Here is a 57,671-nt window from a genome sequence, read left to right on the forward strand (position 1 = left end):
CCACCCTCGAGGCGAGTTCCGCACAAGTGAGCGGCCGTAGGCCAGATAGATAAATAGGCCGCGCAGCGGCCTTCCGCACCGAACGCGGAGGACCTGTCTGAGCAGCGAGGGTGGGCGCCAAGGTCTCCCCGCGAAACGCCCAAGTGTACAAAGCGACGGCGCAGCCGAGCCCGCGAGGCCGAAGGCGAGCCATGCGCGCGATGCGAACGAAAGCCCGGCATGCCCAGCACCCGCCCCCGGTAGTCCGCGAAGAACCAAAAAAAAGCCGGCGATACGCCAGCTCTTTTTTTCATTCGCTCGGAAAATCAGCGATTGACCCAATGACACTGGCGAGCGTTGTGATAGTGACCGTGGTGGTCGGACACGCGCGCGTTATGGCAGACCTGGTGACGATGGTGAACCGGATGGTGCGGCGGGTGGTGATCGTCGGCGTTGGCGGCCAGCGGCGCCATGAATGCGGCGCCGACCACCAGAAGTGCGAGAACTCGCGAGCGGCGGTGCGTGCTGCTTCCGGCTGTGTTGATCATGGCTGGTCTCCTCTGTGGGGACACCAACGTCGCCGTTCCGGGCGGGTGAGTCAATACTTGCGGAAAACGCGCCACGCCGGCGTTCAGAAAGGTCGCCGAAAGGCGAAGGGACGCAAGTTCTTGCGCCCTCCGAGCACGCTCCTTCGTGGATCGTTCGCGAGCACCCTTCGCCGATGAATCGGCTCATTTGCAGGAGCACCTTCGTCACACGGGCCGTGGTGGATTACAGGCGTCCGTCGACGCTGTCCTGGGGGAGCACGGACTTTACGTCGTAGACGACCGCGCCGCGCTTGCCGAATCCACGGATCGTTTCCGGCCCGAAAGCGCGGAAGGCATCGTGCGCGACGGCGACGATCACTGCGTCGTAGACACCGTCCTCGATCGCTTCGATCGTGCGTACACCGTATTCGCGGACGCACTCCTCGTTGTCCACCCAGGGGTCGTAGACGTCCACGTGCGCCATCGACTGTTTCAGGTCGCGCACGATATCGATCACGCGCGTGTTGCGCAGGTCGGGACAGTTTTCCTTGAAGGCGAAACCGAGCACCAGCACACGCGCATCGACGATATGCAGGCGACGCTCGCTCATCAGGCGGATCACGCGATCGGCCACGTAAGTGCCCATGCGGCTGTTGATACGGCGTGCGGCAAGGATCAGCTCCGGGTGGTAACCGGTCACTTCCGCCTTGTGCGTGAGGTAGTACGGATCGACACCGATGCAATGGCCGCCCACGAGCCCCGGCCGGAACGGCAGGAAGTTCCACTTCGTCCCGGCCGCCTCGAGCACTTCGCCGGTATCGATGCCCAACCGGTTGAAGATCAGGGCAAGTTCGTTGACCAGGGCGATATTGACGTCGCGCTGCACGTTCTCGATGACCTTGGCCGACTCGGCAATGCGGATCGACGAGGTCTTGTGCGTGCCCGCGCGGATGATCGTGCGATACAGCGCGTCCACACGCTCGGCCGCCTCGGGGGTGGACCCCGAGGTGAGCTTGCGGATGTCGACGACGCGACGGGCGTGGTCGCCCGGGTTGATGCGTTCGGGACTGTAGCCACAATGGAAATCCACATTGAAGACCAGGCCCGAGCCGGCTTCCAGGATCGGCACGCAGATCTCTTCGGTGGTCCCGGGGTAGACCGTGGACTCGAAGATCACCAGGTCGCCATGGCGAATGACGCCGCCGAGCATGCGGCAGGCCTTCTCCAGCGGCTCCAGATCCGGCCGCTGGGCCTCGTCGATCGGCGTGGGCACGGTGACGATATACACGTTGCGATCGGCCAGGTCGGCGATGTCGCCGCTGTAACGCAGGCCGGCGGCAGCGGAGAGCGCCTCGGCGGTGACTTCCATCGTGTGGTCGCGGCCCGAACGAAGCTGCTCGAGCCGGGCCGGGTCGATATCGAAACCCAGCGTATCGAAGTGCCGGCCGAACTCGACGGCGAGGGGCAATCCGACGTAACCGAGACCGATGATGCCGATCCGTGGATCAGGAGTAAGAGCCATGGGGCGCCCGGGCGTCCAAAAGAAGCGAAGCGTACACGCCGGAGCGGCGGCTTAGTACCACCACCCCGGCAGACGGTCTCAGGGGCGGACCGCGGTGACCTCGATCTCGACCAGGAAATTGGGGCTCGCCAGCCCTGCCACCTGCATCGCCGAGCGCGACGGCAGGTTCGGCTGGGCCGGGGTGCCGAAGAACTGCGTGTAGCCCGCCATGAAACCGGCGAAGTCCATCTTGCCACCCTTCGCCGGATCGCCGACCAGGAACACCTGCATCTTGACCACATCGCCCAGCGACAGCCCCATGCCCTTGAGCTGCTTGTCGATCGAGGTCAGCACGCCGATCGTCTGGGTGCGGGTGTCGCCATAGGCGGCCGGGGTGTCCTTCGGCGCGGCGGTGTCCGCGACCGGGGGGACGGCGCCGCTGAGGAAGACCAGGGTCTTGCCCGCGGGCACTTCCACCGCGGCCGAGATCGGGAACGTGCTGTTCGGAATCTTGTGGCGGACGACGTCGGCGGCGGACCCGGGCATGGCGGCGATGAGCAGCAAGGGAGCGAAGATCAATCTCTTCAACATGTCACATGCCCTCCTCGGGCGGCTTGGCAGGATGGAACGACGTGACGTCTTCCGGCTTCAGGGTGTCGGTGTAGGCATTGCCGAAGTGCGTACGGACGTAGTTCACGACATCGGCGATCTGCGCATCGGACAAGCCGCTGCCGAACGACGGCATCGCGCCGCGTCCGTTGACGACCATCACGACGGGATAAGTCGCGGCGGCGAGCTTGGGGTTGTTCGCCAGCGCCGGGTAATGGCCGGCACCGACCGCGCCCTTGCCGTCGGACATGTGGCAGCCCTGGCAGATGTGGGTGAATATCTGCTCGCCCGTGGCGTGCGGAATATCCTTCTCGGCGATGAAGGCGGCATCGTTGCTTTGCGCATGCGCGGCTCCGAAAGCGAGCAAGGCGAGAGTCGGCAGGATGGGCTTCATGAGCGACCTCCCGCGACCGCGCGCGCATGCAGGGCATCGATCGCCGACAACGAAGACAGGATCGCCCCCTCCTGCCAGGCCGGCAGGTACGACGCGTGCTCACCGGCGAGCACGATGCGCCCATCCATCGAGCAGATATCCGCGTAGTGCTTGGCGCGGCTCGCATCGTTCCAGCCGCCGAAGCAACCGAGGGTGAAGGGCGAACGATGCCATGCCACGGCCATGCCGTTCTCGAACGACCTGGTGTATTGCGGGTGGATCGTCGCGCCCTGCGCGACGGCCTCGCGCACGCGCTCGGCCGGCGTGAGCGCCGTGAACTCGAAGGCCTCGGTCGAGAACGTGTAGGAGCCGAGCAGGACGCCCTTCTTCGTACCGAATCCATGGCTCGGGTACGAGATCATGCCGATTGGCAAGGCGGTGCTGGTGATGCCTCCGTAGATGGCCTCGTCTTCCTCCCAGAAGCGGCGATCGAACTGCAGGCCGATCTTCGAAGAGGCCCAGTACGGCACCGCCGAGATCGCCGCGGCCTTGGCTGCCGAGACCTGGATGGGAATCTGACTGAGGATGGACAACGGGATCGTACACACGCACCAGTCCGCCTTTGCCTGCCGGGGCTGTCCGGCGGATCGGGCGTCTTCATACGTCACGGTGACGCCGTGCTCGTCCTGGGCGATCGCCGTGACCTTCGCGTCGTAGGTCACGACGTGGCCGATGCGCTCGACAAACGCCTTCGAAATGGCGTCCATGCCGCCAACCGGCTGCATGAGCGTGGTCTGGTATTCCTGCTGTTCGTTGGTCCCCAACCCCGCCCAGAGCCGTGCCTGGAGCACCTCGGCCAAGGCGTTCGGTTTCGAGAATACCGGCTTGCCGTCGGCGCCGCCGCCCGCGTGCTTCGCAAAGCCGCGTCGCTCGCTGCTTGCACGGCCCTCCACGTAGCGGAAGTCCTTGTCGAGGCCGCCGATCTCGCGCAGGGCCTCGAGCAGGATCTCGCGATCTTCCTTGCTCACCATATCGTCGAGTCGACCCTTGCCGCTCGCCTTCGCGAGCAACTCGGTCACGCCGCCGTTGAGGTCGGCCTGCACTTCACGCAACCGCTGCGGCTTGCCGCCATAAGCGTCGGGGCTATGCAGGTACGCGTTGTGATTGACCTGCACGAAGGGCTCGAGCGGAATGCCGAACTGCCGGCAGTAATCGAGCACGCCATGATGATGGTAAGGAATGCGCCAGGGGCCAGGATTGAAATACAGGCCCTTGTCGAACGCGCAGACCTGCTTGTGTCCGCCAAGCTCGGTGTATTCGTCGCCGCCGCGCAGTGTCCAGTTACGACCGCCGGCACGCGCGTTGTACTCGAGCACCTGGACCTTGTAGCCCGCTTTGCCCAACTCATACGCGGCGACCAGTCCAGCCAGCCCCGCACCGAGGATCAGCACGGTTCCCCTGCCTGTTCCCTGCAGACCCGACGCCCGCCGATACGGCGATTCGGCGGCGAAGCCAAGGTTGTTCATCGCCTGATACATCAGCGCGCCGCCCCCAGCGACGCCGATCATCCGCAGCAGATCGCGACGCGTCATGGACGCGGACTTACAGTCGTCTTCCATCCACCCTTCCCCGATTACGGCCCCGTCGACTCAAGATAACCACACGTCGCACTGCACAACAACTGCCATCGTCATGCACCAAACGAGTGCTATGACAGGCCCGCGCAAACACTCTAAGCTGCTCGGCAGCACTGTTCTCCCGAGCCCCCTATGAACGTCACCCAAGACCGTTCCGCCGCCCGCCTCGCCTGGGCACGTCACGCCACGGGCCAACCCCGACTCACACTGGAAAGCGCATCGGCCGACGCGAGCTTCCGCAGCTACTGGCGCGGTTATGTCGACGGTCAACCCGTCATCGTGATGGACTCGCCGCCGGACAAGGAAGACCCCGCGCCCTGGGTGGCCATCGGCAAGCGCCTGGCGGACGCCGGCCTGCATGTGCCGACCGTCATGGTCGCCGACCTCGCGCAAGGCTTCCTCCTGATCGAAGACCTCGGCACGCGAACCTACCTGCCGGAGCTCGACGACACCACGGTCGATGCCCTGTACGGCGATGCCCTCGATGCCCTGCTCCGCATGCAGATGCATGTCGGCACGGAAGGCCTTCCCGCCTTCGATCACGCATGGCAGACCATGGAAATGGAAATCATGCCGGCATGGCTGCTGGAACGGCATCTTGGCGTCACGCTCGAATGCGGCGAATGGGACGTCGTCGAAAATGCATTCACCGCCATCATGCACACCATCGCCGAGCAGCCGCGCGCATTCATGCACCGCGATTTCCACAGCCGCAACCTGCTGGTGACCGCCGAACGCTCCCCGGGGGTGATCGACTTCCAGGGCGCGATGTCCGGGCCGATCACTTACGACCTCGCTTCGCTGCTTCGCGATGCCTATATCGTCTGGGACAACGAACGGGTGGAAGGCTGGGTCGAAGCGTATCGGCTTCGTCTGCTCGACGCCCGGCTATTGGAGGAGAAGATCGACACCGACCGCTTCCGTCGCTGGTTCGATCTCACCGGCCTGCAGCGCCATATCAAGATCCTGGGACTGTTCTGCCGTCTCTGCTATCGCGACGGCAAGCCGGCTTACCTCGACGACCTGCCCCGCGTGTTGCGCTACGTGCTCGACACCGCGCGCCGGCATGCCGATGTCGCGCCCCTGGCCGACCTGATCGAAGCGAAGATCGGCCAGCGTGACATCCGTATCCCGGTGACGGCATGAGGCACGCACTGATCCTCGCCGCTGGCCTGGGCGAGCGCATGCGCCCGCTCACCACGTACACCCCGAAGCCCCTGCTCGACGTGCACGGTAAACCGCTGATCGTCCATCACATCGAAAAACTCGTCGCCGCCGACGTGCGCTACATCGTCATCAACACCTCGCATCTCGCCGGACAGTTTCCCGAGACGCTGGGAGACGGTTCGCGCTGGGGCGTGCGCATCCGCTATTCGTACGAGGGGCCGACTCCACTGGAAACCGGTGGCGGCATGCACAAGGCCCTGCCCCTGCTCGGCCCCGAGCCGTTCATCGTGGTCAGTGCGGATATCTGGAGCGACATCGACTATGCCGCCCTGCCACGCGAACCGGAGGGCGTCGCCCACCTGGTGATGGTCGACAATCCCGACTTCCACCCGCAGGGTGATTTCGCGCTATGGAATGGACGGCTATACGAGGGAGACGGGCCGGCGGGCGCACAGCGCCTGACGTTCGGCAACGTTGGCGTTTACCGGCGCGAGATCGTCGAGGACGAGATCGCGGGGCGCTTCAAGCTGCTGCCGATGTACCGGCGCGCCATGGCGGCAGGCCGGCTCTCCGGTGAGAAATACGACGGTTTCTGGCGCAACGTCGGGACACCAGCGCAGCTCGACGAACTGCGCGAAACCCTGGATTCCCGACGTGCGTGATCAGGTCGTACTTACTGGATCGTTTCGGTGCTCAGTGCACGCAGGCGCTCATGACCCATCGCGAACGCTTCGTTGAAGGCACTGGTGATGTCGTCGAAATCGTTGGTGCCGGTGTTGGTTTCGATCTCTTCGCCGACGTGGTCCAGGATCCGGTAACTCGACCGATAAACCTGCCCACCGCCGTCGTCGTGATACTTCACCGCCTTGGCCACCACTCTGAACTTACTGTGATTTTCCATTGCGCTTTTCCTTCCCCTGTACCCCGATACTGACCGGGGAAGGTGGCGGTTGCAAGTGACCCGGATTTCCGGATGAAGTAGCTGGCGCGACGCGCCAGATGGCGTTGCCGACATCGTCCGCGACCAGCAAGGCGCCTCGTCCGTCGATGGCCACGCCAACCGGTCGTCCATAGGCTTCGCCGGTGGCGCCGAGGAACCCGCCGAGAACATCCTCCGGCATGCCGGATGGACGTCCATTCGCGAAGGGAACGAACACCACCTTGTACCCACTGAACGGACGACGATTCCACGAACCGTGCTGCCCGACGAACGCGCCATTGGCGTAGCGATCCGGCAACAGGCCACCGCCCGCATAGAAGGCGAGACCCAGCGACGCGGTGTGGGCACCGAGCGCATAGTCCGGAACGATCGCCTTGGCGACCATGTCCGGCCGCGACGGAACCACCCGCGCGTCGACATGCGTGCCATACCAGCTATAGGGCCAGCCGTAGAACCCGCCCTCCTTCACGGCGGTCATGCCATCGGGCACCAGGTCGCTACCCAGCTCATCGCGCTCGTTCACGGCCACCCACAGCGCGTGGCTTTGCGGCTGCCAACCCATTCCACCTCACGCCGGATGCGGCACGTGAAGACCTCGCGCGATCAGCCGCCCGGCGCGCCCTGCACGGCCACCGGCGTGGCGTTGCCGACCGCCGCCGGCGCGTCGGGAACGCCACCGTTCACATGCTCGGCTTCGGCCGAATGCGGCGCGCCTGGAGCCGAGATGGTCTTCTCTTCGTTCGCGACTTCCGTCGAGAGGGCGGCCCTGGCCGCTTCGTTGGTCATCACCACGATGCTGATGCGGCGATTGATCGCGGCCGACGGGTCGGCCTTGTCGAAGGGCACCGATGCGGCCAGGCCGACGACGCGCGCGACCTTGTCCGGCTGCATGCCGCCTTCAGTGAGCGTACGACGGGCCGCGTTCGCGCGGTCGGCGGAAAGTTCCCAGTTGCCATAGGCACTGTCCGCGCGGATATACGGCGCATTGTCGGTATGGCCGGAGATGCTGATCTTGTTCGGCACCTGGTTCACGAAGCCAGCCAGCTCGTGCAGGATCTGCACGGTATACGGTTTCAGCGCGCCGCTGCCGAGGTCGAACATCGGGCGGTTCTGCTTGTCGACGATCTGGATTCGCAGGCCTTCCGAGGTGATGTCGATCAGCAGCTGATCCTTGTACGGGGCCATCGCCTGGCTTTTGGCGATCGCCTCGGTCAGGTCCTTCATCAGCTGCTCGAGCCGACGCTTTTCCTTTTCCTTGGCCAGTTTGTCGATGTCCGAGGCGCTGGGCTTGGCGAACGCCTGGTTGTCGCCGGGACCCTTGGGCAGGTCCATCGCACCGCCCAGCTTGATCATGCTGGTGCTCGCACCGCCGGGCCCGATCTTGCCCGAGGGCGCCATGGTCGACTGGCCCTGGGTCATGCTGGGATTCTTGAAGTATTCGGAGATCGCCGCGCGCTGCTGCTTGGTGCCGGCACCGACCAGCCACATGACCAGGAAGAACGCCATCATCGCCGTGACGAAGTCGGCGTAAGCGACCTTCCACGCGCCACCGTGGTGGGCGTGGCCACCCCGCTTCTTCCTGCGGACGATGATGACTTGCTTCAGGTCGCTCATCGGGACTTACCGTGCGCTCTTCAGATGCGCTTCGAGGTCCTGGAAGGTCGGCCGCGACGTGGTCTGCAACGACTTACGGGCGAACTCCACCGAGACCATCGGGTTGTAGCCACGCAGGTTGGCCAGCAGGCCGACCTTCACGCACTCGAAGGCGCGGCCGTCGGTGCTCACGCGCGCTTCCATCGCCGCGGAGAGCGGGCCGATGAATCCGTACGACAGCAGGATGCCGAGGAAGGTACCCACCAGGGCGCCGGCGATGTGCTCGCCGATCACCGCGGCGTCGCCGTCGATCGACTTCATGGTGATGACGATGCCGAGCACCGCGGCGACGATACCGAAGCCCGGCAGCGCGTCGGCCATCTTCTGCACGGCCAGGGCGGGCGCCAGCGCCTGGTGATGATGCGTTTCCAGCTCGACGTCGAGCAGCTGCTCGAGCTCGTGCGGATCCATGCTGCCGCCGACGATGAGGCGCAGGCAGTCGGTGATGAAATCGATGAGGTGGTGCTCCGCGATCAGGCGCGGATAGGCCGAGAACAGGCTGCTGTTGGCCGGGTCCTCGATGTGCGACTCCATGCCGAGCTGCCCTTCCTTGCGCATCTTCGTGAAGATGTCATAGAGCAGGGACAGCAGGTCGATGTAGTCCTGCTTACGGTAGCGAGGGCCCTTGAACAGGGCGATCGCATCGCGACCCGCGCCCTTCACGATGTCGATCGAGTTGGCGCTGACGAACGCACCCACGGCGGCGCCGAAGATGATCAGCAGTTCGTACGGCTGCCACAGGGCGCCGATCGAACCGTGCGAGAGCACATAGCCACCCAGCACCGAGACCAGGACGACGATAAAACCGATGATGACCAACATGACGTACTTCCTCCCAGTCGCTTTTCTTATCGGCCGGCATGGCTAGAAATTGAGGAACTTCGTCACGTTTTCTGAACGCTTCACTCAGGCAGCTCGAGAGGTTCGGGGTAACGCGGAAACACCAGTCGGATACGCGTCCCGACCCCGGCCTCGCTTTCGATCTCGATACCGCCCCCCGCCTGGGCGACGGTGCCGTACACCTGGGCCAGGCCCAGCCCCGAACCACCCTCCTTGGTCGTGAAATACGGCTCGAACAAGCGCTGCCGCACGTCGTCGGCCATGCCTCCGCCGGTATCCGTCACGCTGACGAAAATCTGTCGCGTCGCCGCCCGTTCGCGTGTCACCTCGCCGGTGGAGGCGCCGCCCATCCGCTCGCCCACCTCGATCACCATCGAGCCCATCCCCTCCATGGCGTCACGGGCATTGAGGCAGATATTCATCAGCGCCTGCTCGAGGCCGTGGCGGTCGAGCCATACAGGCAGGGGCCCGGGCTGGCGGAAGACTTCGATGGCGATGCGGCCGCTCATGCCGTGACGGGCGAAGTCGGCAAAACCTTCCACCAGGTCGCCCAGGTCGAAAGGCTCGGGACGGGCCTGCTGGTTACGCGCAAAGGCGAGCAGCCGCCGGGTCAGCGCCGTGGCGTGACGCGCCCCCTCGACGGCATAAGTAAGCATGCGCCGATGCCGAGGCGCGAGTTCGTCCACGTCGTCCTGCAAGCCGGACAGGCTGACGATCACCGTCTGCAACATGTTGTTGAAGTCGTGGGCGATGCCGCTGACCAGCTGGCCGATCGCCTGCTGCTTCTGCGCCTGGCGCGCACTGGCTTCGGCCAGGTCGCGCGCACGGTTGGCCATGGCCAGCTGTTCGCTGACACCGGCCAGCGAACTCTCCGCCTCACGGCGGGCGCCGTGCTCGGATTCGAGACGCTCGAGCAGAGTGCCGTACTGCGTCGTGGCACTGGCGGACCGGGCGACCGACTCGTTCAACCGGTCCTGCAGGAGTTCGTTGATCGCCTCGAGTGCCGCCTGCAGGGCGACGCGTTCGGTGACATCGCGACTCATCACGATGAAGTGGTCGAGGGTGTCGTTGCAGACGACGGGCGAGACCGTCACTTCCCACCAGCGGGACGAGCCCAGCGAGGTCTGCCGCGCGCTGACGAAGTCCACGCGCTCTCCGCCCGCGGCCCGATCCAGGGCCCTGGCGACCATGTCGCGTGCCTCCACCGGCCAGAGGTCGAGCCAGCGCGTCCCCAGCAGTCGCTCGACCCCTTCGGGTGCCAACGCCGCGCAGCCGAGGCCGGCCACGAAACGGATGACTCCGTTGCGGTCCAGCTCCTTCATGCAATCGGCGGAGGCCTCGACAAACTGCCTGTATCGCCCGTCCCCATTGCTCATGGCGCGCCCGTCTTCCCCTAGCCGTGTGCCGTGATATGACGCGCCGCGGCATGCCTTCGTGTCAAGGCATATCTGTCACGTCGTCGCCACGAAGGCAGGGGGAGAGTGCCAGCCATCGCCTCCATGGAATACCCATGACCGCCACGGGACATGTACTGGTCGTGGAAGACGACCCCAATGTGCTCGACATCACCAGCTACGTGCTGGAGCTGGAAGGCTACGACGTACTCACCGCGATGAATGCCAACGAGGCCCTGACAACGCTCGCCGACCACCCCGAGGTGGAACTGATGCTCACCGACGTCAACATGCCGGGCGACATGGACGGCATCGATCTCGTCCGCGAACTGCACCGGCAGGGTAGCGCGGTGAGCTGCGTGGTCGTTTCAGGTGACGCCCTGCATGCCTCGGACAGGCTCGGCAAGATGAACACGTCGGCCGCCTTCCTGGCCAAGCCCTACGACCGTCGCAGCCTGCTGAAAGCGGTCAGCGACGCCATGGCGCACTGAGCCGGGCCCGCCGCGACGGGGCTCACCGGCGCTCGTGGTCGTCTTCGTCGTCTTCGTCGTCGTCGTCGCGGTCATGGTCCTCGACGTCCTCATCCGGCGTCTCGTCGCCGGGAAGGTCGTCGTCGAAGCCTGTCTCCCCTTCCGCGAAGATGGGTGCGCCGTCGTCTTCCACGCCGAGCACCAGCCCAAGCGCCTTCTCCGCCGCGGCCGCCGCGCTCGCCTCGTCCCGGAAGCTACGGTTGTCGTAGACCGTGAAGTAGCTGGGAAACCCCCTGCCCGCCGGATGCGACGAGAGCAACGCCTTGAATCGCGAGCCATCCTTGGTCGCGCTGCTGCGCAGGGTGAAACCGGGAAACTCGCGTTCTGCCATGGGTGGAACCTCTTCGGGGGTGGAAATTCTAGCCCAGGCGGGACCTTGCGTGCCGTACCTCGGCAAAGGTGCAAGATTCGCCCAGGTCATTCAGCTAATGGGCACTTGTTCCTCGACATTTTGTAGGGTATTTCCTACATCAAGCGGCCTCACACAGATTTCACGAATGCCGCGAAACAGGGGAAAACAGGGGCAACAGCAGCATGAACGTCATCACCGCCACGTCGCCTTCCCGGCGTCTTGCGTGGACCGTATCGGCCGTACTCGCGATCGCCGGCATCATCGGCCTTGCTCTCGCACCGAGGGTCGCCGCAGCGATCCCGAAGACAGCCATACAGATGGTCTACGCCTGGCTTTGCGCTTCACTCGTGGGCTCCGCCTACGTCGTGCTGACGCTTGCCAACGACGCCGAAGGCGCCACCGAGGACAGGGACGATTTCTGATCTCAGGGACGGGATGTGACCAAAAAAGAAGCCCGCCGGAAACGGCGGGCTTCTTTTTTGTAGGAGCCGCTTCAGCGGCGAAAGCCAGGTTGACTCGACCCCATCGCCGGCATAGCCGGCTCCCGCAACGGACTTACGGACGACGCTCCAACTCCGGGTCTTCCTTGCTACGCGGCATCAGGTCCTTTTTCGACACGCCAAGCCACAGCAGGATCGGGCTGGCGATGAAGATCGAGGACAGCGTGCCGACCAGGATGCCGATCAGCATCGTGATGGCGAAACCGTGGACCACCGGACCGCCGATGAAGAACAGCGCCGCCATGGTGATGCCGGTGAACAGCGAGGTGATGATGGTTCGCGACAGCGTGCTGTTGATCGAACGGTTCAACACCTCTTCAGGCGTGGCATTGCGGCTGGCACGGAACAGTTCGCGGACGCGGTCGAACACGACCACCTTGTCGTTGATCGAGTAACCGACCACGGCGAGGACCGAGGCGAGCACGGTCAGGTCGAAGTCGCGCTGGGTGATCGCGAAGATGCCCAGGGTAACCAGCACGTCGTGGATTTCGGTGGCCAGCGCCGCAAGGGCGAAGCGCCATTCGAAGCGGATCCACAGGTAGCCCATGATGCCGATGATGACGAAGGCCACGGCGACGACGCCGTCGCTGCGCAGCTCTTCGCCGACCTGGGGGCCGACGAAGGAGCGGCTCTTCTGGATCACGTCCGGACGGGTCACCTTGAGGGCGGCGACGACGTCACCGGCGACCTTGGCGGCGGCTTCGTCGCCGGTCAGCGAGACCGAGTTCTTGTCGTCCTTGGGCTGCATGCGGATGGTGAAGTCGCGCGTACCGCCAACGGCCTGGACCAGCGGGTTCTCGAGACCGGATTTCTCCAGCGCCGAACGGACGTCGGCCGGGTCGATCGGGGTCTGGTACTCGACCTCGACCGCCACGCCGCCGACGAAGTCCTGGCCGTAGTTGAAGCCCTTGGTGAGGATCAGGCCGATCGAGCCGATCATCAGCAGGATGCCCAGACCGATGCTGAAACGGCGCAGACCGAGGAAGTTGAAGTTCGAATTGTGATTGAAGATTTCCATGGCTTCCTCCCGTCAGACCGACAGGGTCTTGAGCTTGCGGCCGCCGTGGATCAGCGCGGTGATGGCATGAGTGACCGTCACCGACGTGAACATCGACGTGAGGATACCGATGAAGAGCGTGACACCGAAGCCCTTGATCGGGCCGGAGCCCATGGTCATCAGGCCGAGCGCGGCGAGCAGGTGGGTCACGTTGGCGTCGAGAATCGTCGCCCAGGCCTTGTCGTAGCCGGTGCGGATCGCGGCCAGCGGCGAGGAACCGTTACGCAGTTCCTCACGGATGCGTTCGCAGATCAGCACGTTCGCATCGATCGCCATGCCGAGGGTCAGCACGATACCCGCGATGCCGGGCATGGTCAGGGTCACGTGGATCATCGACATCACGGCGATGAGCAGCACCAGGTTGAAGAACAGGGCGATATCGGCGACGAGGCCGAAGAGCTTGTAGTAGATCGCCGCGGCCACCAGCACCAGGCCGAGGCCGAGCATCACCGCCTTGAAGCCCTTGTCGATGTTGTCCGCGCCGAGGCTGGGACCGATCACACTCTCACCGACGATGTCGATCGGCACGGCCAGCGAGCCGCCGCGCAGCAGCAGGGCGAGTTCGGAGGCTTCCGAATCGCTGGGCAGACCATTGGTCGAGAACTGCTTGCCGAAGGGCGAGCTGATGTTCGCGTAGTTGATCACCTCTTCGGTGGTCTTGGGCGTCTTCACTTCCTTGCCGTCGACCATCTTGGTTTCGGTGGTACGCGTGATGTAGAGCACGGCCATCGGCTTGCCGACATTGCCGTTGGTGAAGTCCTGCATCTTGCGGGCGCCGGCGCTGTTCAGCGAGACGCTGACGTTGGGCGAGCCGTTCTGCTGGTCGCGACCGGAGACCGCCGAGGTGAGCTCGTCACCGGTGGCGATGATGGTCTTGCTGAGCAGGTACGGGCGGCCATCGCGGCCGTAGTAGAGCTTGGCATCCGGCGGCACGCTGCCCGAACGGGCGGCGTCCATCGCCTGCTGCGGCGTGTAGAGACCGGCGCGATACTGCAGCGTCGCCACGGCACCGATGATCTTCTTCGCCTCGGCGGTATCCTGCACGCCGGCGAGTTCGACCACGATCTGGTTGGCGCCCTGCTGCTGGATCAGCGGCTCGGACACGCCCAGGGCGTTCACGCGCTGGCGCAGCGTGGTCAGGTTCTGCGTGATCATGCTCTGCGACAGCTCGCGCAGCTTGGCCGGCTTGATCACCGCATTGAGGATGAAGCGATTGCCCGTGGCCGCGCCGTCCGTGACCGTGAGGTCCGGATAGTCGGTGGCGATCAGGGTGGCGGCGTTCTGGCGGTCGGCATCGCTACGCAGTACCACGCTGACGCCCTGCCCGCGCGCATTGCGGTTGACGGCGTCGTACGACACCTTCTTCTCGCGGAGCAGCGCACGGATGTCGTCGGCGTAACGGGTTTCCTGCGTATCGACGACCGCGCCCTGGTCGACTTCCATGAGGAAGTGCACGCCGCCCTGCAGATCGAGGCCGAGCGGCATCGAGAAGGCGTTGATCGACTGCAGCCACGCCGGCACGGTCGAGGCCTGGTTCAGCGCCACCGTGTAGTTTTCGCCGAGGGTCGTGCGCAGGGCGTCCGAGGCCTTGGCCTGCGCGTCCGCCGTGGCGAAGCGGGCCAGCAGACGGCTCGTCTTCGCATCGACGTCGATCACCGAAGCCGGCGTCTTCGCCGTGGCGAGAATGCCCTCGACCTTGGCCTTCAAGGCCGAATCGACCGTCGCGCCACGGTTACCCGAGATCTGCACCGCCGGCTGCGGCGGGAAGACGTTCGGCAACGCGTAGACGATGCCGAGCAGCAACACGATCACGACCAGCGCGTATTTCCAGCGTGGAAAATCACTCATGCCTTGCCATTCCATGAAAAGCGGCCACAAGCGGCCGCGGCTGACGCCGTTGAGACAAAGCTCAGGACTTCTTGAGGCTGCCCTTCGGCAGGACCTGGGTGATCGAGCCCTTCTGGACCTGGACGACGGTGCCCGGGGCGATCTCCACGCGGACGAAGGACTCGCCCACGTCCTCGATGCGGCCGGCCAGACCACCGCCCATCACCACTTCGTCGCCCTTGGCGAGGGCGGCCAGCAGGTTGCGGTGCTCTTTCTGACGCTTCATCTGCGGGCGGATCATCATGAAATAGAAGATGCCGAACAGCACCGCCATCATGATCAGCGGCGAGAGGCCGAGTGCCCCACCCTGGGTGGCCCCGGCGGCGGGAGCGGTGGCCTGTGCAATGGCGGCGAAGGTCGGAAGGCTCATCGTCAATTCTCGCAAGTCATGGAACAGCCACGGAAAAGCGGCTGCTCACGTAAAAAGATCGTGGATTATGCCACGCACCCCGGTGCTTATGTACGCGCCCCGCCAAGGCGTGGGGGCGCCGTGTAGCGGCCGCAAGGCCGCCGGGTCAGCCGTCGACCCCGGCCTTGCGCCGCGCCGCATAGAAGTCGGCGACGAAATCGTCCAGGCTGCCGGCCTCGATCGCCGAGCGCAGGCCGGCCATCAGCCGCTGGTAATGGCGAAGGTTGTGCATCGTCGCCAGCTGGCTGCCGAGGATCTCGTTGCAACGGTCCAGGTGGCGCAGGTAGGCCCGACTGAACCCGTTGGCGCAGGCGTAGCAGTCGCAATCTTCCTCGATCACGCGCGTATCCATCGAAAACTTCGCGTTACGGATGCGCAACGTACCTTCGCGCGTGAACAGGAAGCCGTTACGCGCGTTACGCGTGGGCATGACGCAGTCGAACATGTCGATGCCGCGGCGCACCGCTTCGACGATGTCCTCCGGGCGTCCCACCCCCATCAGGTAGCGCGGGCGGTCCCGGGGCAGCCTGTGCAACGTGAGGTCGAGCGTATGGTTGCGCTCGGCCTCCGGCTCACCCACGGCGAGACCGCCGACGGCGTAGCCGTCGAAGCCGATCTCGACAAGGCGTTCGGCCGAGCGGTGGCGCAGGATTTCGTAGGTACTACCCTGGACGATGCCGAACAGGGCGTTGGGATTCTTCAGGTCGTCGAAGGCCCGGCGCGAGCGCTCGGCCCAGCGCAGGCTGAGTTCCATCGACTCCGAAGCGACCTTTTCGGTGGCCGGATACGGCGTGCACTCGTCGAAGATCATGGCGACATCGGAATCGAGCACCTTCTGGATCCGCATCGACTCCTCCGGTGAAAGGAACACCTTCGAGCCATCCACGGGAGAAGCGAACGTGACGCCTTCTTCGGTGATCTTGCGCTTATGTGCCAGCGAGAAAACCTGAAAACCACCCGAATCGGTGAGGATCGGCTTGTTCCAGCCGATGAACTTATGCAGGCCGCCGAATTCGCCGACGATCTCCAGGCCCGGACGCAGGAACAGGTGGAAGGTATTGCCGAGGATGATCTCCGCGCCGGTATCGAGCACGTCGCGCGGGGTCATGGCTTTCACCGAGCCATAGGTGCCGACGGGCATGAAGGCGGGGGTCTCCACCGTACCGCGGCCAAAGCGGAGACGGCCGCGCCGGGCGGCCCCGTCGGCGGCGAGGAGGTCGAAATTCAGTGAGGTCATCCACCCATTCTAACGTCCCCGCCGCGCTCGCGCCCGAGGGCGCCTACAACTAAAGGCCAGTGCCCCGACCCGATCGATCGGCCTAGGATGAGCCACGCATGGAATGCGCAAGGCCATCGCCCACCCCGGCGAGGCCATGGAAGCTCTCAAGGAGGACGACATGACCGACGACACGACGACGACCGGCACGCAGCTGGCCCGCACGCAGCCGACCGGCGCGGGTAACGCCGCGACCTACACCGGCCTTTTCGCCTGGCCCAAGACGGTGCAGCCGGGGGCCCTGAACGACAACACGAACCCCCTCGCCTACGTTCACGATCTTTTCGTGCTGGCCACGACATTGGAGGCCGGTGCCGACGCGTCCCAGGCCCATCCGCTCGACCAGCGCCGTCCGGACCTCGGCGCCATGCCGATGGACGAGCAGTCGTTGAAACAGACCTTCCCCGCGCTGCGCTTTGCGATCGACCGCCTGGAAGACACGATCCGCGAAAGCCAACCCGAGGGCGCGGAAACGCCCCTGCACGAAGCCATCGCGCAGGCGGCCTATCCGACCTCCCTGCCTTTCCACTTCGCCTGGGAGCAGGTCAAGACGGTGCTCGCGCAGCGCAAGCTCACGATCTGGGACGTCGTTCGCAAGTCCGATCCCGACTACCCGAACTTCACCTTCGGCAACGTGACCTCGACCTCGCTGCGTGCCGCGATGACGCTCAGCAACGGATTTGCGCCCGAGATGCGGGCACACCTCACGGCGGATCCATCCACCGCGAGCGACAGCTCACGGACCGTCGGCACCCTCGCCGAGCTGACCGTGGCCGACACCTTTCGGCGCCGCCTCGGGCTCAGCCGCAAGCAGCTGCGGCAGATGCTCGCGGTCTACCAGCCCGGCAAGGCCGCCGAAGGCGGGATCGTGGATCGCCAGCCGGCGGTCGTGCGCAGCGCCTATGTATCCGGCGACGATGCACCGGTGTCGAGTGCCACCTTCGGTGCGGCATTCGTCAACGACGGTGGCGATGCCCTGTATCTTCGCTATGAAGACGACGACGAAAACCAGCCGATCAGGATCGAAGGCCTCACCGAAGGCCATGTCGACCGGATCCTTCGCGTCCTGCGCGTCCATCATGCGACGAAGCTCTCCTTCGCCGATATCGACGTCCTGTTGACGACGGCCCTGCGTGCCGAAGGCCAGACGACGGGCCTGCACATGACCGACAGCACCCTTCGGGCACTGGGCCTGTTTCAACACCTGCGGGAAAAATACTCGGTCACCGCATCGCAGTTCGCCTCGTTCATCGGCGACATGCCCTCATCCTCGAATGGCCGGGAGAGGTCGTTCTACGACACCCTGTTCAATCCCTCCGGCATCGAGCCGCGAAGCGATTCCGAGTCGGTATTCACCATCGACGGCAGCACGTTCGACCTGTATGCGACCGCCGGCGCCGACGCTATCGCGGTGCGTCAGCTGAGCCAGGCACTGAAGGCCGACGAGGCGACCGTCCGCTGGGCGCTGGAACGCGTCGTCGAGACGCAATGCCTGACCGCGGCCACGCGCAGCCTCGCCGTCGTCTCGGCGTGCTATCGCCTGATCGCGCTGCCCCGTGTGTTCGGCCTCAAGACCGGCGAAGCGCCGGTACTCATTACCGCGCTCAATCGCGAAAACCCCAACATCCTCCGCCAGCTCGCCGGGGTGCCCACGCTGGATGCCACGACAACCGACGTCGGCGAAGCCTGGTCGATCTCGACCACGGGAGACGACGACCTCGAGCTCGCCCTCGACGACATGATCGACGAGGTCCTGTTGGCGGAACGCAAGAAAGTCCTTCAGCAACGCACGGACGCCCTCGACGTCATCGCCATCGTCATGAACGCCGCCGAGTGGGCGATTCAGCACAAGCGCCGGATCGACGCGTTATGCCTGCCGCTGCTCGCGCCCGCGCCCACGCAGCCGGCGAAGCGCTGGATCGACGCCACCCACCGCGCCATCGCCGCCCTCGCCGCGCCCGACGAGGAACGCCTTGCCGACGACGATATCGTCGGCGCCGCGATCCAGCAGGGCCTTCAGCTGAAGGATCTGGCCTTGGCGCTGCCGCTGCTGAGATGGACCGCTCGAACCACCGGAGACGTCGTCGCCTCGCTGCAAGCGCTTGGCGCATCGACGGACGCCGTGACCACCCCGGAGGGGACGAAGGACGTCACGCACTGCCTGGGGGCAGACGAGCTTCGCTTGTGGAACGACCTCGAGCGATACGCCGCGGTCGCCATGCTCTTCGGCCTCAGCGCGGCCGGCCTCACGGCCATGGTCGACCACCCGACGTGGTTCAACCTCGCCAGCGAAGACGGCCGGGCCATGCGTCCGCTGGACTTCACCACGATCTACCAGGTGAGCCGTTACGCCGACTGGCTGGCCGCGCTTCCCGAGGGCAGCGACGAAGACCAGGCCATCGACTACTTCCGGCAAGTGCATGAAAACCGCAGCCTCACCTCCGAACAGTGCGCGGCGATGCTGTCGCGCCTGACCGGCGGGTCGCAGGACGTCATGGCATCCATCGCCAGCCGCATCGACAGCAAGACCATCGCCGACACTGTCGAAGACCTTCGCGATATCGACTTCGTCATGCGCCTGCAGGAGCTGGCCCACGCCAGCGGACTGTCGGTCGACGCCTTGTTCGACGTCAACACACTGAAGTTCGCTACCGATCACGCCGCGTTCGAAATCGCGGCCGCCGCACTCGTCGCCGCGTGCTCCGAGGAGGACGCCGCGGCGGTGGAAGGCATCCATGGCGAAAGGTGGCGCGACGCGCTGGTCGCATGGATGCTGGAAACCTGGGTACCCAGCCAACCCGCGCTCGCCCATGTCACCGATGCGGAAGCGCTCTCGGACCATCTGCTGCTGGATGTGATGGTCGGCCGTGAACCGGTCACCTCCCGCGTGGCGTCCGCCATGGCGAGCCTGCAAACCTATGTCCATCGCCTGCTCAGTGGGCTGGAGCCGGGCCACGACATCAACCCGGCGATCACCCAGGACGTGCGCGACACCTGGAACGCCTCGCAAAGTCAGTACGGCCGCTGGAAGCTGCTGCGTCAACTGAAGAACTACCCTGAGAATCGCATCGATCCCACGCGCCGGCCCCGCAAGACATCGGCCTACGCGGACCTCGAAAACCTTCTTGCGCAGGGCAAGTTCAGTGGCGAGGACATCCAGACAGCCATCCTCGCCTACCTGACCTCCTTCGAAGCCACCAGCAATATCCAGCCGCTCACGGCGTATCACGATGGCGTGGACCCCGCCCACGACACCTATCACTTCATCGGCAAGTCGAACGTGTCGCCGGCACAGTACTACTGGCGCACCCTCGACATGTCCGTACGTGACGCCGACGGCGCACCGAGCATGCTTGGCTGGAGCGCATGGGAGCCGATTTCGCTTCCCGTCAATGGGACGATCGCCACGACGCCGCTGCCGTCGCAAGACACAGTGAATGCATTCGACATCCCGGCATCCACGAAACAGGCGATCGCCGAAGATCCGCGTAAGCGCATCGACACGATCCGTCCCGTCGTCATCGACGGCCGCCGCTATGTCGTCTGGGTGGAGCGCGACACGACCGGCGTGCCCCTTGGAAAGGACCAGAAAACCAGTCCCTTCTTCGCCCTTCGCGTCTGCTATTGCTATCAGCAGATCGATGGGCTCTGGGGTCCCTCCAACGTCTTGATCGAGCTGAATGGTCGCGAGGGTAGCGGAAACCTCGACAAGTCCTTCCCCACAGCCGCCGCTTATATCGAGGAGTTCGATTTCAAGGGGGAGACGTGCTACGCCGACAAGAAAGGCGCAACCGATAACTACTATCTGAAGACCAAGCATTGGTCACCGGGCCTGGTCGTGATGGTCAACACCAGCGGACACCGAAAACACGATCCTTGGTTGACGGTACTTCTTTTCCAGGCTGGCGTTAAAGACATCCAGTGGAAACGCGACAGGAACTACTACTTCGCGTCGCGTGATCTACTTCTTCTCGAAGAAAAGCAACTCGACAGAAACGACGACGGAACGATTCGATCCAGAGAAGAAATCGACAACCATGGGGTGACTCACGTCGTACACATCGTGCCCATCGAAGACGCACTCAGGAACGATTGGCTGACCCTGTTCAGCGACCCACGCGTCGTACAGCACCAGTACGCCGGCAAGGTCATGGATCTGGTCGAGAAGGAGCAGGCACTGGTTCCTTATGCCGTCAAGGACGAAGCCGCCGCCGCCCTTGCGGGTACGCGTTACGGCCTGGCCGTCGACAAGCTCGGCGCAGGCCTTCTCGACGCCTCGATGATCGAGGGCAAGGACTTCATCGAGATTCGTGCGGGGTTCGATGGAAACTGGACTGTCGCCCCCTCGGCGCCCGTTGGCACAGGCAACCTGCTTCTCGAATATGTCAGCCCCGTGGGGGACAGTGAACGATTTCGGGTCACCGCGAGGGCGGACATCGGTGAGAAGGTGCAAGACGACGAATTTGTCGATGTACAGATCGACTTCGAGTGGCTCACTTCGCCGGATGACGTGATGGAAGTCGGTTGGGAGGCAGATTACAAGATTTGCATATGGAATCGAAAGAAGTGCAGTAGCTGGAATCCAGCTGCACCGAATGCGGCTCTACCCAAAAAAGACTGGAAATCTTCCATTTCGATCTGGGTACCTAAGGAGAGACTGACCGCCTCACGGGCACTCAAGGCCAATCTTCTGCGCACCAAAGGAAGTGGTGAAGGCTTACTCAGCTCCTTGCACATGTACCACATAACGCTAACCCAAAAAAATACGTCGTCCGCTCGCCTCTTCGAGTACATCGGCTACCGCGACTCAAGCAAGCTGTACCGAATCACCGCGAAAGCCGATATTCCCGACAACGCGCAAGACAGCGATTTGCTGGATGTAGAATTCACCGTCGAATGGTTCAAAGACTACGACGTCATCAATGGCGCTTCGTTGTCGACCGATGAATCTGCCCGTCTCGATCTGACCTTCCCCGAGTCAGACACCAATAGGCGACCTACGGGCCAAGATCGCATGGCCGTATGCACGCTGGCTACGTCAAAGAAAAGGCTGACCGCCGAGCAGGGGCTCAATGTATCGCTGCGCGTCGGTTATTTTTACCGCGCCTCACCCGGTCCTCGCCAATCTATCATCGAAGAGAACATCGTGCTGGCGCCTAATGCGCCAGCCAACGGCAAAGCCCGCCTCGTCCTTCGAGGCGGCATCGATCAATCGAAGGTGAGGGACATCACCCTGTCCACCGAGGACAACCATGTCCTGACCAGGCTTGGACTCGACGGCCTGCGCAAGTTCGCGCAGGACAAGCCCAAGGACTTCGCCGCTATCCGTGCACAGCTCGCATTCGACCCGCCCACGGACAATGACGATTTCTACAAGAGAATAAACCTCCCCGGGTGTCGATTTGGCGGCTACACCCATGTGTCGGACTGCGTCCGTCGTGCAAGGCACGAAAAGCGGGACGATGTCGCCGACTTCTACATCGACTGGGAAACCGCCTGGTTCAGCACGACCGCGATCACGCCGCCACCGGGCGTGACCTTCCGCAATGCGGTGAAGCTCAAGCACTACTATCCGGACACCTATGCCCGTTTCATGGTGGCGACCCAGGTCGAGAACAACATCCTGGCCCAGACCGATGTCGTTCTCGACGGTAGCGACGCCTCGCGCGCCATCACGATCAGGTTTCCCGCCAACAACGATGTGGCGCTGTACACGTTCCAGCTGGATGTCTATTCCGAAGACGATACCGCGGCGATCGGTTCGATCACCCGGCAGTACAACCTGGTGGAGAAGAAGACCTCGCGCTGGAGCAAAGGCGCCGGCCATGTCGACGACGCGGTCCCCAGTGCGCGGCTGGTGCAGAACCGGTATCAGGTGCACTACCTCGACCTCACCGAAGTCAATGCCAAGGCGGCGGATGCCAAGGACCGGCTGCCGGGCGACGCCGTCCGCCTCAACACCCTGATAGGCATGCGCTTCGCCGCCCTCGCCACGAAATCCGCGCGCAGCGTACTCGACTGGGAGGTCCAGGTCCTTCCTTCGCCACGCATGGAGCCTGGTCAACCCGATGGCATGCTGGACTTCGATGGCGCCAACGGACTGTACTTCTGGGAGCTGTTCTTCCACATGCCGATGCTGGTGGCATGGCAGCTGCGCAGCACGCGGCAGTACCGGGAGGCCTTCGACTGGTGTACGCAACACCTTTTCGATCCCTATGACAGTACGGGTACACCCGGAACCTTCAGACCCCCCCTTTGGCATAGCCGTCCCTTGGCCAACCTGAAGGCGGCGCTGGCCGTCGATGCGGACGTTCTGACCGACGACGTGGACGATCTGGCCTATGCGGAACCGGAACGGTATCGCAAGGCCGCGTTCCTGTTCCTGGTCGACTTCTGGCGGCAGCAAGGCGACGACTTCTATCGTCAACTCACTCGCGACGATATCAACGAAGCGGCCAACTGCTATCGGAAGGCCCTTCGCCTGATCGGTCCGCTACCCGAACAGATGACGGCGGCCTCTCCTGCCCTGCCGACGCTGGCGGGAACGAGCGGCAAGGACTTCCTGCCTCCGGTGAACGTGGCCCTGACCGACGCGCGTGACCTCCTGCAGAATCGTCTGTTCAATATCCGGCATGGCCTGACCATCGACGGCAAACGGATGGACCTCGACCTGTACGATGCGGCCGACGACGTCGCCTCGCTGGGCCACTGGCGCACGGGAAGGCTGTCGGGCACGAAGCGTATCCCGCGTATCGACGTTCCGCCGCATCGGTTCAAGTACGTCTTGCCTTCGGCCAAGGAAGCGGTGGCGCAGCTGATCGACATGGGCGGCAGGTATTCCACAACTATGAGGAGGAGTACAACGCGGGGCTCGGCGTCCTTCAGCAGGCCAACCTGATCAAGCTGGCCGATTTCACGCTCCAGCTGGAATTGCAGGCGCTGGCGGCAGCGCGAGCGGGTCGCGAGACGTTGGTGGCCAGCCGGCGCATGGTCGAACGACGTCGCGATTACTATCAAGGGCTGGACGATGACGGCCACCTGGCCATGGAGCAGGCAGCCAGCACGACGGCGAGCCTTGCGACCGCATGGAAAGCGATGGCGATTCCGTTCAACACCGTCGGCGCATCGATTGGGACATTCCCGAACATCTTCGGGATGGCCAATGGCGGTCACAAACCAGGACGGCTCGCCACCGAAATCGGCGCGACTCTCGGTACGATGGGGGAAATCGCTGCCTTCACCACCGATGAGCTGCGCTGGCAGGCGAGTTTCGAACGCGATCGCGCCGGCTGGAAGAACGAAGTCGTCCAGGCCAACTGCGAGCTGGCGGTCATCGACCGCCAGCTCGCCGAGCAAGACATCCAGATCCGCGCGGCGACGCTCACCGTCGAGAACGAGAAAGCCAGGCAGGCCATCATGAAGGAGGAATACATCTTCATGACGACAGGCTTTGCGATCGGACCGACCTATGTCTGGATGATCGCGCACTTGTCCGACATCTATGCGGCCGCTTACGACGCCGTGATGTCCCTGTGCCTCGCGGCGCAGGACTGCTGGCGCTACGAAACCGGTGATTTCACCACCCGCTTCATCAAACCCGGCGCATGGATGGACAACTGGCGCGGCATGCTCGCGGGTGATGCCCTCCAGCGCGACCTGACACAGATGGAGGCCGCCTACCTGCGCGGCCGCGAGCGGCGCATGCATATCCGCAAGACGGTCTCGCTGGCGAAGCTCAACGGCCTGACGGCAAACGCACTGGCGACGGAGATCGAGAACAAGCAGGCGATCACCTTCGCCCTGCCATCCTCACTCTACGACGCCGACTTCCCCGGCCACTACCTGCGGCAGATCGTGGGCGTCTCGGTCACCTTCCGGATGGCCTCGTCGAACGAGGTGCAAAGCATCGCCGCCGTGCTGACGCAGACCAGCAACACCCTCCTCATCAAGCCCGATATCGAGGGTGCGGCTTACATCTACGACAACAGCAAACCCGACCCGGGCACGGTCCTGGCAAACCTTCGGCACGAACAGAAGATCGCGGTGTCGACAACCAAACCCGTCATCGATATCGATGGCTACAGCGGCTTGTTCAGCCTGACCTTCGGTGACGACCGCTACCTGCCCTTCGAAGGCACGGGTGCGATTTCGAACTGGACGCTGTCCTTCCCCGGCGACAAGGACACCTTGCTATCCACAGTCAAGCGCGATGCCACGGGGTTGCTGGAGGATATCGTCGTTACGGTCGACTATACGGCCGCCGACGGCGGCGAGACGTTTGCACAGGGCGTGCGCGAGCTTCGCTCGGCCGCGGAAACCGGCGCGCCGGCCGGCCCGGCTCCGGCGGGGAATCCGAAGAAGCCACCGGTGGTCGTCCCGGCAGGCTTTTCCGCGCCGCGTGTGGTCATCGGCAGCCAGGGGCCGTCCGTGTCCATCGCCCCTCATCCCTCGGTCCCGGCAGGCACCACCGTCGTGGTCACCTACACCGGCGCGGATGGAAAGGCCGTCAGCACGACAGCGCAGAGCTGGAATGGCAGGGGCCTGACCCTGCCCATCGCGCGAGCGATGCTCGGCGCCAATGCGGGTAAGCGATTGAGCGTGGCCTACACCGTCGATGAGGCGGGCAAGTCGACCACCTCACCGGCCGTGGAGGTCATGCTGCCCGAGGCCGGGCAGTTGGACAACCCGACCTTCCCTACGCCGGTCGCCCCGCAGGTCCGTGCGAACCATGCCATCGACCGGCGGGACACGCTCGACGGCGCGACGATCACGGTGGCGCCCTGGGCGTATATCCAGAAGGGTCAGAGCATCTGGCTAAGGTGCGTGGGCATCAAGGCCGATGGCAGCACGCACGATCACGATCTGCGTCTTCCGCCGGCCGGGATCACGGAGGAAGAAGCGCGGCATGGCCTCGACCTTTCGATTCCGCCCGATTATCTCGACGCGTTGGGTGACTACGCACAACTGAGGGTCGTGCTGAAAATCTCGCTCGACGGAAGCGGCGACGAAAGCAAGGGCACGGCGTTCCCCGAGCTCAAGCTCGACATCCCCGGATGCAGAACCGTGACCGCCAGGACGAGTGAGTGGGCGAAGATCGAACCCCAGCTCGACCCCTCGCTCAAGTCGAATTTCGGTTTCGTAGCGACGACGGAAGACGTCGGCCCGGTTGGCCTGGTCTTCGAGCTTGGCAGCTGGGAAATCAGCATCCCGGCTGTCGACAGTGCGGGCAACGCCCATCGCGTCATTCTGCACGCCGGTCGCTGGCCGTTCCCGCGTGACGGCGGCAGTTCGCCTCCGCGGCGTTTCGGCAGCTACAGGCCCGCGAAGGATAACGTCGACGACCGTTCCGCCAGACTGTGTGTGCGGTTCGTCTCGAGCCAGAACGCCCATCTTCCACCGGGCAGGTACGTGGGAAGTGCTGTCGTTCAACTGATCGGCTGGCAAATACCCGTCGTCAGGGAGTCCATCGTCGTCCAGGTCGACGTGACACAGCCGGAACCGGCTCCGCCCTCGAAGCCGACGCCGAAGCCGGATCCGAAGGCGACGCCGAAGCCGGGTCCGAAGCCGACGCAAACGGCACCCACGACCAAGCCTGCGGCTGGGACACCGACCGAGGCAAGCCCTGTGATAGTGCATCCGGCGAAGATCAGGAAAACCGCTCCGGATGTGTACATCGATGCGGCAGGGGAGGTATCCATCCTTCTGCGATCTTCCGATCCCATTCAGCCGGGCGATACCGTCCTATATTGGGCGTCCATCCTGAGTCCGGATCCGGCAAAAGGGATGGAAAAAATCTGGACCTCGGCGTCAATGGCGGCCGACTCGCCCGACGCCCGGTGCGCCGTACCCGCAGATATTCTCACCAGGCATGTCGAAAAAAGTATTGAATTCACCTGCGAACATAGCCGGCCTGATAAGCGTTCCGGAGTTGCCTTCGTTCATAACAGCTGGCGAACGGTCCTCCCCGCCAGGCTCGATCCACTCGTCCTGCCCACGCCAGCCATGCCCAAGGCGGCCACGAGCGGCACACTCGATCGCCGTACCGCCGCCGATGGCGCCACGGTAACCGTCGCGCCCTGGCCGTATGCTCAGGAAGACCAGGCGCTCTGGCTTCGCTGCGAAGGCAAGGACGCAAAAGGTGCCCGGGCGGACCTGGAACTGCGCCTGCCGCCCACCCACCTGACGGCGAACGAGGTCAGGGATGGCCTGGCGCAGACGATCCCGGCCAGCTACCTCAACACCCTGGGTGCCAACACGGAACTGAAAATCGTGCTCAAGGTATCGCTCGATGGCGGCAGCGAGAGCACGGCGCGTGCGTTCCCGGTGCTGACGGTCAAGCTGCCATAGGCCCGCGACCTTGCCATGCCCAGGGGCGGGACCGGTTCGACACCGGCCCCGCCCCTGGCTGGCCCGGGTCCGCTCGAGGCGGGCTGCCGCCAGCCCTCCCCTAAAGTTTCGCAAGCATCCGCCGATCTCCTAAACCACAGGAGCGCGCCCAGCCGGACTCGCCCAGGCCCTCGGGAGGACCTGCCCTTGATCATCCAGCCGACCAGTATCGCTGCCCAGCTTTGGGCGGGCGCGGTCTCGGGCACCACCGCGGCCGCGGATACTTGGCGCGTGGGCACCCTGCTGACGGCGCGAATCCTGGGGCAGACCGATATCGGCAAGCTTCTTCTCGACATCGGCGGCCTGACGGTCGAAGCCGACGCGGCAGGCACATCCCTGCCCCAGCAGTTCCAGGTGCGCGTGCTGACCCAGGGCATCCAGCCCCAACTGGAAGTCATCCCCGGCAAAGTGGACGAACAGGTCGCCATGCAGGGCCTGCGCGAACGACTGCCCCAGCAGAACGGCTACGCCCAGTTGCTGGGCGTGCTGTCCGCGCTGGCCAGCCGGCCCATTGCCCGGACCCTGCCCGCGCCGCTGCGCGCCGCGCTGGCCACGCTGGAAGCCGCGATCAGCACGCCGGACGACGTCAGCTCGCCGCTCGGCATGAAAGAAGCCATCGCCAGGAGTGGCGCCTTCCTCGAAGCGCATCTCGCCGAGCCGAAAGAAGAGACGCCGGCCGCCGACGATTTCAAGGCGGCCTTGCTCGCCCTTCGTCGCACCCTTGCCGACCTTCCGGCCGCTCGTCCCGCCCAGGCATCCGCCCAGGGTGCCGCGCGTCCGCTCAACGACACCCCTCCGCCACTGGCACAGCGGGCCCTTGTCGCACAGCCGCGCGCCGCGCAGGTCGCCGTGACCGAAGAGAACGTCGACGACGTGGTCACCCAACTGCGCGGCGACGTTCGCGCCGCCGTGGCCCGTGTCGAGATCGGCCAGCTGGAATCCCAGCCCCCAGCGGGCCTGTGGATGATCGAGATTCCGCTGGCCGGCGTACGCGGCTACGACGTACTGCAGCTGCGTATCGAAGAGGGCAAACCGGGCCCGTCCGAGCCGGATGGCATGTGGACCATCGGTTTCGCCATCGATCCGCCGACGCTGGGCGCCGTGCAGGGCGAAATCCAGCTTCGCGTGCCGCGCGTTTCGGTGCGCCTGTGGGCCCAGCACGGCGAGACCGTCGCGCGCCTGGAAGCCGAATTCATGTCGTTGCGCCGGCAACTCGAAACGAGTGGCCTGCAACTGGACCACTTCGCCTGCATGCACGGCCTCCCGGTTCCGACCAGCGCCTACAGCGCGGTCCTGCTCGAAGCACGCGCATGACCCAGTCCCTTCCATCGCCCCGGCGCAGCGTGACGCTTCGTCTTGCCTCGCCCACCAGCAACGGCAGCAACCAGCGTATCGACGCCGCCGGCGTGAAGTCGATGCTCGAACGTGCGCAGGCGCTTGGCCTCGCACCGCAGCTGGATCCGCAGATCGCTACGCTGCTCGCGGCCGTACGGCTGCGCGACGACGTTCCACCGGAGTTGTATGCGGCGTTGGCCGCGGTGGTCGGCACGTTGTTGAGCGCAACGCGCGATTGAGTGCCATGCGCGATTGAGTGCCACCTGCGACGGATCGCCAGCACCCATCGCCGCTGAAGCGGCTCCCACACCAACCGCCCAACCCCGCACAGACCCACGCTCGGCAAACGATCAGCCGACGCCGAGGCCCTGGATATGGGCTGCGTCGGATTCGAAGCCGGCAAGCTCGGCGAAGCGCTGCCCACGCTCGGCGTAGTCACGAAACTGATCGAAGCTCGGCGCGCCCGGCGACAGGACGACGACACCGTCACCGCGCAGCGCATCGCGTGCGGCGCCCACCGCAGCGGCGAGATCGAGCGCACGGTAGACGTTCGGAACCCCGGCGTCCTCCAGGGCATCGGCGATACGCGGCCCATTGCGACCCTGGCAGACGATCGCCTCGGGCGCATGGATACGCATCGCCTCGACGAACGGTGTCCAGTCGAGGCCCCGGTCGTGGCCGCCCACGATCAGCGCGGCACGCGCGCCACCGACCGTTTCCAGTGCGGCGAGGCTGGCCAATGGCGTGGTGCTGATCGAGTCGTTGATCCAGTCGAGGCCATCGCGCTTGCCCAGGGGCTGCAAGCGATGCGGTAGTGGCACAAAACTCGACACGGCGGGTGCCGCGGCACGCGCATCCAGCCCCGAGATCTCGAGTGCGGCCAGGGCCGCGCAGGCATTGATCGCGTTGTGCAGTCCGGGAGCCGATACGCGATCGGCACGGATGATGTTTTCGTCGCCCCGGCGAATCCAGCCATCCGCGACATGCCAGTGCGCGGTATCGCCGAAGGTGTGCAGCCCTGGGTGATCGGCAGCGCGGACCAACAGCGCCGGCTGCATCGCATTGACCAGCACCGCCGCCGACGAAGACAGCAGTTTCAGCTTGTCGTCGACATAGCGCTCGCGCGAGCCGTGCCAATCCAGATGTTCTTCGTACAGGCTGGTCACCACACCCAGACTCACGCCCGATGCGTCGCCCGTCTGAAAGCTGGATAGCTCGATCACCCAGAGGTCGGCCGTCGCGTCGTCCAGTTCGAGCAAGGGGAGACCGATGTTACCGGCTAGCCCGGTACGCACACCGAGCGACCGGGCGAGGTGGGCGATCAACGCCGAGGTGGTGCTCTTGCCCTTGGTGCCCGTCACCGCGATGGTGTTCGCCATCTCATGTGCGGCAAACCACAGCGCGGTGCCGGAAGTGAAGCAGGTGCCGCGCGCCTGGGCGTCGAGCAGTTCCGGCTTGTAGGCTGAAATGCCCGGCGACTTGATAACGATGTCGTAGCCGGCCAGTGCATCGGCATCCGGCGCGACGTCGCGAACGCGCGCCGCCGGAAAGGCGCTGCGCGCCGCGTCGACTTCATCGGCCGCGCAGTACAGATCGACCGGCTGGCCCGGCACGTGCCGCGCCAGTGCATTCAGCGCCGCACGCCCTTCGCGACCGAAACCCCAGACGGCGACGCGTCGACCGACAAGATCAGCCCAGCGCATCCAGCGCTCCGGCCAGCCGCTGCGGCACCAGGTGCGATGCACCCGGCTTCAACCACGGTTCGAGCGCGAGTTCGTCGCGATCCAGCTGCGGCAGGATCTCGCGCCGGAAGCGCGCCACCAGCGCATCCTCGCGCCACTCCGGGCGCTCGGCCAGTGCCGCCATGGCGGCGCGCGCCTCGGCACCTTCGCCGACGCACTCGAAGGGCTTGTGATCCTTGTATTCCAACAGCGCATCGAACGCACCGGCAAGCGCGTCGTCGTCGAGCAGGTTGCGCCCGAAGATCGAGACCAGCCGCGGCTTGGCCATGAACGGCGCCAGCGCGAGGAACACGAAATGGCACTTCGGACACTGACCGCACCAGCGATCCGCCGGCTTGGGGCCGAGAATGCGGAAATTGCGGTTGCAGCTGGAGAACACGTCGAAGTACGCGCCGCCAAGACGGGCGAAAGCGCTGGTCACGGCCAGTTCGGACCATGGCCGCAGCAGCGAGCAGTAGTCGAGGTCGGCGGCGACATGCGTATGGATGTAGTCGTGCAAGGTCTTCTCGAAACCGAATCCCTTGCTCCACTGGTGGTTCACTTCCTGGCCTTCGTATTCGAGCGTCGCGACGGACGCGGAGCGCTCGTTGGCGAAGACCACCGAATCGTAACCGTACAGCACTGCCGCCACGGTAAGGATCACCGAGTTGATGGCGGTCACCGGAATGTGGCCATTCCACGCACCGAGACGATTGAGCTCGAACAGGCCCGGTGCGAGTTCGCGCGAGATGTTCAACGTGGACAGCCCGGTCCGCGCCGCGCATTCGGCGATGAGCGGCGAGTTGCCGACCCAGGTCGCCGTCGCGTCGGCGCCGATCGACTTCACGGCCTCGACCGCCACCACCGAATCCTTGCCACCGCCGATGGGCAGCAGCGAACGCTGCGGCAAGCCGATCGCCGGCGCGCGCGTGGGCGCCTTACGCTCGAACGGAAAGGCAATGCGCGAGCGCAGGTCGAGGCGATTGCGATAAGCGAACTCGGCCAGCCCATGCAGGTACAGCGCATCGAGCATGGCTGCGCTGTCTTCGTCGAGCGCGTCGCCTTCGACGACGATGGTTTCCGGAATGCCGGCCTTGTAGTAGCTGACGCCGGCGACCAGATGAAGCAGGCGCAGCGCAGCGGCGAACGCCGCCTCGCGTTCCGCCGGCACCGCGGGAGCACCGGGGAAGGTCACGCGCTCGATCAGTTCCGGGCCGTTATCGAAGGCATAGACGAGTTCGGCGACGCCATCGGCAAACGCATGGCGAACGAAGCGGAAGCGCTGGCTGGCGCGCGGATCGATGGGCGTATCGGTCACGGCAGGAGCACCTCGTCGGCTTCGTCACGGAGGTTGTAGCGGGAGGCCATGGCGGCACCGTAGGCGCCGCCCTGTGCCACGAGGATCACATCGCCCTCCTTCGACTCGGGCAGGCGTCTGTCCGAACCGAGGATATCGCCTGACTCGCAGATCGGACCGACGACCTGGTACATCGTCGTGGCCGGTTCACCGTAACGGCTGAGGTTGACGATCTCGTGCCAGGCGTCGTAAAGCGCCGGACGGATGAGGCTGTTCATGCCGGTGTCGAGGCCGAGGTAGCGCATGCCTGCGCCCTTCTCCTTTTCCTGGGTGACCTTCGCCAGCAGGACGCCCGCGTCGGCGACGAGGTAGCGGCCCGGCTCCATCCACAATTCGAACTGTGGGTAGGCCTGGCGTACGGAGGTGAGCACGCGGTCGAGTGCGGCCATGTCCAGCGCGGTCTCGCCGGGATGCGAGGGCACGCCCAGGCCGCCACCGATGTTGAGCACGCGGATCGTGCCGATGCGCTCCGCCAGGGCTGCGAGCTGCGAGTAGACCTCGCCCCAATGGGCGGCGTCGAGGATGCCCGAGCCCAGGTGCGCATGCAGGCCGATCACGCGCGCGCCGGCCGCATCGGCCAGGCGAAGGAAGCGATCGAGGTGTTCGATCGGCACGCCGAACTTGCTGCCGGTGCCGCCGGTCTTCACCTTGTCGTGGTGACCGAGGCCGCGACCGAGATCGACACGCAGCATGATGTCGCGATCGGCGAACAGCTCGCCCCAGTGTTCGATCGGATGCAGGGCGTCGATGGTGATCGTCGCCCGGGTCTGCAAGGCGGCTTCGAAATCGCGACGCGCAGCGAAGTTGGGGGTGAACAGCAGGGGCACGTTATCCGGCACGTGGGCGGACACCACGGCGAGCTCGCCGGGCGAAACGCATTCGAACGCGAAGCCTTCCTCGGCCAGCACGGTGAGGATGCCCGGATGCGTGTTCGCCTTCACCGCGTAATGCGCCCGATCCACGGCACGCAGCGACTTCACGCGACGCGCCTGCGCGCGCACCGTCGGCAGGTGGTAGACGTAACGCGGCGTGCGCTCGTCGGCCAGTCGAAGCAGCGTCGTGCGCTCGCCCTGCCACCACGCCGCCGCCGGCAGCACTGGGTCGCCGGCCCCATAGAGGGTCTGCCAGGACGGGCCGAAGACCATGCTGTCGTCTGTGCGCAGGGCGCCCGCGCCGATCAGCAGTTCGTGCAGTCGCGGCAGCATGTCGTCGACCACGTCCTCGTCGACGACGAAGGTGATGTTGAGGTTGTTCGACGACTGCGAGATCAGGTGCACGCGCAACTGGCCGAACTCGGCCAACACACCGGACAACTTGTGCAGCATGGAACGCATGCCGCGGCCGACCAGGGTGATGGCCGCGCAAGGTGCGATGACCTTCACCCGGCACACGCGCGCCAGATCCGCCGCCAGCGCGGCGATCGCGTCGGAGTCGAGCAGGTTCTCGGTCGGGTCCAGCGACACGGTCACGTTGGTCTCGGCCGAACCGATCAGGTCCACCGATAGCCCATGACGCTTGAAGGCGTCGAACACGTCGGCGAGGAAGCCGACCTGCTGCCACATGCCCACCGATTCCATCGAGATCAGGGTGATGCCCTTGCGCGCACTGATCGCCTTGATGCTCGGCGCATGTTCACGCACCTCGGGACCGATCGACGTGCCTTCCAGCTCGGGCCGGTTGGTGTCCTTGATCAGCAGGGGAACACGCGGCTCGCGCAACGGCGACAGGCAGCGCGGATGAAGCACCTTCGCGCCCGTGGAAGCGATTTCCTGGGCTTCCTCGTAGTCCAGGCGCTGGAGCAGCCGGGCACCGGCCACCTGGCGCGGATTGGCGCTGAACATGCCGGCGACGTCGGTCCAGATCTCCACCCGCAACGCCGACAGCAGCGCGCCGAAGTAGGCAGCCGAGGTGTCGGAACCACCGCGACCGAGCAGCACGGTACGCCCGGCCTCGTCGCAGGCGATGAAACCCTGGGTGATGAAGACCTCGCCACGGGCCGCCAGCGCGGCGGAGAGGGCGGGGTCGTGATGCGGCTCGACCATCGCCGAGAGCAGACGCGTGCGCTCGTTCTGGTTGGGCAGGGCCACGGAGTGCAGGCACTCGCGGGCATCCACCCAGGTGGTCGGCAAGCCGTTCGCACTGAGGAAAGCCGCACCCAGTGCGCTCGACATCAGCTCACCATGCGCCTGCACACGTGCCTGCCATGCCAGTTCGCCCAGCGCCGCCGGTCCACCTTCCGCCAGGGCGGCCAGGTCTGCCAGGCGCGCACCGAGGGTCTCCGGCAGCGCCAGCGACATCTCGGCGAGCAGGGCATGATGGCGATCGGCCAGGGCGGCGGCCGCGTCCGAGCGACGTTTCGAATCCGAGTGCGTGCAAAGCTGTTTCAGGCCATCGGTGATACCGGACAGGGCCGAGACCACGATCAGCACGCGCGCGCCTTCGGCGCGGCGTCTGGCGGCCAGCTCGAGGATATTGCGCCAACGTGCGGCGGTGGCCACGGAGGTGCCGCCGAACTTCATGACGATCCAGGGCGCGTTGGCGGGCAACGGCGCGTATGCGTTTTCGCTCACGGGATTCTTTGCAGTGAAAAACCCCCGAAGTGTTGCGCTGCAACGGAAAAAAGGCAATCGAAGGCTTGCCGTGTGTCGCGTTGCGTTGGGTCGCAAGAGCCGGCGGGTCTCACCCTCGGGGCGATTAGCGCAGGCGAGGGCTCCGACTGGGGGCGCTTTTACTGTGGGAGCCGCTTCAGCGGCGATGGGAGCTTGCCGCACCCTGGCCCGCTGCCGCGGGATCGCCGATGAATCGGCTCCCACAAGATCGCCGCTGAAGCGGCTCCCACAACATCGCCGATGAATCGGCTCCCACAACATCGTCCTCGTAACGTCGAGGTGCGGCCCTATCGCGTCGAACGAAGCCCGACCCGGCCCGTAGGGCAATAAGTAAACGGCCGCGGCACGCGGCCCTTCCGACGCGGGTCGCCGTAGACGGTGCCCCGAGGGTGAGACCCGCCGGCTCTTGCGACGCAACGCGAGCCGCAAAACGCGAGGCCGAAGGCGAGCCGCCCCCGCGAAATACACAACGAACCTTCCAAATCAGCGCAGAGCAAGCCATTCTCCTCGCCTCATTCTCGAAGGCCGCCGACACGCCATGGAAAATCCCGGATACGCCCGCCGCCTCACCTTGATGGACGCCGCCCTGATCGTCGTTGGCGGCATCATCGGCGGCGGCATCTTCCTCAATCCGGGCATCGTCGCGCAGCGCACCGCCTCGGGTTGGGTGCTGCTCGGCCTTTGGGTGGCCGGCGGCCTGCTCACCCTCATCGGCTGCCTGTGCTACGCCGAACTCGGCGCGCGCCGCCCGGAAGCCGGCGGCAGCTACGTCTACCTGCGGGAGGCCTTCGGCAGACTGTCCGGCTTCCTCTTCGGCTGGACCATGCTCCTGGTGATCTACAGCGGCAGCAGCGCCGCCGTCGCGACCATCTTCGGCAGTTACGCCACCGCCGTGTTCGGCCTGTCGCCCGATCTGGTCAAACCGTTGGCCGTCGGCGCCCTGGTCTTCGTCACCGGCCTGAACCTGTTCGGCATCCGCTTCGGCGCGCAGGTCCAGAACGTCTTCGCCATCCTCAAGCTGGCCGCGATCACCGTGCTCGTCGTCACCGGCCTGGCCTTCGCCGGCGCCGGCGCCGGTGCCACGCAGGCGCTGGCCACCAGCCCGACCGCGGTGACCGGTTCGCTGGCCGGTGCCCTGCTGCCGGTGCTCTTCGCCTTTTCCGGGTTCAGCTACCTCAACAACCTGGCCGGCGAGGTGCGCGACCCGCAGCGCACGCTGCCACGTGCGCTGGTCGTCGGCATGCTGGTGGTGATCGCGGCCTACGTGCTGGTCAACTATGCCTATCTGGCTGTGCTCGGCCACGACGGGCTGGCCAACAGCAACGCGCCCGCCGCGGACGTGATGAGCCGTGTTTTCGGCGCGGCCGGCGCCAAGCTGATCGCCATCGGCATCGCCATTTCCACGCTGGGCTTCTGCAACATCACCCTCGTCGCCGGCGCGCGCGTCTTGCAGGTGATGGGACAGGACGGCCTGTTCTTCGGCAGCGTGGCACGGCTGCATCCGCGTTATCGCACGCCCAACATCGCCCTGATGATGCTGTCGGCCTGGGCCATCGTGCTCGTGCTGCTGGCCAACTACGGTCAGCTGCTGGACTTCGCCGCGTTCGGCGATTGGGCCGCCTACGCGGTAACCATCGCCACGCTGTTCTGGTACCGCCGGCACAGCACCGAGCGCCCCGCCTTCGCCACGCCGGCCTACCCGCTGCTGCCGCTGATCTTCCTCGTCGTGGTGATCGGCGTGGTCGTGGCGTACAGCCTGGATAAGCCGCTGAGCGCGGGCGTCGTGTGCCTGGTGGTCCTTGCCGGCCTCCCCGTCTACGCGGTGTGGCGACGTCTGTTCAGTAAAGTGACTCGCTGAACAGGGACACCGATGCCACAATGGCTCGGTTCAGCTGAGGAAAGCAGATGGCACAGCAAGGCCCGACGTCTCCCGTACCCGTCCCCCACAAGGATGCCAATCAACCGGCGCCCAAACCCGTACGTGAAGGCATCGACCTCATCGTCAACGACAAGCGCTATCGCCACACCGGCGAGGCGGGCATGCCCCTGCTCTGGTATCTGCGTGACACGCTCCGCCTGACCGGCGCCAAATACGGCTGCGATCAGGGCGACTGCGGGTTCTGCACGGTGATCGTCGACGGCAAGGCGGTCGCCGCCTGCCAGACCAAGATGGAAACCATGCGCGGCAAGCGCGTCACCACGGTCGAAGGCCTCGCCGGTGCCGACGGCAAGCTGCATCCCGTGCAGCAGGCGTGGATCGACGAGGACGCCATCATGTGTGGCTTCTGCCAGCCCGGCCAGATCATGGCGGCGGTGGACCTGCTCTCGCGCCAGAAGAATCCTTCCGACGCGGACATCGACAAGATCGGCAACCTCTGCCGCTGCGGCAGCTATGGCCGCATCCGCAAGGCCATCAAGCGTGCCGCGGGCACGATGAAGGATGCCAAGGCATGAGCGGTGAAGTCCGTCTTTCCCGCCGTCGTTTCCTGAGATACGCCGCCGGTACGGCAGGCGCCCTGGTGATCGGCATCGGTAGCGCCCAGGCGCTCGAGCGAGCCACCCCGGTCGCCCTGCTCGGCGATGCCTGGAGCCAGGTCGGTCCCTATCTGCGGGTCGCCGCAGACGGCCGCATCTTCATCGGCGTTCGCGACCCCGACAACGGTGAAGGCACCTCGACCTCGCTGGCACGGATCATCGCCGAGGAAATGAGCGCCGACTGGAACCGCGTCGTCGTCGAGCCGCTCGGGCTAGGTATCGAGCAAGGCAACGGCGAGCCGCGCTTCACCTACGGCCGCCAGCGCAGCGGCGACGCCACCAGCATTCCGGCGGCCTGGGCCGACCTGCGCCAGGCCGGTGCATTGGCGCGCTGGCTGCTGTTGCAGGCGGCCGCCCGTCGCCTCGGCGTGCCCGCCGACCAGCTGCGCGGCGAGAACGGCATGGCTGTCGCCGCCGACGGACGGCAGATTTCATACGCCGACCTCGCCGCGGCGGCGGCCGGCATCGAAGCACCGAAAACCCTGCCACCGCTGAAGCAACCCGAGCGCTATACGCTCATCGGCCAGCCGGCAGGCGACGTCGACGCCACGGCCGTCGTGACCGGCAGCCTGCGCTATGCGCTCGACGACAGCCTCGGCAACCCGGTGATCGCGGTGCTCGCCCGCTGCCCGTATCCGGGCGGCGCGCTCGACACGGCGGACCGCGATGCCGCGAAGAAGGTCCCGGGCGTCTACGACGTCATCGACATCACGCCGGAACAGGGCCAGGTCGCCGGCATGGCCGCGCAGGCGCCGGCACTGGCCGTGCTCGCCCAGGACACCTGGTCCGCGATGAAAGGCCGCGCCGCACTCAAGGCCACCTGGAAAGCTCCGGAGCATCCCGAACCGTCGACTTCGGCGCTGGAGCAGAAAGCGCTGGAGCTGTTCGGCGACGACGCGGCCACGCCGAGCATCGTGCGCCAGGACGGCGATGTCGCCCTGGCCCGCAAGAAGGCGGCACGGGCCCTCGAAGCCACGTATTTCCAGCCCTGGGTGGCGCATGCCACCGCCGAGACGCCCAATTGCGTCGTTCGCCTGGACCCGGACACCAGCGTGACCGTGATCGCCGCGACCCAGTCGCCGCGCCAGGTCTATACGGTGGTGCAACGGATGACCGGCTTCCGCCCGGACCAGATCGACATCCAGGTGCCCCGCGGCGGCGGCGGATTCGGCCGGCGCCTCGAGCAGGACTACATCGCCGAGGCGATGGCGATCGCCCTCGCCAAGAAGGACGACGCCATCCGCAGCCGCCCGCTGAAGGTCCTGTGGACCCGCGACGACGATCTCGCCCGCGATTACTACCGGCCCATGGCCGTGCACCGCCTCAACGCCTCGCTTGGCAAGGGCAACAAGATCGTCGGCTGGCACCAACGCATGGCGAGCCCGTCCGCCCTGGTGGGCCGCGCCGTGCCCGGCGATCGCCTCTGGCAGTCCGAACTGGTCGCCGACGCCCTGCCGGCCGGCCTCGTGCCGAACTTCCGCAGCGACTGGTATCCGCTGGACTCGACGCTCGCCCGTGGCGAGTGGCGCGGTTCTCCGCACGTGACGCCGACGTTCGCCTCGGAAAGCTTCATCGATGAGCTGGCCCATGCGGTCAAGGCCAATCCGCTCGAGTTCCGCCTCGCCCTGCTCGGCGACGCGCGCCAGCTGCCGTACAGCGGCCGCGGCGGCCCGATCGACACCGCCCGCCTGGCCAACGTGCTCAAGCTCGCCGCCGAAAAGATCGACTGGAGTCGCTGGCTGCGCAGCGAGAATGGCCTCGGGATCGCCTGTGCCTATGTCTTCGGCGCCTACGTCGCACATGCGGTCGAAGTCGCCCCGACGGCCGACGGCATCGACATCCACCGGGTGGTCTGCGTGGCCGATGTCGGCCGCGTCATCAACCCGCTGGGTCTCGAGGCCCAGTTGCAGGGAGCGACCATGGACGCGCTGTCCACCGCCCTGAACCTCGCCATCACGATCAAGGATGGCAAAGTGCAACAGACGGGCTTCCGCGATTACCCGATCGCCACCACGCAGCCGCTGCCCTATGAGATCGAAACGGCAATCGTGCCGTCGACCGCCGAACCGACCGGCGCCAGCGTGATCGGCGTACCCTCGGCGGCACCGGCGCTGGCCAACGCGGTATTCCGTGCCACGGCGGTGCGCGTACGTCGCCTGCCCCTGCTCCGCGAGTTTGCCCGCCTGCGCTGATCGTTCGCTCTCCATCGTCCCGAGGTACCGCATGACCGTTGCATCCTTTACCTCGGGCCCACCTGCCCCACGCACCGACGCCGATCTGATCGGCAGCAACAAGCGCTTCTACGACGCGCTGTGGTCGGAAGCGAAGCTGTTCGCACCCGAACGCTTCAACACCTGGCCGCTGGTGGCCGAACTGGCGGCGCAGACCTCGCGCCGCCTCGAGGTGGCGCCGGGCCTGCGGCCCCGCCTTCCGCTGGCGGATACGCAGTTCGTCGACCTCAGCCGCCCTGCGCTGGCCGAGCTGTCGCGTCACGGGGCGAGAGTCGCCAACGCCATGATCGGCGCGCTGCCCTTCCGCGATGCGTCCTTCGACTTCGTCTGCGCCTTCGACATCCTCGAGCATGTGGTGGACGACGAAGGCGCATTGGGCGAGCTCGCGCGCGTGGCCGAGCCAGGTGCCCGCCTGCTGCTCTCGGTGCCGCTCCACCCCGAGGCATGGACCGCTTTCGACGACTTCGTCGGTCATTACCGCCGCTACGAGCCCGAAGCCATCCGCGCCCTGCTGGCGCGCCACGGGTTCAGCATCGAGCGCAGCGCCGTCTATGGCATGCAGCCCAAGTCCTCCAAGCTGCTCGACCTCGGCCAGTGGTACCTCACCCACCAGAGGGCTCGCGCCATGTGGTGGTACAACAAGGTGTTCATGCCGCTCGGCGTGCGCTTCCAGAAGGCCCTGACCTTCTCGCCCGGCTTCGCCCCGGCGCCCGGGGTGGACGAAGTCCTGCTGGTCTGCCGCAAGGCTGGCATTTAATTCGAGCAAAAACAGGGGCTTTACACATGACGCGGCGCAAGTGGTTATGATGCGCCACCTCCCCGCCCCCCGGACCCTGCATGCTCTATCTCATGCACGAATTCCAACGCTCGATGCTCAGCCCCCTCACCTACTGGGCCGAAGCGAGCGCGAAGATGTTTGGCGACATCGCCAGCCCGTTCGCCCGCATGCCTGGTGCCGACCGCGCCGCCGCGGGCTACGAGCTCATGTTCCGGCTGGGCAAGGCGTACGAGAAGCCCGAGTTCGGCATCCACACGGTGCAGGCGCACGGTCACGATGTCGCCATCGTCGAGCAGGTCGCCATGGCCAAGCCGTTCTGCACGCTGAAGCGCTTCAAGCGCTTCTCCGACGACCAGGCCACGGTCGACCGGATGAAGAACGACCCCGCCGTGCTCGTCGTGGCGCCGCTTTCCGGCCACCACTCCACCCTGCTCCGCGACACGGTGCGCACGCTGCTGCGCGACCACAAGGTGTACATCACCGACTGGGTCGACGCGCGCATGATCCCGACCGACCAGGGTTCGTTCTCGCTGGCCGATTACGTGTCGTATGTCGAAGAGTTCATCCGTCACGTCGGCGTGCATCGTGCGCACGTCGTGTCGGTATGCCAGCCCACCGTGCCCGTGCTCGCCGCCGTCTCGCTGATGGCCGCGCGCGGCGAAGACACGCCGCTGACACTCACGCTCATGGGCGGTCCGATCGACACGCGCAAGAGCCCGACCAGCGTGGACAACCTGGCGACGACGCGTCCGCTGTCGTGGTTCCGCAATCAGCTGATCCACAAGGTGCCGTACCAGTATCCCGGCGCGGGCCGCGAGGTCTATCCGGGCTTCCTGCAGCACGCGGGCTTCCTGGCGATGAATCCCAGCCGCCACGTCATGTCGCACTGGGACTTCTACGAGAACCTGCGCAAGGGCGATCTCGACGACGCCGAGCAGCATCGCAAGTTCTACGACGAGTACAACGCCGTGCTCGACATGCCGGCGGAGTATTACCTCGACACCATCGAAACCGTGTTCCAGGAACACCGCCTGCCCAAGGGCACGTGGGACGTGCACGGCGAACGCGTACTGCCGGCCACGATCAAGAACACCGCGCTGCTGACGATCGAAGGCGAGCTCGACGATATCTCGGGCCTCGGCCAGACCGAAGCCGCCCACGGCCTGTGCAAGGGCATCCCGAAGAAGCGCAGGAAGCACATTACCGTGAAAGGCGCCGGTCATTACGGCATCTTCAGCGGCCGCCGCTGGCGCGACGTGGTCTACCCGGATGTCCGCGACTTCATCGCGAAGTTCGACAAGGGCAACAGCAACACCGGCGCCCAAGGCAACCGCAAGGCCTAAGACGCCTGCCGCTCGCCCTGTATGGTGCGGGAGCCGCTTCAGCGTGTGGGAGCCGCTTCAGCGGCGTATGAGAGCCGCTTCAGCGGCGATGCGTGCTCGCGGTACCCTGTCCCGCTGCCGCGGGATCGCCGCTGAAGCGGCTCCCACACAGCACACCCCCAGGCAACGCCCGCATCAAAGCACCGCTTACATCAAAGCACCGCCGACATCAAAGCAGCGCCCAGCCGATCAGTCCGATCACCACGAAGAACGGCAGCGACCACAGATGGAACGTCGCCCACGCCTTGCGTTCGCCGAGCAGGCGCAGGGCGATCAGGTTGGCCAGCGAGCCCAGCACGAAGCCGAATCCGCCCGCATTCACACCCCAGGCGATCGTGCGCCAGTCCTTCGAATACTCCGCCAGCAGGATCGCTGCAGGCACGTTGCTGACAACCTGTGACGCCAGCGCACCTGTCGCGTAGAGATGGGCGGGCTGATCCAGCCCGAGTCCGCCAAGGAAGTGCTTCACCCCATCGAGCCCGGCAAGCATGCGCAGGTCGATGAACATAAGGACGAAGGTGAGCAGCAGGCCCCAGTCGATAGTGGCGACGATGCGACGGCGAAAAACGAGGAAAACCGCCAGCACACCGAGCAATCCCCACGCCGCGTGATGCAGGTCGGCCAGGACGAGGAAGGGAATGTAGAGCACGGCGGCGACGATCAGCATCGAGTGGTCGACGCGTCGCTCGCTGTCCTCGTGGACCTGAAGCGGCTTGCCCGGAAACGCCAGCGCGGTCACCACCAGCAGCAGCACCAGGGCCACCGCCACCAACGGCAGCATGGCCCAGACGAAGCCGCCGAAACCATTGTTCCACTGCTGCCAGAGAAACAGGTTCTGCGGGTTGCCGATCGGCGTGAGCATCGAGCCTGCATTGACCGCGAGCGCCTCGAACACGACAAGGCGCGTGGCAGGCATGCGCGCGATGCGGCACATGCTCAGGGTGAGCGGCACCATGACGAACAGCGACACGTCGTTCGTGAGCAGCATCGACAACAGTGCCGTCGCCGCGACCAGGCAGAGCGCCGCGACGCGTCGGGTAGCTGTCCGTTCGATAAGCCAATGGCCAGCCACGTTCAACGCGCCGCTGGATTCGACGGCCTTGGTCAGCAGGAGCAGGCCGGCGAGCGCGGCGATGGTCGGCCAGTCCACCAGCGAGGGCCAATCGGGAATGCGCGATGGCATGGCGATCCCCAGGATCACCAGCACTGCGAGGAGTACGAGGAAAAACACGTCGCGACGCAGGGCGCGCAACGATTTGGGCAACCACATCATGGATAGGATCCCGCCGGCCAGGACCGAATCATATCGGGTGTCCGCGTCGCCGGGGCGTGCATGCCCCGGCGCGTTGCCTCAGCGGTCGCGGGGGACGTCGACCTTGCCGGTGACGCCGTGCTGCGTAATGTCGCCACTGCCTTTCGTATTGACGGTGAGGTTGCCCTTGACGCCATCGACTTCGATCTCGCCCGAGCCGACCGTTCCCACGCTGACATCACCGGTGATATCGCGCAGCTTCGCTTCGCCCGAACCCACCGTCGCGATGCGAACGCCACCATTCGCACCCGTTGCCGCGAACGAGCCCGAGCCCACGGTGGTGACATCGACCGCACCGGTGTTGTCGATCTTCACTTCACCGGACCCGACCGTCGTGCTGAAAGCGCCCTTGATGTCATGGGCTTCGAGTTCACCGGAGCCGACCGTGCTTTCCAGCGTAGCGAGACCACGTGCGGTCGCTTCGCCCGAACCGACGTTGATCGTCACCGGGATGGACGACGGCACGGCCGCATCGACCTTCAGGTCGGTGTAGTTGTGGCCGAAGTTCCAGCCGCGGCCCTCGTTTGTCAGCTTGACCACCAGCGTGTCGCCTTCACGCTCCTGCGTGACCAGGAGCTTGTCGAGAGACTCCTGGCTGGAGGCGCATGCCTTGCCACGCACGGTGCCCTTGCCTGCCGGCGCGGTGCCCTCGACGTGAAGCTCGTAAGCGTTGGTGACGAAGGTCACCCTGCGCACGCCGGAAAGATTGAGATCGAGATTGCGGTCCGCGTGGAACTTGCATTCGCTGCTGTCGGCCATGGCAACGGCCGGCGCCAGCAGGAGGGCAGCGAGGATCAGGTGGCGCATGATTTTGCTCCTGTAGTGATTCGGTGTACCGGTGATGGATGCCGGCCAGCCGAAAAAGGTTGCAACCTTCTCATTTCTTCACATGAAGCTGACCGGCCGACAACGTACCGGTCAACCGGTGGCGAGGCGACACGTTTTTCCCCGTGCATCACCTAACCGGGAGACAACCTATGCAACGCAAGATCCTGATCGCCAGTGCCGCTTCCCTCCTCCTTGCCGGCTCGGCCGCCTTCGCGTTCGCGCAGGACGCCGCCCCGCAGGCCCCGTCGGCTCCTGCCGCACGCTCCGCCCAGCCGGGTGGTCCCGCCGGCCAGGGCCCGAAGTGGGGTCGTGACGGCCACGACGGCCGGGGCGGTGAGCACGGCCGCGGCGAGTGGGGCGGGCATGGCCACGGCAGGGAACAGGGCGGCGTGATCGGCGACCTGCACAGCCTCGAGCGCCTTTATGTCATGACCGGCCGTAGCAAGGAACTGCCGGCGCTGTACAACGAAGTGCTCGCGAAGTCGCAGAACCCGCGTGTGCGCGACTACGCCTACCGTCACCTTGCTCGCGTGCAGATGCAGCCGACCAATGTCGACGCCGCGATCTCGACGCTGCGCAAGAGCCTCGACGAGAACCTCGCTCAGGACCAGAAGCGCCACCAGGAGATGGAAGCGTTCAAGGCGCGCATGCAGCAGCGCGCAGCGGCCGCTCCGGTTCCGGCTCCGAGCGCGAAGTAAGTCGTTGAAGGGATGCGGGGCCCTTGGGCCCCTAGTCTCGATGCGTTCGTGCGAGTACCCATCGCCGCTGAAGCGGCTCCCACATTGTGTCGAGAGAGCGCCTTCGCAGGAGCCGCCTCATCGGCGATAGCTCTGTGTGGGAGCCGATTCATCGGCGATAGCTCTATGCAGGAGCCGATTCAGCGGCGATAGCTCTGTGTGGGAGCCGATTCATCGGCGATAGCTTTATGTGAGAGCCGATTCAGCGGCGATAGCGCGCAGCGCCAACCTCACAACCCCTCGCGCTTCACCCGAACCCAAAGCGCTTCCTGCTCGTCCAGCGGATACGACGCCAACGACCGTCCCTCGGCTGCCGCCATCGCCTCCATCGCGCGAAACCTGCGCTCGAACTTCGCATTCGCGCCACGCAATGCACGCGACACATCCACTTTCGCATGCCGTGCAAGATTCGCCGCAACGAAAAGCACGTCGCCGATCTCATCGGCAAGACGCTCTTCGTCTGCGCCATTGTCGAACTCGTGCCGAACTTCCTCGATCTCCTCGACCATCTTGTCGAGCACCGGCCGATGGTCCGGCCAGTCGAAGCCGACGTTAGCCGCGCGCTTCTGCAGCTTCACCGCGCGCTGCCATTCCGGCAGGCCGTGCGAGATGCCAGCCAGCGCACTCGTGTCTTGACCGCCTTTCGCCGCACGCTCTTCCGCCTTAAGGCGATCCCAGTCACGCGATTGCGCCGCGAGGTTTTCATGGATCACGTCTTCGAAGACATGCGGATGGCGGCGAACCATCTTGTCGCAGATCCCCGCGACCACGTCGCCGAAGGCGAAGTGCCCCGCCTCTTCGGCCATGCGCGAGTGGAACACCACCTGCAACAGCAGATCGCCCAGCTCGTCGCGCAGGTCGATCATGTCGTTGCGATCGACGGCATCGGCGACTTCGTATGCTTCCTCGATGGTGTACGGCGCGATGGTCGCGAAGCTCTGCTTCACGTCCCAGGGGCATCCGTTTTCCGGGTCGCGCAAGCGCGCCATGATGGCGATGAGTTCGTCGACCGGTCGGGTCATGCCATATCCTCGGGATCGATCAAGCGCCCTGCCCAGTCGATCGACGTGTCGCCGCAGGCGATGAATTCCGGGTTGATCAGCGAATCGCGCGTGTTGTAACGGAACGGGCGACCGGCAAGATCGAGTACCGCGCCACCGGCTTCCTCGAGGACGCACTGCGCGGCGGCGGTATCCCATTCGGAGGTCGCGCCCAGGCGCAGGTAGATGTCCGCGTCGCCGCGTGCGATCACACAGAACTTCAGCGAGGAACCGAGGGCGAAGGTCTCGTGTTCGCCCAGCCGGCCCAGCAGGGTCGCGGCGCGCACGCCGGTGTGCGAACGACTGCCGGTCACGCGCAGCACGCCGCCCGCGGGTCGGGCGCGTATGGCGACGCGTTCGCCGTCGGGTGCGCTCTGTCGCCAGGCGCCGCAACCGCGCGCCGCGGCGTAGAGATCGCCGGTGACCGGCGCCAGCACCACGCCAAGCACGGGCCGGTGGTCTTCGATCAACGCGATGTTCACGCTGAACTCGCCGTTGCGCTTGACGAACTCACGCGTGCCGTCGAGGGGATCGACCAGCCAGTAGCGGCGCCATGTGCGTCGCTCGGACCAGGGCGCGGCAAGCGCCTCCTCCGAGATCACCGGCACACCGGGCGCGAGTTCGTGCAGGCCCTCCTCGATCACCCGCTGCGCGGCGAGATCGGCGGCGGTGACCGGCGAGTTGTCGTCCTTACAGACGACTTCGAAGTCCTGCGCGTAGACGGTGAGGATCGCCTCGGCCGCACGCTGCGCGATGACGCAGACGGGGTCCAGCCAGCGAGCGCAGGGCGCGGCGGTCACGCGGGCTTGTAGCGGCCGGCGAGGTACTCGCGGGCCATGAAGAGGGCGGCGATCGAACGCCCCTCGGTGACGTCGTCACGGGCGAGCAATTCGTGCAGTTCGTCCATCCGCCAGGGCACCACTTCCAGTTCCTCGGGTTCGTCGCCCTGCAGGCGTTCGGGGTAGAGATCCTCGGCCAGGACGACATAACCCATGTGCGTCATGTACGACGGCGACAGCGACAGCGTGCCGAGGATCTTCAGCTTGCGCGCGCCGTAACCGACTTCTTCCTTCAGCTCGCGATCGGCGCCCTGTTCGGCGGTTTCGTCGCGGTCGAGACGACCCTTGGGTACGCCCAGTTCGTAGCGATCCACGCCCACGCCGTACTCGCGCACGAGCAGGACCGTTTCCGGATCGCGCATGGCGACGATCAGCACCGCACCGAAACCGCTGCCCTTGAGGCGCTGGTACGTACGGCGTTCGCCGTTGGAAAACTCGAGGTCCACCTCTTCCGCGCGGCGGAGGTAGCTGTCGGGCGCGTCGCGCGTCGCCAGGATCTTCGGACGTTTGTTCATCGGTCGATTGTAACGCCGGTCAGTCTCGCCAGCGCCGTGGCATGGATGGCGGGGGTTCCCGCCAGCACGCCGCGTGTTTCCAGGCCGAGCGCGGCGCCGTCGAGATCGGTGAATACGCCACCCGCCTCGCGCACGATCACCGCCAGAGCGGCAATGTCGAGGATATTCACGTCGGACTCGATGACGAGGTCGAGTCCGCCGCGTGCAAGCAGGTGGTAGTGGCAGAAGTCGCCGTAGCCGCGAATGCGATTGCTTTCGCGGATCATCCCGCCGAGGACATTCCAGCGCGCATCGGCGGTAAGCGTCTTGATGTTGCCGGTGGAGATCGACGCGTCGGCCATCGCTGCCGTCGCGGCGACGCGGACCGGCTCGCCGTCGAGCCACGCACCGCGACCGCGCACCGCCCACATGCGCTCGCCGTAGACGGGTGCCGAGGACACCCCGAGCACGAGTTCGCCGCGATGCATCAGGGCGATCTGGGTCGAGAAGAACGGTGTACGACGGACGAAACTCTTGGTGCCGTCGAGCGGGTCGACCAGCCAGAGGTAGTCGCGCGAGGTATCGTCGGCGCCGTATTCCTCGCCGTAGATGCCGGCTTCCGGCAGCGCCGCCGCGAGGATGCCGCGGATGGCCATTTCCGCTTCGCGATCGGCGACGGTCACCGGGGTGTCGTCACCCTTGACGATGACGTCGACGCCGGTGCGCCAGTAGTGTTGGATGATCTCGGCAGCGGCGCCGGCGGCATCGCGGGCGGCGGCGAGGGCCTTGTCGAGTAGGTCGGTCATGGCGTCGTGATCGAGGGCGCGAGCCCCGCCTTGCGTTGGAGGTTGACGGCACCGTCGCGGCCGATCGGCCCGAACCGTGCGATGAGATGGGATAACGCGGTGTCCTCGAGGCGCGGCACCAGCCTGCCATCGAGGCGCCAACCCAGCGGCGACGCGGCAAGTGTGGCATGGACCGCCAGCGAGCCCTGGCCGTCGTCGGCGAGCGTCGCCCGCAGGATGCCCGCCTGACTCGCCGCCTTCAGCGAGATACCGCCCAGGGCGATGTGACCTTCCGGGGTTTTCACGGCGGCGGCGCGCCAGAGCACGTCGGCCTCCAGCGCGACCGGCCAGTTGCCCTGCAACTCGGCGCGCGGCACCCTGCCCTCGATGATCCCCACCGGAATCAGCTCCGGCGGGACGGCGGGTCCCGTCAGCGCGGTGGCGTCCAGGCGGAAGTCGATACCCGTCCAGATCATGTGGTCCGCGTCGGGACGCTCCAGGTGGCCCTGGAAGCGACCGGCACGACCGTCGAGGTGCAGATCCAGATGAGTGCGCCCCAGAATGGCATCGCGGCCCAGTTGCCAGGTCAGCGCGCCCAGCTCACGTCCGTCGATGGTGGTGACCTTGCCGGCGCGGCCGTCCCAGACCGTGCCCGAGACGTCGTCCAGCACGACGCCATGCGCCCGGCGGGCGAGGAGCGACACGGCCACGCCAGCGGGCATGAACCAGTAGAACAGACCGGCGGCGAACGCCAGCAGCACGACAACCAGGCCGATCCGACGGAACCACTTCAAACGATCACCTCACCTGCGACTTGAGGACCGGGCGGGAGCGGGCGATCATGGGCGGATGACCGATGCCCTTGTCGCGCGCGACCTCTCCGTCCTCTGGCACCCGTGCACCCAGATGCACGACCACGAAACCCTGCCCATGGTACCCGTCGTTCGCGGCGAAGGGGCGTGGCTGGTCGGCGCGGACGGCAAACGTTACCTGGATGCGGTGAGTTCCTGGTGGACCAACCTGTTCGGCCATGCCGAGCCGCGTATCGCCGGCGCGCTGAAAGACCAGCTCGACCGCCTCGAACACGTCATCTTCGCCGGCTTCACCCATGAACCCGCGGTGGAGCTGGCCGAAGAGCTGGTGCGGATCACGCCGAAGGGACTCGATCGGGTGTTCCTTGCCGACAACGGCTCGGCGGCGATCGAAGTGGCGCTGAAGATGAGCTTCCACTACTGGCTCAACCGCGGCCACGGCGAGAAGACCCGCTTCATCGCCTTGACCGGCAGCTATCACGGCGAAACGCTGGGCGCACTCTCGGTCAGCGACGTGGCGCTCTATCGCAAGACCTACGCGCCGTTGCTGCTGACGCCCGAGCTGGCGCCCTCGCCCGACACGTACGAAGGCGAGCCCGGCGAGACGCCGAAGGACATCGCGGCGCGGCGACTGGGCCAGATGCGTGAGTTGCTCGAGCGTCACGCCCACGAAACCTGCGCGGTGATCGTCGAGCCCCTGGTGCAGTGCGCCGGCGGCATGCGCATGTACGACGCCTCCTACCTGACCGGTCTGCGCGCGCTCTGCGACGAGTTCCAGGTACACTTCATCGCCGATGAAATCGCGGTCGGCTTCGGCCGCACCGGCACCCTGTTCGCCTGCGAACAGGCCGGCATCTCGCCGGACTTCATGTGCCTGTCCAAGGGCCTGACGGGCGGCTTCCTGCCGCTGTCCGCGGTGGTCACCACGAACGATGTGTACCAGGCCTTCTACGCCGAGTACGCCGCAGGCAAGGCCTTCCTGCACTCGCACAGCTACACCGGCAACCCGCTCGCCTGCCGCGCCGCGACGGCCACGTTGCAGATCTTCCGCGACGACCCCGTGCTCGCGCGCAACCGCGTGCTCGCCGCGCACATGGCGAAGCGGATCGCCCCGCTCGTCGACCATCCGCACGTTGCCGACGTGCGCCAGACCGGCATGATCGCCGCCATCGAGCTGGTCGCCGACAAGGCAACACGCACACCCTTCCCCGCGGCCGACCGCCGCGGCCTTCGCGTCTACCGGCACGGCCTCGATCGGGGCGCGCTGCTGCGGCCACTTGGCAACATCGTCTACTTCATGCCGCCCTACGTCATCACCGAGGACGAGATCGACTTCATGGTCGATACCGCTATCGCGGGGATCGAGAAGGCCACGGCGTGATTGCCCTGCTCACGATGGGGCCGAAGGCTCAGACCGAGCCGCGCCCCGCTTTGCCTACCGCCTTCGTTAGTACGGGCTTTTCAGGTGCTCGCCTATCGCCCGGAAACCAGAAATACATGTCTTTCCCGCCGTATCTCCAGTCAAGCCCCCAAAACCCTTGAATCTTCTCAAGCATTGGCCAGAGCGCATACGTGACGTCCGACTGCAGTTCTTCCATTTCCACAAGACCTGAAACCGGGCCGAACCTCTCATCAATCGACATCACCAGGGATTGTGCGACAGGGTCAAAACGGGACTTGATATGAATGGGAAGCCTGTCGTCCTCGAAATACGGCTTCGCATTGGCGATGTGATTGGCAATCTCATCAACGCGACGCTCGATGTCATGGCGACTGTCGATACTCATCGACGATACGGTGACGACACTTCGATCGTCGGCCTTCACCAAGCTCGACCATGCTGACATTCCGATAACTACAAACGTTGCAGCCGCCGCTGCGCATGCCTTCATATACATTTTCTTCATCTGCCCGACTCCATAGGATCAAGATGCGGGCCCCGAACGACAGCGCGTCGTCCGAACACCGCAAGTGCAGCCTACGTTCTGAGCAGGGCGCTTCTCTACGGGAAGATTCTGAAAAATCGCACTGATCCGTGTGCGGTGCGGCTGCTGTCGTCTCGCCAACCGATCGATACGACAGACGTAACGTCTTCCGCATCACACCGTGGCTCATCGCGGATCGGCTTGCATCCAGAGCGGGCAACGAAAACGCCGGTACACGGATCTTCCGTGTTTCACGTCAGATGCGCGATAGACCAACAGGCAGTTCACCGAGCCTGGCCATTTCGCCCTCGTCGAACATGCCTGGATTCGCAAGGAAATCCATGGCGAAGTCATGGGCATCGGCACCCCAGAAGAGCTCGCCACCGATAGCCAGCGTGGGCACGCCGAACACGCGGTCCTGCATGGCCAGTTCGAAGTTGGCCTGGAGTGTCGCCTTCACCTCGGGTGTCGACAGCGCGGCACGCAGGTCGGTAATACCCAGGGAGACGGCCAGCGGTGCCAGCGCCTCCGGCGTGTCGGCGGCGCGGCCGTGCGCCCAGATCCATTCGAAGATCGCGCCCACGGCTTCCACGGTGCCACCCGCCGCAACGCACAGGCGTAGGGCCGGCAACGGATTGAACGGATGGGTGGGTGGGAACTTCAGCGGCACGTTGGCCTGCCGCGCGCGCCACAAGGCATAGCGGTAGGTGAACTCGCGTTTGCCCTCGATCTCGGCCGGGCCGCGTTGCTCCATCTGCTTGAGCAGGGCACCGAAGAGGATCGGCCGCAGCGCTACATCGTGCGTACGGGAGAGTTCGCGCACCGCCGGCCACTGCAGCCAGCTGAACATGGAAACGAAATCGAAGTACCAGGCGATCGGCATGCACGCGGCTCCGTCGTGAATGATCCGACGATAGCGAGCCCCGCGGCTGGCTACAATGGACGTTCCGTGACACAAGGCACATTCATGCGCACCATCCGCATCCACGTCGACACGCCGCTGGCCAGCGGCCGCGACATCACCCTGCCCGCCCAGGCCGGCGAGCACGTGGCCCGCGTGCTGCGCATGGAGGTCGGCGCACCGGTGGTGCTGTTTTCCGGTGACGACGGCATGGAGTTCGACGCCACCCTGACCGCGGTCGGCAAGCGGGAAGTCGTTGCCTCGGTCGGCGAAGGTCGCGAGGTCGCCAACGAGTCCCCGCTGTCGCTCACCCTGGCCCAGGGCGTGGCCCGCGGCGAGAAGATGGACCTGATCGTGCAGAAGGCCACCGAGCTTGGTATCGCGCGGATCGTGCCGATCCTGACCGAGCGTTCGGAGGTGAAGCTGGATGCCGCCCGTAGCGAGAAACGCCTTGCGCACTGGCGTGCCGTGGCCTCGAGTGCGTGCGAACAGTCGGGGCGTGCGCGCGTGCCGGCGATCGAAGCCGCCCAGCCGTTGTCGATGTGGCTGGCCTCGCTCGGCGAGGGTGGTCCGATGCGTCTGGCGCTGTTGCCGGAAGGTTCGAAACGCCCCGGCGAGTTGAACCTCAGCGATGCCGCCGTCCTCGCGATCGGCCCTGAAGGCGGATTCGGCGAGCGCGACCGTAACGCTCTCGCTGCTGCCGGCTTTACCGGCCTGAAGCTCGGCCCGCGCATCCTGCGCACCGAAACCGCCGGCCTCGCCGCCATCGCGGCGCTTCAGGCGCTGTACGGCGATCTCTGAAAGTGTGGGAGCCGCTTCAGCGGCGATCCCGCGGCCGGGGTAGAGCTCCGGAGAAGCACCATCGCCGCTGGCGCAGTTTAAGTCCTTCCACCGGCGAGGGCTTGGCCGTCGCGACCAACGCTCGGCGGCATAGAAGTTTTCTGAAAAATAGGCGAAGCGCGTCTCTGACCAATGCTGATGGGGAATACTGACCGTCGGCATCGACGTTCGGGATGGAGCTTGTGCGAGCGCATTTGATCGGAATCTGGCTCGCGTCGCTCGCTTGCCAGACAACTGCCGCGTATTCTGCGGCGCCGCCCTCGGCCACCGTTCTGCAGGCGGAAACGCCGCTGGCGACCATCGACCGGATTCTATTAATGGCCGATCAGGGAAGGGATATCGCGGCCATCAAGGTCGCCGTCGACAAGTTCATCGACCCGAGGATCAATGAGGCATCGGTGCTCCGCCAGATCAATGAGATGGCGGAACGAATTCGCACGAAGATCCCTCATGGCGCAGATGCGATGGAGCGAACCGCCTTGATCCTCAAGTACCTGTCCGAGGACAGTGAGTGGAACCAGCACCAAACATTCAGCTATGACCTCGATGACCCGTTTGGCACAAAACTCGAGAACAAACTTCTCAGTACGTACCTGAGAACGAGGCGGGGAAACTGCGTATCCATGCCGATATTGCTCCTGGCACTCGGTCAGAAATTAGGACTTGAGATGACGCTGGCCACGGCACCATCGCATGTCTTTGTAAAAGTCAGGCACAACGGCACATGGAAGAACGTCGAAGCAACAAGCTTTGGGGTGATGACGGACGAGTCATATCGCACAAAAACCCATATATCCGATCTGGCGATCGCGAATCAGATCTATCTAAGGCCGCTGTCGAGGCGCGAGTCATCGGTGGTTGTGGCGGAAGCCATTCTTGAAAAATTGAAGACGACGGGCTCGCAGCAGACCAGGCTGGATGTCGCCGACAAGCTTCTCTCATACGATCCGAAAAGCGTGCAAACCATGCTCCACAAAGGGAACGCGTACTTTCACATGTTGAAGAATGAGTTCCTCGACCACGGTCCATCGTCGACCCCTCTATCCACGCAGTCCATGTTGCGGTATCGCCATCTCCAACGTGAGAACAGGCGCTGGTTCAGCCGGGCGGAGAGCCTCGGCTGGCGCGAACCTCGAACAGATGACGACCAGCGCTACTTGGAAGACATACGCCGAAAACGCGGCTCTCTAGAGGAAAATGGTTGATGAGAAAGCGAGCTATATCCACGATGCTAATCGCGCTCTTTGGGACGTTAGCTGGTGGTGTCGAAGCACGGTACGTGCAATCCGATCCCGCCGGGCTACGAGGCGGAATTAACACGTACGCTTATGCCCGGTCGAATCCCCTCGTCTATACAGACCGAACGGGCCTGGCCTGCGACCAAACCGGGTGCTGGGTAACGTCGGCGGAGCAAGGGTACGCGAGCGCAGGAAACTGGAGCCTGTACTACCAAGCGGCGTGTAGCGGCGGAGATCCTTATGCATGTCGCGCGCGCGAAGTTGCCAGTAATCAGGGATTCCTGTCAGGAATAACGAATACCCGACTATCGAACTCAATATCAAGCAATCTGCCTAATGGCATGGGCTGCGCAGCAAGCCAGCAGGAGGTCGGGCGTCGAATGGAGAACATACGGATGGGACTCGCACGAGCGCATGCAAGCGCGTTGAACGGCGAGAACGCTAGCCCCGCGAATCCTGTGAAGCTTGACAGGTGGAATCACGTTGGCCGATTCCACGACCAAGTCTTCTCAGAACAAGGTGCAGGCCCCGTCTTCGGCGGCAAGACTTACGACAGCATGTTCGGACGAGGCGGCTTTGGGTACGATTGGTGCCCTTCACCCAGTTGCAGGTGACAGTGTCCGAAATGAATACCCAGATGGCGCTGCTGCTTTTTCTACCGGTATTGCTCGTTGCAGACGTCGTTGCGGCCATCATTGCGCGGCGGCATCAAAACCTGATGTCGCGGCTCGTTTATCGAATCGCCCTTCTCGCGATCGCCAGCTTCGTTGTTACGGTACTCGGCGTCCTGGACGTCGTTTCGCAGATATGGGTGACTCATCCAAATCCGACTCTATTCTACGAAATAGCACGGGTTATTTTTTTCGTCCTGTCGACGGTGAGCATCGTGGGATGCGTCGCCGTACATAGAATGGATCGCAAGAGCTGACCACACTTCGTCGCTGAAGCAGCACCTATGTAGCGTGAATTCCTATAGGGTTGGCGACAAGGCGCTCTCGATCCTGCGCATCACCGAATCGTCGAGCAACGTCACCGCGTCGAGCGCCTTGAGGTTCTCCTCCAGTTGCGCCTTCTTGCTCGCACCTAGAATCACCGTCGAGACGTGCGGGTTCTTCAGGCACCACGCCAGCGAGAACCGGGCCAGCGACATGCCGAGCTCGGCGGCGATCGGCGCGAGGGCGCGCACGGTCTTCAGCTTTGCGCCATCGTCTTCGAGAAGCGCGTCGCGCAGCCACGCGTAATCCGCGTGACCCAGCCGCGAGTCGTCCGGCACGCCGTCGTTGTACTTACCTGTGAGAAGGCCCGACGCCAGCGGCGACCAGATGGTGGTGCCCATGCCGTACTGCTCGTAGAGGGGAGCGTATTCGACCTCGACGCGCTCGCGATGCAGGAGGTTGTACTGCGGCTGTTCCATCGAGGGCCCGACGAGATGGTTCTCGCGAGCGACGCGATGCGCTTCGGCGATCTGTTCGGCCGGCCATTCGCTGGTGCCCCAGTAAAGCACCTTGCCCTGGCGAACCAGCGTGTCCATCGCGAAGACGGTCTCGAGTACCGGCGTCTCGGGGTCGGGACGATGGCAGAAATACAGGTCGAGGTAGTCGACACGCAGGCGCTCGAGCGCCTGGTGGCAGGCATCGAAGACGTGCTTGCGCGAGAGGCCGCGCTGGGTCGGCTTCGGGTCGGTGACCGCACCGAAATAGACCTTGCTCGATACCGCGTAGGCGTCGCGCGGCAAGCGCAGGTCGGCGATGACGTCGCCCATCAGCCGCTCGGCGTCGCCGGCGTTGTATGTCTCGGCGTTATCGAAGAAGTTCACGCCGTTGTCGTAGGCAAACGCGATCAGTTCGCGAGCGTCCGAGCGCCCGACCTGCCGACCGAAGGTCACCCATGCGCCATACGACAGCGCGGAAACTTTCAGGCCGGTCGAACCGAGACGACGGTATTCCATGGCGATTCCTCAGCGAATGAGTGACAGGAGCAGGTAGAGCGCGATGCCGGCGAAGATACCGGCGATCACGTCGTCGAGCATGACGCCGAAGCCACCTTTCACCCGTCGGTCGAACCACGCGATGGGCCAGGGCTTCCAGACATCGAAAAGACGAAACAGGACGAATCCGGCGACGACCGCCCACCAGGGCGCTATCAGCGCAGGCAACAGGGCGATCCAGAGTCCGACGAATTCGTCCCACACCAGACTGCGATGATCGTCGACGCCAAGGAGGCGGCCGGCGACGTCGCACGCCCACACGCCGATCGCGAAAGCGACGACGATGACGCCGATCCACGCGGGTACGGAAAGGCCACGCATCAGCAGCCAGGGCACGACAGCCGCCAGCGAGCCGAACGTCCCCTGCGCTTTCGGGGTGAGGCCCGAGCCGAAACCGCAAGCGATCCAGCCCGCCGGCGATGCCCGCAGGCGACGGCGGCCTTCCGTATCGAGGACGTATTTCGTGCTCATGCGGCGAAGTGGTTCCAGCCCGTGCGTGACGGCAGCATGTCCGTGCCATCGAGCGCCAGCACCCGCACCCCGCTGCCCTCGACGATGCGCCCGATGCGCGTGGCGCCACCGCCCAGGCGGGCCATGTTCGCGGAGACCTCGCCGGCGCGATCGGCCGGAACGGTAAAGCACAGCTCGTAGTCGTCGCCACCGGAGAGGGCGAAGTCGAGGGTGTCGGCGTCCTCGAAGTGGGTCAGCAGGGCGGAGGAACGCGGCAGCATGGCCGCGTCGATCTCCGCGCCGACACCGCTCGCCTTGCAGATGTGCCCGAGGTCGGCGACGAGGCCATCGGAGACGTCGATGCACGCCGTGGCTATGCCACGCAGGCCGTTGCCCGCCGCCACACGGGGCGTCGGACGGTTCAGCCGCTCGATCAGCGCCGCATAGGGCGAGGCATCGGCCTCGGCCAGGCAACGAAGGCCGGCCGCGGCGTCGCCGAGGGTGCCGGTGACCATGACGACGTCACCGACCCGCGCACCGGAGCGAAGCAACGCTTCGCCGGGTGCGCTGAAGCCGTGCACGGCCACCGTCACGGTCAGTGGCCCGCGCGTGGTGTCGCCACCGATGAGGGCCAGGCGTAGTGGCGTGGCCAGTTCGGCGAAGCCGCGTGCGAGCCCGTCGACGAAGGCCTCGTCGCTGTCGGGCAGGGTCAGCGCGAGTAGCGCCCACGCCGGCGTGGCGCCCATGGCGGCGAGATCGGAGAGATTCACCGCGAGCGCCTTCCAGCCGATGTCGGCGGCGGCGGTCCCGGCGGGAAAGTGGACACCCTCGACGAGGGTATCCACGGCGATCGCCAGTTCGCGGCCGGCGGGTACGGCGACGACGGCGGCATCGTCGCCGATGCCGGTCAGCACGTCGTCGCGATGGACGTCCGTATGCCGGCGGATGCGTTCGATCAGGTCGAATTCCATGCAGGTTCCTTAGCCCGCGAGGATTCGCGGCACGATCAGGATCGCTTCTCGGCCGTACGCCAATGTGTCGCGAGTTTGTCGAGCACGCCGTTCACATAGCTGTGGCCGTGGTCCGCGCCGAAGCGCTTGGTGGCTTCGACGGCCTCGTTGATCACCACCCGGTACGGCACGTCCGGACGGTATTTCAGCTCGTAGGCACCCATGCGCAGGGCCGACAGCTCGATGGGATCGATCTGCGAGACCTCGCGATCGACGAACGGCTTGATACCGTCGTCGAGTTCCTTCACGTGCTTCTCCACGCCGCGCAGGATGTCCTCGAAGTATTCGAGGTCCGCGACGACCATGTCCTGTTCGTGACGGAACTGCTCGATCACGCTGCCCATCTTGCTGCCACCCACTTGCCAGGCATACAGCGCCTGGAGGGCGCGGCGACGGGCGCGCGAGCGTGCGGCGAGGTCGATGCCGTGCGGAGGAGTGTTGTTCATTTACTTACCGAGCTTCGCGTAGAGGTTGACCATCTCGATCGCGACCATGGCCGCATCCACGCCCTTGTTGCCGGCCTTGGTGCCGGCACGCTCGATGGCCTGCTCGATGCTGTCGGTGGTGAGCACCCCGAACGACACCGGCACGCCCGAGGCGTACGCCGCCTGGCCGAGGCCCTTGGCGGCTTCACCGGCGACGTAGTCGAAATGCGGAGTCGAGCCACGGATGACCGCGCCAAGGCCGAGCACGGCGGCGTACTTGCCCGAACCGGCGATCTTGTAGGCGGCCTGCGGGATTTCGAACGCGCCGGGCACGCGGATCAGGTCGATCGCGTCGTCCTTCACGCCGTGGCGAACCAGCGCGTCGCGCGCGCCCTCGACCAGGGGCTCGACGACGAACGCGTTGAAACGGCCGGCAACGATGGCGAAGCGGCCCTTGGGGGTGGCGAAATCGCCTTCGATGATCTTCATGGGTAGTCCTGTGGCGGGCGGGCCGCTGGCGGCCGGTTATTTTACGGGGTTTTCGGCCTGGGGTGGCCGCTGAAGGTGAGCATGGCGTTCCCGTCGGCGACGGTTAGCCGTCCCGGGGCGCCAAAAGGCAGGGTGAACTTGGCCGCATCGTGGCCGAACGGCAGGCCGCGGACGATCGGGATGCCGGCCACGGCGGCGATCCGCTCGAAGGTGGCATCCAGGTCGTAGCCGTTGTCGTATTCGGTGGTGCGGTAGCTGGTGAAGTCGCCGATGACCAGGGCCTTCTGCCGTGCCAGCACGCCCGCATGGAACAGGTGATAGAGCATCCGCTCGACCCGGTAGGCCGGCTCGGCGATATCCTCGACGAACAGGATGCCGCCCTCGATCTGCGGGAAGAACGGCGAACCGATGAGGCTGGTCAGCATGGCCAGATTGCCGCCCCAGACCGTGCCCTGCACATCGAGGGTCAGGGTGTCCGGCGTGCTCCAGCCGGCCCGGCCTTCATCGGTGGACAGCGTGGCCCAGAAGTGCTCCCAGGTTCGCGCATCCAGCTCGGGAGCCCCGAAGTCCGCGCCCAGCATCGGCCCCCCCAGG

General features: G+C 65.3%; 51 protein-coding genes and 1 pseudogene (1 of these 52 running past the window's edge). 19 read left to right on the forward strand and 33 right to left on the reverse strand.

Annotated features, from left to right (window positions below; genetic code table 11):
- Positions 1–305: 305 nt before the first annotated feature.
- From VM621_RS07885 to VM621_RS07905, 5 genes are all read right to left on the reverse strand, one after another.
- Positions 306–527, reverse strand: a complete 222-nt coding sequence (locus VM621_RS07885) for a hypothetical protein (RefSeq protein WP_325468418.1) — start codon at positions 525–527, stop codon at positions 306–308.
- Positions 528–750: 223 nt separating this feature from the next.
- On the reverse strand, positions 751–2,028 hold the full coding sequence (locus VM621_RS07890; RefSeq protein WP_325468419.1) for a nucleotide sugar dehydrogenase: 1,278 nt from the start codon (positions 2,026–2,028) through the stop codon (positions 751–753).
- A 78-nt stretch (positions 2,029–2,106) separates the two neighbouring features.
- Positions 2,107–2,598 (reverse strand): RidA family protein, encoded by a 492-nt coding sequence (locus VM621_RS07895; RefSeq protein ID WP_325468420.1) that lies wholly within the window; start codon positions 2,596–2,598, stop codon positions 2,107–2,109.
- A 1-nt stretch (position 2,599) separates the two neighbouring features.
- Entirely contained in the window at positions 2,600–3,010 is a 411-nt protein-coding gene (locus VM621_RS07900) for a cytochrome c (protein WP_325468421.1), read from the reverse strand.
- The gene (locus VM621_RS07905; protein WP_414674512.1) at positions 3,007–4,581 is read right to left on the reverse strand and encodes a flavin monoamine oxidase family protein; all 1,575 of its coding nucleotides are present in this window, start codon (positions 4,579–4,581) and stop codon (positions 3,007–3,009) included. The genes VM621_RS07900 and VM621_RS07905 overlap by 4 nt, the downstream gene beginning before the upstream one ends.
- A gap of 177 nt (positions 4,582–4,758) precedes the next feature.
- Here VM621_RS07905 and VM621_RS07910 point away from each other — a divergent pair, with 177 nt between their 5' ends.
- Together VM621_RS07910 and murU are read left to right on the forward strand one after the other, a co-directional pair.
- Positions 4,759–5,772: an aminoglycoside phosphotransferase family protein gene (locus VM621_RS07910; RefSeq protein ID WP_325468423.1), complete on the forward strand. Its 1,014-nt coding sequence runs from the start codon at positions 4,759–4,761 to the stop codon at positions 5,770–5,772.
- Complete coding sequence (murU, locus tag VM621_RS07915; RefSeq protein ID WP_325468424.1) at positions 5,769–6,455, forward strand: N-acetylmuramate alpha-1-phosphate uridylyltransferase MurU; 687 nt, start codon at positions 5,769–5,771, stop codon at positions 6,453–6,455. The genes VM621_RS07910 and murU overlap by 4 nt, the downstream gene beginning before the upstream one ends.
- An 11-nt stretch (positions 6,456–6,466) precedes the next feature.
- On the opposite strand, the gene VM621_RS07920 is transcribed toward murU, so the two are convergent.
- The 5 genes and pseudogenes from VM621_RS07920 to VM621_RS07940 all read right to left on the reverse strand — a co-directional run bounded on the left by VM621_RS07920 (position 6,467) and on the right by VM621_RS07940 (position 10,602).
- Entirely contained in the window at positions 6,467–6,694 is a 228-nt protein-coding gene (locus tag VM621_RS07920; protein ID WP_046966000.1) for a hypothetical protein, read from the reverse strand.
- A gap of 82 nt (positions 6,695–6,776) precedes the next feature.
- Positions 6,777–7,298: pseudogene (locus tag VM621_RS07925) on the reverse strand (PQQ-dependent sugar dehydrogenase); the annotation flags it as partial.
- Between the two features lie 38 nt (positions 7,299–7,336).
- On the reverse strand, positions 7,337–8,347 hold the full coding sequence (motB, locus tag VM621_RS07930; protein ID WP_325468425.1) for a flagellar motor protein MotB: 1,011 nt from the start codon (positions 8,345–8,347) through the stop codon (positions 7,337–7,339).
- Between the two features lie 6 nt (positions 8,348–8,353).
- Complete coding sequence (gene motA, locus VM621_RS07935) at positions 8,354–9,208, reverse strand: flagellar motor stator protein MotA (RefSeq protein WP_325468426.1); 855 nt, start codon at positions 9,206–9,208, stop codon at positions 8,354–8,356.
- Between the two features lie 80 nt (positions 9,209–9,288).
- Entirely contained in the window at positions 9,289–10,602 is a 1,314-nt protein-coding gene (locus VM621_RS07940) for an ATP-binding protein (protein ID WP_325468427.1), read from the reverse strand.
- A 134-nt stretch (positions 10,603–10,736) separates the two neighbouring features.
- Here VM621_RS07940 and VM621_RS07945 point away from each other — a divergent pair, with 134 nt between their 5' ends.
- Entirely contained in the window at positions 10,737–11,111 is a 375-nt protein-coding gene (locus tag VM621_RS07945; protein WP_325468428.1) for a response regulator, read from the forward strand.
- 22 nt (positions 11,112–11,133) lie between these two features.
- Here the strand turns inward: VM621_RS07945 and VM621_RS07950 are convergent, their stop codons facing one another.
- Positions 11,134–11,481 carry a hypothetical protein gene (locus VM621_RS07950; RefSeq protein WP_325468429.1) on the reverse strand — a complete coding sequence of 116 codons (348 nt, stop codon included), beginning with the start codon at positions 11,479–11,481 and terminating at the stop codon, positions 11,134–11,136.
- 203 nt (positions 11,482–11,684) lie between these two features.
- Between VM621_RS07950 and VM621_RS07955 the strand changes: the two genes are divergently transcribed.
- Positions 11,685–11,924, forward strand: a complete 240-nt coding sequence (locus VM621_RS07955) for a hypothetical protein (RefSeq protein ID WP_325468430.1) — start codon at positions 11,685–11,687, stop codon at positions 11,922–11,924.
- 133 nt (positions 11,925–12,057) lie between these two features.
- Here the strand turns inward: VM621_RS07955 and secF are convergent, their stop codons facing one another.
- From secF to tgt, 4 genes are all read right to left on the reverse strand, one after another.
- Positions 12,058–13,020, reverse strand: coding sequence for a protein translocase subunit SecF (gene secF, locus VM621_RS07960; protein ID WP_325468431.1), 963 nt, complete (start codon positions 13,018–13,020; stop codon positions 12,058–12,060).
- A gap of 12 nt (positions 13,021–13,032) precedes the next feature.
- Positions 13,033–14,907 carry a protein translocase subunit SecD gene (secD, locus tag VM621_RS07965; protein WP_325468432.1) on the reverse strand — a complete coding sequence of 625 codons (1,875 nt, stop codon included), beginning with the start codon at positions 14,905–14,907 and terminating at the stop codon, positions 13,033–13,035.
- A 61-nt stretch (positions 14,908–14,968) separates the two neighbouring features.
- Positions 14,969–15,316 (reverse strand): preprotein translocase subunit YajC, encoded by a 348-nt coding sequence (gene yajC, locus VM621_RS07970; protein WP_325468433.1) that lies wholly within the window; start codon positions 15,314–15,316, stop codon positions 14,969–14,971.
- Between the two features lie 145 nt (positions 15,317–15,461).
- On the reverse strand, positions 15,462–16,592 hold the full coding sequence (gene tgt / locus VM621_RS07975; protein ID WP_325468434.1) for a tRNA guanosine(34) transglycosylase Tgt: 1,131 nt from the start codon (positions 16,590–16,592) through the stop codon (positions 15,462–15,464).
- Between the two features lie 103 nt (positions 16,593–16,695).
- Here tgt and VM621_RS07980 point away from each other — a divergent pair, with 103 nt between their 5' ends.
- The 4 genes from VM621_RS07980 to VM621_RS07995 all read left to right on the forward strand — a co-directional run bounded on the left by VM621_RS07980 (position 16,696) and on the right by VM621_RS07995 (position 28,591).
- Positions 16,696–23,529 (forward strand): neuraminidase-like domain-containing protein, encoded by a 6,834-nt coding sequence (locus tag VM621_RS07980; RefSeq protein ID WP_325468435.1) that lies wholly within the window; start codon positions 16,696–16,698, stop codon positions 23,527–23,529.
- An 89-nt stretch (positions 23,530–23,618) separates the two neighbouring features.
- Complete coding sequence (locus VM621_RS07985; protein WP_325468436.1) at positions 23,619–26,978, forward strand: hypothetical protein; 3,360 nt, start codon at positions 23,619–23,621, stop codon at positions 26,976–26,978.
- A gap of 186 nt (positions 26,979–27,164) precedes the next feature.
- On the forward strand, positions 27,165–28,331 hold the full coding sequence (locus VM621_RS07990; RefSeq protein ID WP_325468437.1) for a flagellar hook-length control protein FliK: 1,167 nt from the start codon (positions 27,165–27,167) through the stop codon (positions 28,329–28,331).
- On the forward strand, positions 28,328–28,591 hold the full coding sequence (locus VM621_RS07995; protein WP_046969445.1) for a hypothetical protein: 264 nt from the start codon (positions 28,328–28,330) through the stop codon (positions 28,589–28,591). Before VM621_RS07990 ends, VM621_RS07995 begins: the two co-directional genes overlap by 4 nt.
- Positions 28,592–28,702: 111 nt before the next feature.
- Here VM621_RS07995 and murD read toward each other — a convergent pair whose 3' ends face one another.
- Genes murD through VM621_RS08010 form a run of 3 tightly spaced genes read right to left on the reverse strand, consistent with a single transcriptional unit; the run spans position 28,703 to position 33,949 of the window.
- On the reverse strand, positions 28,703–30,055 hold the full coding sequence (murD, locus tag VM621_RS08000) for a UDP-N-acetylmuramoyl-L-alanine--D-glutamate ligase (protein WP_325468438.1): 1,353 nt from the start codon (positions 30,053–30,055) through the stop codon (positions 28,703–28,705).
- Positions 30,042–31,391 (reverse strand): UDP-N-acetyl-alpha-D-muramoyl-L-alanyl-L-glutamate epimerase, encoded by a 1,350-nt coding sequence (gene murL, locus VM621_RS08005; protein ID WP_325468439.1) that lies wholly within the window; start codon positions 31,389–31,391, stop codon positions 30,042–30,044. Before murL ends, murD begins: the two co-directional genes overlap by 14 nt.
- Complete coding sequence (locus tag VM621_RS08010; protein WP_414674513.1) at positions 31,388–33,949, reverse strand: bifunctional aspartate kinase/diaminopimelate decarboxylase; 2,562 nt, start codon at positions 33,947–33,949, stop codon at positions 31,388–31,390. The genes murL and VM621_RS08010 overlap by 4 nt, the downstream gene beginning before the upstream one ends.
- A 628-nt stretch (positions 33,950–34,577) precedes the next feature.
- Between VM621_RS08010 and VM621_RS08015 the strand changes: the two genes are divergently transcribed.
- From VM621_RS08015 to VM621_RS08035, 5 genes are all read left to right on the forward strand, one after another.
- Positions 34,578–35,897 (forward strand): APC family permease, encoded by a 1,320-nt coding sequence (locus VM621_RS08015; protein WP_325468441.1) that lies wholly within the window; start codon positions 34,578–34,580, stop codon positions 35,895–35,897.
- 47 nt (positions 35,898–35,944) lie between these two features.
- Complete coding sequence (locus VM621_RS08020) at positions 35,945–36,493, forward strand: (2Fe-2S)-binding protein (protein ID WP_325468442.1); 549 nt, start codon at positions 35,945–35,947, stop codon at positions 36,491–36,493.
- A complete protein-coding gene (locus VM621_RS08025; RefSeq protein WP_325468443.1) occupies positions 36,490–38,766 on the forward strand; it encodes a xanthine dehydrogenase family protein molybdopterin-binding subunit in 2,277 nt (758 codons plus the stop codon). Before VM621_RS08020 ends, VM621_RS08025 begins: the two co-directional genes overlap by 4 nt.
- 31 nt (positions 38,767–38,797) lie before the next feature.
- Positions 38,798–39,562 carry a class I SAM-dependent methyltransferase gene (locus VM621_RS08030; RefSeq protein WP_325468444.1) on the forward strand — a complete coding sequence of 255 codons (765 nt, stop codon included), beginning with the start codon at positions 38,798–38,800 and terminating at the stop codon, positions 39,560–39,562.
- An 80-nt stretch (positions 39,563–39,642) separates the two neighbouring features.
- The gene (locus VM621_RS08035) at positions 39,643–40,926 is read left to right on the forward strand and encodes a polyhydroxyalkanoate depolymerase (RefSeq protein WP_325468445.1); all 1,284 of its coding nucleotides are present in this window, start codon (positions 39,643–39,645) and stop codon (positions 40,924–40,926) included.
- A gap of 208 nt (positions 40,927–41,134) precedes the next feature.
- Here VM621_RS08035 and VM621_RS08040 read toward each other — a convergent pair whose 3' ends face one another.
- Both VM621_RS08040 and VM621_RS08045 read right to left on the reverse strand, forming a co-directional pair.
- Positions 41,135–42,238 (reverse strand): SLC13 family permease, encoded by a 1,104-nt coding sequence (locus VM621_RS08040; RefSeq protein WP_325468446.1) that lies wholly within the window; start codon positions 42,236–42,238, stop codon positions 41,135–41,137.
- A 78-nt stretch (positions 42,239–42,316) separates the two neighbouring features.
- Positions 42,317–43,084, reverse strand: coding sequence for a GIN domain-containing protein (locus VM621_RS08045; RefSeq protein ID WP_325468447.1), 768 nt, complete (start codon positions 43,082–43,084; stop codon positions 42,317–42,319).
- Positions 43,085–43,254: 170 nt separating this feature from the next.
- Between VM621_RS08045 and VM621_RS08050 the strand changes: the two genes are divergently transcribed.
- A complete protein-coding gene (locus VM621_RS08050; protein WP_325468448.1) occupies positions 43,255–43,803 on the forward strand; it encodes a hypothetical protein in 549 nt (182 codons plus the stop codon).
- 269 nt (positions 43,804–44,072) lie between these two features.
- On the opposite strand, the gene mazG is transcribed toward VM621_RS08050, so the two are convergent.
- The 5 genes from mazG to gspN are packed head-to-tail and all read right to left on the reverse strand — an operon-like array spanning position 44,073 to position 47,794.
- Positions 44,073–44,864 (reverse strand): nucleoside triphosphate pyrophosphohydrolase, encoded by a 792-nt coding sequence (mazG, locus tag VM621_RS08055; protein ID WP_325468449.1) that lies wholly within the window; start codon positions 44,862–44,864, stop codon positions 44,073–44,075.
- Positions 44,861–45,682, reverse strand: coding sequence for a 3'(2'),5'-bisphosphate nucleotidase CysQ (cysQ, locus tag VM621_RS08060; protein ID WP_325468450.1), 822 nt, complete (start codon positions 45,680–45,682; stop codon positions 44,861–44,863). Before cysQ ends, mazG begins: the two co-directional genes overlap by 4 nt.
- Positions 45,679–46,236, reverse strand: a complete 558-nt coding sequence (gene nudE, locus VM621_RS08065) for an ADP compounds hydrolase NudE (RefSeq protein WP_325468451.1) — start codon at positions 46,234–46,236, stop codon at positions 45,679–45,681. Before nudE ends, cysQ begins: the two co-directional genes overlap by 4 nt.
- Entirely contained in the window at positions 46,233–47,021 is a 789-nt protein-coding gene (locus tag VM621_RS08070; RefSeq protein WP_325468452.1) for an inositol monophosphatase family protein, read from the reverse strand. The genes nudE and VM621_RS08070 overlap by 4 nt, the downstream gene beginning before the upstream one ends.
- On the reverse strand, positions 47,018–47,794 hold the full coding sequence (gene gspN / locus VM621_RS08075; RefSeq protein ID WP_325468453.1) for a type II secretion system protein N: 777 nt from the start codon (positions 47,792–47,794) through the stop codon (positions 47,018–47,020). The genes VM621_RS08070 and gspN overlap by 4 nt, the downstream gene beginning before the upstream one ends.
- 55 nt (positions 47,795–47,849) lie before the next feature.
- Here gspN and VM621_RS08080 point away from each other — a divergent pair, with 55 nt between their 5' ends.
- Positions 47,850–49,193 (forward strand): adenosylmethionine--8-amino-7-oxononanoate transaminase, encoded by a 1,344-nt coding sequence (locus VM621_RS08080; RefSeq protein WP_325468454.1) that lies wholly within the window; start codon positions 47,850–47,852, stop codon positions 49,191–49,193.
- Positions 49,194–49,221: 28 nt separating this feature from the next.
- Here VM621_RS08080 and VM621_RS08085 read toward each other — a convergent pair whose 3' ends face one another.
- Positions 49,222–49,719 carry a hypothetical protein gene (locus tag VM621_RS08085; RefSeq protein WP_325468455.1) on the reverse strand — a complete coding sequence of 166 codons (498 nt, stop codon included), beginning with the start codon at positions 49,717–49,719 and terminating at the stop codon, positions 49,222–49,224.
- A gap of 274 nt (positions 49,720–49,993) precedes the next feature.
- Positions 49,994–50,620, reverse strand: a complete 627-nt coding sequence (locus tag VM621_RS08090) for a 2-hydroxychromene-2-carboxylate isomerase (RefSeq protein ID WP_325468456.1) — start codon at positions 50,618–50,620, stop codon at positions 49,994–49,996.
- 84 nt (positions 50,621–50,704) lie between these two features.
- Between VM621_RS08090 and VM621_RS08095 the strand changes: the two genes are divergently transcribed.
- The 4 genes from VM621_RS08095 (at position 50,705) to VM621_RS08110 (ending at position 53,644) form a co-directional block, all read left to right on the forward strand.
- Positions 50,705–51,439 (forward strand): 16S rRNA (uracil(1498)-N(3))-methyltransferase, encoded by a 735-nt coding sequence (locus VM621_RS08095; protein WP_325468457.1) that lies wholly within the window; start codon positions 50,705–50,707, stop codon positions 51,437–51,439.
- Positions 51,440–51,672: 233 nt separating this feature from the next.
- Positions 51,673–52,683, forward strand: coding sequence for a transglutaminase family protein (locus VM621_RS08100; RefSeq protein WP_325468458.1), 1,011 nt, complete (start codon positions 51,673–51,675; stop codon positions 52,681–52,683).
- 23 nt (positions 52,684–52,706) lie between these two features.
- Positions 52,707–53,330 carry an RHS repeat-associated core domain-containing protein gene (locus VM621_RS08105; protein WP_325468459.1) on the forward strand — a complete coding sequence of 208 codons (624 nt, stop codon included), beginning with the start codon at positions 52,707–52,709 and terminating at the stop codon, positions 53,328–53,330.
- 11 nt (positions 53,331–53,341) lie between these two features.
- Positions 53,342–53,644: a hypothetical protein gene (locus tag VM621_RS08110; protein WP_325468460.1), complete on the forward strand. Its 303-nt coding sequence runs from the start codon at positions 53,342–53,344 to the stop codon at positions 53,642–53,644.
- 42 nt (positions 53,645–53,686) lie between these two features.
- On the opposite strand, the gene VM621_RS08115 is transcribed toward VM621_RS08110, so the two are convergent.
- The 6 genes in view from VM621_RS08115 to ldcA are tightly spaced (at most 41 nt apart) and all read right to left on the reverse strand, a layout consistent with a single transcriptional unit that may run on beyond the window.
- On the reverse strand, positions 53,687–54,664 hold the full coding sequence (locus VM621_RS08115) for an aldo/keto reductase (protein ID WP_325468461.1): 978 nt from the start codon (positions 54,662–54,664) through the stop codon (positions 53,687–53,689).
- A gap of 9 nt (positions 54,665–54,673) precedes the next feature.
- Positions 54,674–55,174: a phosphatidylglycerophosphatase A gene (locus VM621_RS08120; RefSeq protein WP_325468462.1), complete on the reverse strand. Its 501-nt coding sequence runs from the start codon at positions 55,172–55,174 to the stop codon at positions 54,674–54,676.
- On the reverse strand, positions 55,171–56,124 hold the full coding sequence (gene thiL, locus VM621_RS08125; RefSeq protein WP_325468463.1) for a thiamine-phosphate kinase: 954 nt from the start codon (positions 56,122–56,124) through the stop codon (positions 55,171–55,173). Before thiL ends, VM621_RS08120 begins: the two co-directional genes overlap by 4 nt.
- A gap of 35 nt (positions 56,125–56,159) precedes the next feature.
- Positions 56,160–56,609 carry a transcription antitermination factor NusB gene (gene nusB / locus VM621_RS08130; RefSeq protein ID WP_325468464.1) on the reverse strand — a complete coding sequence of 150 codons (450 nt, stop codon included), beginning with the start codon at positions 56,607–56,609 and terminating at the stop codon, positions 56,160–56,162.
- Complete coding sequence (ribE, locus tag VM621_RS08135; protein WP_325468465.1) at positions 56,610–57,077, reverse strand: 6,7-dimethyl-8-ribityllumazine synthase; 468 nt, start codon at positions 57,075–57,077, stop codon at positions 56,610–56,612.
- A gap of 41 nt (positions 57,078–57,118) precedes the next feature.
- Positions 57,119–57,671: the 3' portion of a muramoyltetrapeptide carboxypeptidase gene (gene ldcA / locus VM621_RS08140; protein ID WP_325468466.1), read on the reverse strand. Its footprint extends 380 nt past the window's final position; the window shows 553 of its 933 coding nt (coding positions 381–933); its start codon lies beyond the right edge, outside the window — the gene reads right to left on this strand; the stop codon is at positions 57,119–57,121.

The sequence above is a fragment of the Luteibacter sp. genome (assembly GCF_035539195.1).
In the GTDB taxonomy this organism is placed as follows: Bacteria; Pseudomonadota; Gammaproteobacteria; order Xanthomonadales; family Rhodanobacteraceae; genus Luteibacter.

Coding starts and splice junctions, on each gene's coding strand:
- VM621_RS07885 (WP_325468418.1), bottom strand. CDS start 527: ATGATCAACACAGCCGGAAGCAGCACGCACCGCCGCTCGCGAGTTCTC.
- VM621_RS07890 (WP_325468419.1), bottom strand. CDS start 2,028: ATGGCTCTTACTCCTGATCCACGGATCGGCATCATCGGTCTCGGTTAC.
- VM621_RS07895 (WP_325468420.1), bottom strand. CDS start 2,598: ATGTTGAAGAGATTGATCTTCGCTCCCTTGCTGCTCATCGCCGCCATG.
- VM621_RS07900 (WP_325468421.1), bottom strand. CDS start 3,010: ATGAAGCCCATCCTGCCGACTCTCGCCTTGCTCGCTTTCGGAGCCGCG.
- VM621_RS07905 (WP_414674512.1), bottom strand. CDS start 4,581: ATGACGCGTCGCGATCTGCTGCGGATGATCGGCGTCGCTGGGGGCGGC.
- VM621_RS07910 (WP_325468423.1), top strand. CDS start 4,759: ATGAACGTCACCCAAGACCGTTCCGCCGCCCGCCTCGCCTGGGCACGT.
- murU (WP_325468424.1), top strand. CDS start 5,769: ATGAGGCACGCACTGATCCTCGCCGCTGGCCTGGGCGAGCGCATGCGC.
- VM621_RS07920 (WP_046966000.1), bottom strand. CDS start 6,694: ATGGAAAATCACAGTAAGTTCAGAGTGGTGGCCAAGGCGGTGAAGTAT.
- motB (WP_325468425.1), bottom strand. CDS start 8,347: ATGAGCGACCTGAAGCAAGTCATCATCGTCCGCAGGAAGAAGCGGGGT.
- motA (WP_325468426.1), bottom strand. CDS start 9,208: ATGTTGGTCATCATCGGTTTTATCGTCGTCCTGGTCTCGGTGCTGGGT.
- VM621_RS07940 (WP_325468427.1), bottom strand. CDS start 10,602: ATGAGCAATGGGGACGGGCGATACAGGCAGTTTGTCGAGGCCTCCGCC.
- VM621_RS07945 (WP_325468428.1), top strand. CDS start 10,737: ATGACCGCCACGGGACATGTACTGGTCGTGGAAGACGACCCCAATGTG.
- VM621_RS07950 (WP_325468429.1), bottom strand. CDS start 11,481: ATGGCAGAACGCGAGTTTCCCGGTTTCACCCTGCGCAGCAGCGCGACC.
- VM621_RS07955 (WP_325468430.1), top strand. CDS start 11,685: ATGAACGTCATCACCGCCACGTCGCCTTCCCGGCGTCTTGCGTGGACC.
- secF (WP_325468431.1), bottom strand. CDS start 13,020: ATGGAAATCTTCAATCACAATTCGAACTTCAACTTCCTCGGTCTGCGC.
- secD (WP_325468432.1), bottom strand. CDS start 14,907: ATGAGTGATTTTCCACGCTGGAAATACGCGCTGGTCGTGATCGTGTTG.
- yajC (WP_325468433.1), bottom strand. CDS start 15,316: ATGAGCCTTCCGACCTTCGCCGCCATTGCACAGGCCACCGCTCCCGCC.
- tgt (WP_325468434.1), bottom strand. CDS start 16,592: ATGACCTCACTGAATTTCGACCTCCTCGCCGCCGACGGGGCCGCCCGG.
- VM621_RS07980 (WP_325468435.1), top strand. CDS start 16,696: ATGCGCAAGGCCATCGCCCACCCCGGCGAGGCCATGGAAGCTCTCAAG.
- VM621_RS07985 (WP_325468436.1), top strand. CDS start 23,619: ATGGTCGAACGACGTCGCGATTACTATCAAGGGCTGGACGATGACGGC.
- VM621_RS07995 (WP_046969445.1), top strand. CDS start 28,328: ATGACCCAGTCCCTTCCATCGCCCCGGCGCAGCGTGACGCTTCGTCTT.
- murD (WP_325468438.1), bottom strand. CDS start 30,055: ATGCGCTGGGCTGATCTTGTCGGTCGACGCGTCGCCGTCTGGGGTTTC.
- VM621_RS08010 (WP_414674513.1), bottom strand. CDS start 33,949: ATGAAGTTCGGCGGCACCTCCGTGGCCACCGCCGCACGTTGGCGCAAT.
- VM621_RS08015 (WP_325468441.1), top strand. CDS start 34,578: ATGGAAAATCCCGGATACGCCCGCCGCCTCACCTTGATGGACGCCGCC.
- VM621_RS08020 (WP_325468442.1), top strand. CDS start 35,945: ATGGCACAGCAAGGCCCGACGTCTCCCGTACCCGTCCCCCACAAGGAT.
- VM621_RS08025 (WP_325468443.1), top strand. CDS start 36,490: ATGAGCGGTGAAGTCCGTCTTTCCCGCCGTCGTTTCCTGAGATACGCC.
- VM621_RS08030 (WP_325468444.1), top strand. CDS start 38,798: ATGACCGTTGCATCCTTTACCTCGGGCCCACCTGCCCCACGCACCGAC.
- VM621_RS08035 (WP_325468445.1), top strand. CDS start 39,643: ATGCTCTATCTCATGCACGAATTCCAACGCTCGATGCTCAGCCCCCTC.
- VM621_RS08040 (WP_325468446.1), bottom strand. CDS start 42,238: ATGATGTGGTTGCCCAAATCGTTGCGCGCCCTGCGTCGCGACGTGTTT.
- VM621_RS08045 (WP_325468447.1), bottom strand. CDS start 43,084: ATGCGCCACCTGATCCTCGCTGCCCTCCTGCTGGCGCCGGCCGTTGCC.
- VM621_RS08050 (WP_325468448.1), top strand. CDS start 43,255: ATGCAACGCAAGATCCTGATCGCCAGTGCCGCTTCCCTCCTCCTTGCC.
- mazG (WP_325468449.1), bottom strand. CDS start 44,864: ATGACCCGACCGGTCGACGAACTCATCGCCATCATGGCGCGCTTGCGC.
- nudE (WP_325468451.1), bottom strand. CDS start 46,236: ATGAACAAACGTCCGAAGATCCTGGCGACGCGCGACGCGCCCGACAGC.
- VM621_RS08070 (WP_325468452.1), bottom strand. CDS start 47,021: ATGACCGACCTACTCGACAAGGCCCTCGCCGCCGCCCGCGATGCCGCC.
- VM621_RS08080 (WP_325468454.1), top strand. CDS start 47,850: ATGACCGATGCCCTTGTCGCGCGCGACCTCTCCGTCCTCTGGCACCCG.
- VM621_RS08085 (WP_325468455.1), bottom strand. CDS start 49,719: ATGAAGAAAATGTATATGAAGGCATGCGCAGCGGCGGCTGCAACGTTT.
- VM621_RS08090 (WP_325468456.1), bottom strand. CDS start 50,620: ATGCCGATCGCCTGGTACTTCGATTTCGTTTCCATGTTCAGCTGGCTG.
- VM621_RS08095 (WP_325468457.1), top strand. CDS start 50,705: ATGCGCACCATCCGCATCCACGTCGACACGCCGCTGGCCAGCGGCCGC.
- VM621_RS08105 (WP_325468459.1), top strand. CDS start 52,707: ATGCTAATCGCGCTCTTTGGGACGTTAGCTGGTGGTGTCGAAGCACGG.
- VM621_RS08110 (WP_325468460.1), top strand. CDS start 53,342: ATGAATACCCAGATGGCGCTGCTGCTTTTTCTACCGGTATTGCTCGTT.
- VM621_RS08115 (WP_325468461.1), bottom strand. CDS start 54,664: ATGGAATACCGTCGTCTCGGTTCGACCGGCCTGAAAGTTTCCGCGCTG.
- VM621_RS08120 (WP_325468462.1), bottom strand. CDS start 55,174: ATGAGCACGAAATACGTCCTCGATACGGAAGGCCGCCGTCGCCTGCGG.
- thiL (WP_325468463.1), bottom strand. CDS start 56,124: ATGGAATTCGACCTGATCGAACGCATCCGCCGGCATACGGACGTCCAT.
- nusB (WP_325468464.1), bottom strand. CDS start 56,609: ATGAACAACACTCCTCCGCACGGCATCGACCTCGCCGCACGCTCGCGC.
- ribE (WP_325468465.1), bottom strand. CDS start 57,077: ATGAAGATCATCGAAGGCGATTTCGCCACCCCCAAGGGCCGCTTCGCC.